General features: G+C 45.1%; 55 protein-coding genes and 3 pseudogenes (1 of these 58 only partly in view). 45 read left to right on the forward strand and 13 right to left on the reverse strand.

Translation table 11 applies throughout. The annotated features are described in order from the left end of the window. Positions 1–213 precede the first annotated feature (213 nt). The 9 genes from H583_RS0123340 (at position 214) to H583_RS0123380 (ending at position 10,188) form a co-directional block, all read left to right on the forward strand. A complete protein-coding gene (locus H583_RS0123340; protein ID WP_028562588.1) occupies positions 214–843 on the forward strand; it encodes a hypothetical protein in 630 nt (209 codons plus the stop codon). Further along, a complete protein-coding gene (locus H583_RS0123345) occupies positions 843–1,616 on the forward strand; it encodes a hypothetical protein (RefSeq protein ID WP_028562589.1) in 774 nt (257 codons plus the stop codon). Before H583_RS0123340 ends, H583_RS0123345 begins: the two co-directional genes overlap by 1 nt. A 73-nt stretch (positions 1,617–1,689) precedes the next feature. After that, a complete protein-coding gene (locus tag H583_RS0123350; protein ID WP_154665964.1) occupies positions 1,690–2,130 on the forward strand; it encodes a hypothetical protein in 441 nt (146 codons plus the stop codon). A gap of 109 nt (positions 2,131–2,239) precedes the next feature. Continuing rightward, positions 2,240–3,004, forward strand: coding sequence for a Nif3-like dinuclear metal center hexameric protein (locus tag H583_RS0123355; protein ID WP_028562591.1), 765 nt, complete (start codon positions 2,240–2,242; stop codon positions 3,002–3,004). A gap of 627 nt (positions 3,005–3,631) precedes the next feature. Next, positions 3,632–5,146: a response regulator transcription factor gene (locus H583_RS0123360; protein WP_028562592.1), complete on the forward strand. Its 1,515-nt coding sequence runs from the start codon at positions 3,632–3,634 to the stop codon at positions 5,144–5,146. Positions 5,147–5,151: 5 nt separating this feature from the next. Beyond that, a complete protein-coding gene (locus H583_RS0123365) occupies positions 5,152–6,930 on the forward strand; it encodes a cache domain-containing sensor histidine kinase (protein ID WP_028562593.1) in 1,779 nt (592 codons plus the stop codon). A 162-nt stretch (positions 6,931–7,092) separates the two neighbouring features. Beyond that, entirely contained in the window at positions 7,093–8,394 is a 1,302-nt protein-coding gene (locus H583_RS0123370) for an ABC transporter substrate-binding protein (protein ID WP_028562594.1), read from the forward strand. 100 nt (positions 8,395–8,494) lie between these two features. Then, on the forward strand, positions 8,495–9,367 hold the full coding sequence (locus H583_RS0123375) for a carbohydrate ABC transporter permease (protein ID WP_211228350.1): 873 nt from the start codon (positions 8,495–8,497) through the stop codon (positions 9,365–9,367). Beyond that, positions 9,364–10,188 (forward strand): carbohydrate ABC transporter permease, encoded by an 825-nt coding sequence (locus tag H583_RS0123380; RefSeq protein ID WP_028562596.1) that lies wholly within the window; start codon positions 9,364–9,366, stop codon positions 10,186–10,188. The genes H583_RS0123375 and H583_RS0123380 overlap by 4 nt, the downstream gene beginning before the upstream one ends. Before the next feature lie 158 nt (positions 10,189–10,346). Here the strand turns inward: H583_RS0123380 and H583_RS35595 are convergent, their stop codons facing one another. Both H583_RS35595 and H583_RS0123390 read right to left on the reverse strand, forming a co-directional pair. Next, entirely contained in the window at positions 10,347–11,342 is a 996-nt protein-coding gene (locus H583_RS35595; protein WP_028562597.1) for a linear amide C-N hydrolase, read from the reverse strand. Next, positions 11,339–11,836, reverse strand: coding sequence for a hypothetical protein (locus H583_RS0123390; RefSeq protein ID WP_036710550.1), 498 nt, complete (start codon positions 11,834–11,836; stop codon positions 11,339–11,341). The genes H583_RS35595 and H583_RS0123390 overlap by 4 nt, the downstream gene beginning before the upstream one ends. Positions 11,837–12,553: 717 nt before the next feature. Here H583_RS0123390 and H583_RS0123400 point away from each other — a divergent pair. Next, the gene (locus tag H583_RS0123400; RefSeq protein ID WP_028562600.1) at positions 12,554–12,889 is read left to right on the forward strand and encodes a hypothetical protein; all 336 of its coding nucleotides are present in this window, start codon (positions 12,554–12,556) and stop codon (positions 12,887–12,889) included. 350 nt (positions 12,890–13,239) lie between these two features. On the opposite strand, the gene H583_RS0123405 is transcribed toward H583_RS0123400, so the two are convergent. Next, on the reverse strand, positions 13,240–13,773 hold the full coding sequence (locus H583_RS0123405; protein WP_028562601.1) for a cupin domain-containing protein: 534 nt from the start codon (positions 13,771–13,773) through the stop codon (positions 13,240–13,242). A gap of 255 nt (positions 13,774–14,028) precedes the next feature. Here H583_RS0123405 and H583_RS0123410 point away from each other — a divergent pair, with 255 nt between their 5' ends. Then, complete coding sequence (locus tag H583_RS0123410) at positions 14,029–15,387, forward strand: DJ-1/PfpI family protein (RefSeq protein WP_028562602.1); 1,359 nt, start codon at positions 14,029–14,031, stop codon at positions 15,385–15,387. A 280-nt stretch (positions 15,388–15,667) separates the two neighbouring features. On the opposite strand, the gene H583_RS36805 is transcribed toward H583_RS0123410, so the two are convergent. Next, on the reverse strand, positions 15,668–15,829 hold the full coding sequence (locus H583_RS36805) for a hypothetical protein (protein WP_154665965.1): 162 nt from the start codon (positions 15,827–15,829) through the stop codon (positions 15,668–15,670). 385 nt (positions 15,830–16,214) lie between these two features. Between H583_RS36805 and H583_RS0123420 the strand changes: the two genes are divergently transcribed. Beyond that, the gene (locus tag H583_RS0123420; RefSeq protein WP_028562603.1) at positions 16,215–17,162 is read left to right on the forward strand and encodes an NAD-dependent epimerase/dehydratase family protein; all 948 of its coding nucleotides are present in this window, start codon (positions 16,215–16,217) and stop codon (positions 17,160–17,162) included. Between the two features lie 59 nt (positions 17,163–17,221). Here the strand turns inward: H583_RS0123420 and H583_RS36275 are convergent. Beyond that, positions 17,222–17,356: pseudogene (locus H583_RS36275) on the reverse strand (MerR family transcriptional regulator); the annotation flags it as partial. Between the two features lie 244 nt (positions 17,357–17,600). Then, positions 17,601–18,704 carry a GntR family transcriptional regulator gene (locus H583_RS0123425; protein ID WP_028562604.1) on the reverse strand — a complete coding sequence of 368 codons (1,104 nt, stop codon included), beginning with the start codon at positions 18,702–18,704 and terminating at the stop codon, positions 17,601–17,603. A 419-nt stretch (positions 18,705–19,123) separates the two neighbouring features. Here H583_RS0123425 and H583_RS0123430 point away from each other — a divergent pair, with 419 nt between their 5' ends. The 5 genes from H583_RS0123430 (at position 19,124) to H583_RS0123450 (ending at position 24,396) form a co-directional block, all read left to right on the forward strand. After that, positions 19,124–20,065: an ABC transporter permease gene (locus tag H583_RS0123430; protein WP_245585976.1), complete on the forward strand. Its 942-nt coding sequence runs from the start codon at positions 19,124–19,126 to the stop codon at positions 20,063–20,065. Further along, positions 20,065–21,000 (forward strand): carbohydrate ABC transporter permease, encoded by a 936-nt coding sequence (locus H583_RS0123435; protein WP_051236870.1) that lies wholly within the window; start codon positions 20,065–20,067, stop codon positions 20,998–21,000. Before H583_RS0123430 ends, H583_RS0123435 begins: the two co-directional genes overlap by 1 nt. A 62-nt stretch (positions 21,001–21,062) precedes the next feature. Continuing rightward, entirely contained in the window at positions 21,063–22,631 is a 1,569-nt protein-coding gene (locus tag H583_RS0123440; protein ID WP_028562607.1) for an extracellular solute-binding protein, read from the forward strand. Positions 22,632–22,947: 316 nt separating this feature from the next. Then, positions 22,948–23,553 (forward strand): DUF4304 domain-containing protein, encoded by a 606-nt coding sequence (locus H583_RS0123445; protein WP_028562608.1) that lies wholly within the window; start codon positions 22,948–22,950, stop codon positions 23,551–23,553. A 135-nt stretch (positions 23,554–23,688) separates the two neighbouring features. After that, positions 23,689–24,396 (forward strand): DNA alkylation repair protein, encoded by a 708-nt coding sequence (locus H583_RS0123450; protein WP_028562609.1) that lies wholly within the window; start codon positions 23,689–23,691, stop codon positions 24,394–24,396. A 30-nt stretch (positions 24,397–24,426) separates the two neighbouring features. Here H583_RS0123450 and H583_RS0123455 read toward each other — a convergent pair whose 3' ends face one another. Beyond that, positions 24,427–24,714, reverse strand: a complete 288-nt coding sequence (locus H583_RS0123455) for a LysR substrate-binding domain-containing protein (RefSeq protein ID WP_051236872.1) — start codon at positions 24,712–24,714, stop codon at positions 24,427–24,429. On the opposite strand from H583_RS0123455, the gene H583_RS34015 reads away from it, so the two are divergent. Both H583_RS34015 and H583_RS0123465 read left to right on the forward strand, forming a co-directional pair. Next, positions 24,683–25,486 carry an HPP family protein gene (locus H583_RS34015; RefSeq protein WP_036710552.1) on the forward strand — a complete coding sequence of 268 codons (804 nt, stop codon included), beginning with the start codon at positions 24,683–24,685 and terminating at the stop codon, positions 25,484–25,486. The two genes, H583_RS0123455 and H583_RS34015, sit on opposite strands and share 32 nt — an antisense overlap. A 180-nt stretch (positions 25,487–25,666) precedes the next feature. After that, positions 25,667–27,079, forward strand: a complete 1,413-nt coding sequence (locus H583_RS0123465) for a hypothetical protein (protein ID WP_028562611.1) — start codon at positions 25,667–25,669, stop codon at positions 27,077–27,079. A 25-nt stretch (positions 27,080–27,104) separates the two neighbouring features. Here the strand turns inward: H583_RS0123465 and H583_RS34020 are convergent, their stop codons facing one another. After that, positions 27,105–27,479 (reverse strand): winged helix-turn-helix transcriptional regulator, encoded by a 375-nt coding sequence (locus tag H583_RS34020; RefSeq protein ID WP_051236876.1) that lies wholly within the window; start codon positions 27,477–27,479, stop codon positions 27,105–27,107. A gap of 152 nt (positions 27,480–27,631) precedes the next feature. On the opposite strand from H583_RS34020, the gene H583_RS0123475 reads away from it, so the two are divergent. The 4 genes from H583_RS0123475 to H583_RS0123490 all read left to right on the forward strand — a co-directional run bounded on the left by H583_RS0123475 (position 27,632) and on the right by H583_RS0123490 (position 31,781). Further along, positions 27,632–29,260 carry an extracellular solute-binding protein gene (locus H583_RS0123475; protein WP_028562612.1) on the forward strand — a complete coding sequence of 543 codons (1,629 nt, stop codon included), beginning with the start codon at positions 27,632–27,634 and terminating at the stop codon, positions 29,258–29,260. Next, positions 29,257–30,168, forward strand: a complete 912-nt coding sequence (locus H583_RS0123480; RefSeq protein ID WP_028562613.1) for an ABC transporter permease — start codon at positions 29,257–29,259, stop codon at positions 30,166–30,168. Before H583_RS0123475 ends, H583_RS0123480 begins: the two co-directional genes overlap by 4 nt. A gap of 13 nt (positions 30,169–30,181) precedes the next feature. Beyond that, on the forward strand, positions 30,182–31,045 hold the full coding sequence (locus H583_RS0123485; RefSeq protein WP_028562614.1) for a carbohydrate ABC transporter permease: 864 nt from the start codon (positions 30,182–30,184) through the stop codon (positions 31,043–31,045). Positions 31,046–31,424: 379 nt separating this feature from the next. Further along, a complete protein-coding gene (locus tag H583_RS0123490) occupies positions 31,425–31,781 on the forward strand; it encodes a VOC family protein (protein WP_028562615.1) in 357 nt (118 codons plus the stop codon). Positions 31,782–32,096: 315 nt separating this feature from the next. Here H583_RS0123490 and H583_RS0123495 read toward each other — a convergent pair whose 3' ends face one another. Together H583_RS0123495 and H583_RS34025 are read right to left on the reverse strand one after the other, a co-directional pair. Next, the gene (locus H583_RS0123495) at positions 32,097–33,011 is read right to left on the reverse strand and encodes a phosphotransferase (protein WP_028562616.1); all 915 of its coding nucleotides are present in this window, start codon (positions 33,009–33,011) and stop codon (positions 32,097–32,099) included. 77 nt (positions 33,012–33,088) lie between these two features. Next, positions 33,089–34,135, reverse strand: a pseudogene (locus H583_RS34025) (IS1595 family transposase). A gap of 743 nt (positions 34,136–34,878) precedes the next feature. On the opposite strand from H583_RS34025, the gene H583_RS0123510 reads away from it, so the two are divergent. The 7 genes from H583_RS0123510 (at position 34,879) to H583_RS0123540 (ending at position 41,813) form a co-directional block, all read left to right on the forward strand. Then, positions 34,879–35,745, forward strand: a complete 867-nt coding sequence (locus H583_RS0123510; RefSeq protein WP_028562618.1) for an ankyrin repeat domain-containing protein — start codon at positions 34,879–34,881, stop codon at positions 35,743–35,745. A 105-nt stretch (positions 35,746–35,850) separates the two neighbouring features. After that, positions 35,851–36,834 (forward strand): aldo/keto reductase, encoded by a 984-nt coding sequence (locus tag H583_RS0123515; RefSeq protein ID WP_028562619.1) that lies wholly within the window; start codon positions 35,851–35,853, stop codon positions 36,832–36,834. Between the two features lie 53 nt (positions 36,835–36,887). After that, complete coding sequence (locus tag H583_RS0123520; protein WP_028562620.1) at positions 36,888–38,255, forward strand: LLM class flavin-dependent oxidoreductase; 1,368 nt, start codon at positions 36,888–36,890, stop codon at positions 38,253–38,255. Between the two features lie 45 nt (positions 38,256–38,300). Further along, entirely contained in the window at positions 38,301–39,083 is a 783-nt protein-coding gene (locus H583_RS0123525; protein WP_028562621.1) for an ABC transporter permease, read from the forward strand. Between the two features lie 31 nt (positions 39,084–39,114). Continuing rightward, on the forward strand, positions 39,115–40,137 hold the full coding sequence (locus H583_RS0123530) for an ABC transporter substrate-binding protein (protein ID WP_028562622.1): 1,023 nt from the start codon (positions 39,115–39,117) through the stop codon (positions 40,135–40,137). An 18-nt stretch (positions 40,138–40,155) separates the two neighbouring features. After that, positions 40,156–40,929, forward strand: a complete 774-nt coding sequence (locus tag H583_RS0123535) for an ABC transporter ATP-binding protein (RefSeq protein ID WP_028562623.1) — start codon at positions 40,156–40,158, stop codon at positions 40,927–40,929. 29 nt (positions 40,930–40,958) lie between these two features. Next, a complete protein-coding gene (locus tag H583_RS0123540; RefSeq protein WP_036710557.1) occupies positions 40,959–41,813 on the forward strand; it encodes a sulfurtransferase in 855 nt (284 codons plus the stop codon). 668 nt (positions 41,814–42,481) lie between these two features. Here the strand turns inward: H583_RS0123540 and H583_RS0123545 are convergent. Further along, the gene (locus H583_RS0123545; RefSeq protein ID WP_028562625.1) at positions 42,482–43,366 is read right to left on the reverse strand and encodes a LysR family transcriptional regulator; all 885 of its coding nucleotides are present in this window, start codon (positions 43,364–43,366) and stop codon (positions 42,482–42,484) included. 171 nt (positions 43,367–43,537) lie between these two features. Here H583_RS0123545 and H583_RS0123550 point away from each other — a divergent pair, with 171 nt between their 5' ends. The 3 genes and pseudogenes from H583_RS0123550 to H583_RS0123560 all read left to right on the forward strand — a co-directional run. After that, positions 43,538–44,332, forward strand: a complete 795-nt coding sequence (locus H583_RS0123550; RefSeq protein ID WP_028562626.1) for an SDR family oxidoreductase — start codon at positions 43,538–43,540, stop codon at positions 44,330–44,332. Positions 44,333–44,357: 25 nt separating this feature from the next. After that, positions 44,358–44,699 (forward strand): nuclear transport factor 2 family protein, encoded by a 342-nt coding sequence (locus H583_RS0123555; protein WP_028562627.1) that lies wholly within the window; start codon positions 44,358–44,360, stop codon positions 44,697–44,699. 91 nt (positions 44,700–44,790) lie between these two features. Next, positions 44,791–45,030: pseudogene (locus H583_RS0123560) on the forward strand (sulfurtransferase); the annotation flags it as partial. Positions 45,031–45,204: 174 nt separating this feature from the next. Here H583_RS0123560 and H583_RS34030 read toward each other — a convergent pair. Together H583_RS34030 and H583_RS0123575 are read right to left on the reverse strand one after the other, a co-directional pair. Continuing rightward, positions 45,205–46,482 (reverse strand): epoxide hydrolase family protein, encoded by a 1,278-nt coding sequence (locus H583_RS34030; RefSeq protein ID WP_051236878.1) that lies wholly within the window; start codon positions 46,480–46,482, stop codon positions 45,205–45,207. Positions 46,483–46,890: 408 nt separating this feature from the next. After that, on the reverse strand, positions 46,891–47,805 hold the full coding sequence (locus H583_RS0123575; protein ID WP_028562629.1) for a GNAT family N-acetyltransferase: 915 nt from the start codon (positions 47,803–47,805) through the stop codon (positions 46,891–46,893). Positions 47,806–47,903: 98 nt separating this feature from the next. Between H583_RS0123575 and H583_RS37905 the strand changes: the two genes are divergently transcribed. From H583_RS37905 to H583_RS0123635, 12 genes are all read left to right on the forward strand, one after another. Continuing rightward, positions 47,904–48,695, forward strand: a complete 792-nt coding sequence (locus H583_RS37905; RefSeq protein ID WP_051236880.1) for a MerR family DNA-binding transcriptional regulator — start codon at positions 47,904–47,906, stop codon at positions 48,693–48,695. A 387-nt stretch (positions 48,696–49,082) separates the two neighbouring features. Then, positions 49,083–50,912 carry an AraC family transcriptional regulator gene (locus tag H583_RS0123585; RefSeq protein WP_245585977.1) on the forward strand — a complete coding sequence of 610 codons (1,830 nt, stop codon included), beginning with the start codon at positions 49,083–49,085 and terminating at the stop codon, positions 50,910–50,912. Next, positions 50,899–51,948 carry a FecCD family ABC transporter permease gene (locus H583_RS0123590; protein ID WP_081667462.1) on the forward strand — a complete coding sequence of 350 codons (1,050 nt, stop codon included), beginning with the start codon at positions 50,899–50,901 and terminating at the stop codon, positions 51,946–51,948. The genes H583_RS0123585 and H583_RS0123590 overlap by 14 nt, the downstream gene beginning before the upstream one ends. Continuing rightward, entirely contained in the window at positions 51,945–52,952 is a 1,008-nt protein-coding gene (locus tag H583_RS0123595) for a FecCD family ABC transporter permease (protein WP_028562632.1), read from the forward strand. Before H583_RS0123590 ends, H583_RS0123595 begins: the two co-directional genes overlap by 4 nt. 65 nt (positions 52,953–53,017) lie before the next feature. Then, a complete protein-coding gene (locus H583_RS0123600; protein ID WP_051236882.1) occupies positions 53,018–53,434 on the forward strand; it encodes a DUF6442 family protein in 417 nt (138 codons plus the stop codon). 4 nt (positions 53,435–53,438) lie between these two features. Then, the gene (locus H583_RS0123605) at positions 53,439–53,645 is read left to right on the forward strand and encodes a helix-turn-helix transcriptional regulator (protein ID WP_028562634.1); all 207 of its coding nucleotides are present in this window, start codon (positions 53,439–53,441) and stop codon (positions 53,643–53,645) included. Positions 53,646–53,715: 70 nt separating this feature from the next. Beyond that, the gene (locus H583_RS0123610; protein WP_028562635.1) at positions 53,716–54,204 is read left to right on the forward strand and encodes a small multi-drug export protein; all 489 of its coding nucleotides are present in this window, start codon (positions 53,716–53,718) and stop codon (positions 54,202–54,204) included. Positions 54,205–54,945: 741 nt separating this feature from the next. After that, on the forward strand, positions 54,946–55,338 hold the full coding sequence (locus H583_RS0123615; RefSeq protein WP_245585978.1) for a VOC family protein: 393 nt from the start codon (positions 54,946–54,948) through the stop codon (positions 55,336–55,338). Continuing rightward, positions 55,322–55,720: a RidA family protein gene (locus H583_RS0123620; RefSeq protein WP_051236884.1), complete on the forward strand. Its 399-nt coding sequence runs from the start codon at positions 55,322–55,324 to the stop codon at positions 55,718–55,720. The genes H583_RS0123615 and H583_RS0123620 overlap by 17 nt, the downstream gene beginning before the upstream one ends. A gap of 130 nt (positions 55,721–55,850) precedes the next feature. Continuing rightward, entirely contained in the window at positions 55,851–56,252 is a 402-nt protein-coding gene (locus tag H583_RS0123625) for a VOC family protein (RefSeq protein ID WP_028562638.1), read from the forward strand. Positions 56,253–56,998: 746 nt separating this feature from the next. Further along, positions 56,999–57,427 carry a VOC family protein gene (locus H583_RS34040; protein WP_036710565.1) on the forward strand — a complete coding sequence of 143 codons (429 nt, stop codon included), beginning with the start codon at positions 56,999–57,001 and terminating at the stop codon, positions 57,425–57,427. A 226-nt stretch (positions 57,428–57,653) separates the two neighbouring features. Beyond that, positions 57,654–57,671, forward strand: partial view of a hypothetical protein gene (locus H583_RS0123635; RefSeq protein WP_028562639.1) — the start only. 375 nt of this gene lie beyond the right edge of the window; 18 of the gene's 393 nt are visible here — the first part of the coding sequence; the start codon lies at positions 57,654–57,656; its stop codon lies off the right edge, out of view.

Genomic DNA, 57,671 nt, shown 5'->3' on the forward strand with positions numbered 1-57,671 from the left:
GAAGGCGCTGGTCAAATAGAGAAAAATCTCCGAGCCATCGGTTTATAACCGGGGCAGGAGGTTTTTTAATAGCTGCGAAAGTTATTAAGTAAAATCCAAAGTGAAAATACATACAATTCACAAGGTGTTCATATTTTTTTACATATAATACCTTGAAAGCGGTTTGCTTGGTATACTAAAATAAACCAATAACAAAAGAAAGGTGGTATATTAATGAAAAAAAAGAAATTTATCGTTACAATGGGGGGAGTTGTTGGATTAGCCGTAGTTACAAGTCTTAGTTTACTATTGGCAACCGGATCTTCCAAGCCGGAAACTTTTGATGCATCAAGCACGATTACACTGAGTATGAGTGAAAACTATAATCCGGAAAAAACACCGCCCGGATTTGAATATGAAAGAAATAGCGAAACGGCAAATCTGTTAGGACTAGATAACAGTTTTAAATCCAGAAGCATCAGTTCTATCACTGTTAATCAAGCGGTTAACAAAGATGGAGATTATTATGTTGGCAAAGATGGTACTGCAGAAATTATTATTGAGGGAAAGACGCATAACTTATCAATTCAAAGCTCTTTAGTTTCACATCATGTACTCAGCAATAATCACAATCTTTTAACTGGAAGTTTTGAAACTGAAATTGCAGATGAAAGTGGAAAAACGCTTCCAACCACAATTGGTTTTACAAAAATTGTTGAAACAGGTGAAGAGTTCTTTCTTGTAACTATAGGAACACTTGAGGATGGGCCTGTGGTATTACCTTTTGGTGATGACAGTTTTGGAACACAAGAGATTTACGACATTATTTGGAGCCAAGCTAATGTTGAGGAGGTCCAAAACTAATGATTAAATCTAAACAAATGAAAAAAATTGTTATTTCATGTATTGCTGCAATTACGGTAATGACAACCTCATCATCAATTGCTTCCGCGAATTTACAACTTCATCATAAAGGAAATGCTTATAGTTACAAATTCAATGGAGGAAATTCTGCAATCAATGATTGGAGTACTGTAGTAATGTCCACTTCATCGGTTATGGATTCTGACAAGAGGCAAGGAAGGACAAAAGTACAAGCCTGGGCAAGACTTGACACGGTTCAAGCTCATTATGGCAACAGATACGCCGCTACAGTTTCTGCAGTAGAAACAAAGATGAAAGCAACCACGGCAAATAGCAGAGAGCATTTTGATATATTTAGTACGAATCCGGGTCATAGGGTTAGCAGTTACTCAGTAGATACAACAATTTTTGATTTACTGGATTATAGAGTACCTGGGGTGGGTTTAATAGGGAATATTCTGAATGTGTTTTCTAATGGACTTACTTCTGGAACTTCTCAGAATCTTTCCAACTCAAAGGATGCTACACTAACCTTCTTGAATCCTACAAATGCCAGCTTATCGAATAACATTAGTTGGAGAAATGCTAACCAAGAGATAGGATCCAGAAATAAATCAGGCGTTACTACGGAGTTCAATTTCCGGGTATTGAATGGAGTCAGAATTAATGTTTCTGCCCATGCAAGAGTACAATATGGAATGTATGCGACTAACTCAGTTATACCTATAAAAATTTGGTCGGACGAAGCGTCTGTTAGTCATACATTAAATTAAATATATGAAGAGATATTCTAAAATCATTATCTTTGCTATTGTTTTTATTGTTATTTTGTTACTGGTACTTTTTATGAATAGATCCGGTTTTAAGAGCAACGATGAGACAACTTCAGAGTTCTATGAGAGTTTTATTTCCAGTGTCCAGACCTTGAATAAGGCACTAGATACTGTTTCTGAAGCATCTGGAGACGAAAAGTCCGTCAGCATGTTTGATGTTTATACGTATATGCTTTTTGTGAACCAGCGATTAAATTTTTTATTAGATCACGCTGATTCTATAGAAAAATCAACAACGATAAAAAACGATTTGTTTTTGTTAAGTTCTCATTATCAATCACAGGTAAGAAGTCAAATATCGGATAAAGAAACTTTTAATCTTGAAGCTCATCTTAAGCTAAAGGAACAGCTTAATTTATTTATGTTAGAATTACCAGATAAATATGATGAATCGCAAGCTTTTATTAAACAGTTTAACAAAGCATCAGCACATATAAAGCCGTTGATTAATTGATTTTAAATGAGCAAGACCTTATATTCATTTTGATATAAGGTCTTGCTCATTTTTTACTTTAATAAATTTGGCGTTGGGCCTGAAATAATTATCCTGGGGGGAACCACTGATGAATCTTCAACAATTCAGCTCGCGTATTGAAGAATTATTTGGTCAATTACTTGAGGATTTTAATGAGAATGATGAGTATGGGTATTGCAATTTTACATCCGCAAATTACAAAAAATTAGGCTATGCCACGAACATTACCCCGGAGATTATCTTGCAGGCTGCAGAGAAGAATATTGATTTGATAATTACCCACCATGATGCATGGGAGTTTGTCTATGGCATGAAGGAACGATGCGTGGAACTTTTAAAAGAGCATCATATTGCGCACTTTTATATTCATTTGCCTCTGGATTATGTTGAATTTGGTACGTGCAACTCCTTGCTCCGATTGTTGGGGGCCCATAATATCACCCAGCAAACTCACCATGCAGAAGGACAAAGTACGGTAGGGATTGGCGAGCTTGACACTCCAATTACAATGGAACAACTGGTAACGGAAATGACCCATTTATTAGGGGAAAAAGTATATGTTCAACAGCATACCAATAAAGAAATTAGAAGAATCGGAATGGTAACCGGGGCAGGAAATAATACAGGGCAATTGAGGGAGGCATTGCATAACAATTGTGATGTCTATATTACTGGTGAGAAAACATTATATACGACTCAATATGCCAAATTCATCAATATGAATCTTATTGTTGGAAGCCACACATTTACCGAGATATTCGGAGTGAGGTCACTTGCTCTCAAGGTGCAGGAGAAGTTTCAAGACATAGAAATTTATCAATTAGACGAAGAACATGATGAAGTAATACGGTAATTTATAAAAGTGTAAGTGTCGCATAATGAAAGGGCCGGGGAGCGCATCCCTGGTTCTTTTTCTATATGTTCTTATAACCGCCGCTTTCCACAATCCCTCGTTGGAAGAGCTTGAGAGTCCAATCATCCTGAGCTAAATCTGGTACAGTCTGCCGTTAGATTCCAGGCTAAAGGTTGTGATACAATCTATCTTCGGCAGCTGAGTTTAGGATGATGATTATGGTTTCAGGATTGAGAGGGCGAAGCCCGGCATGCTATTTGACAGATAGGTCTTAAAGCTGTACGATGCTCCCATAACGGAAGCCATGCGGCTTCGTATCCGTATCAGGATGCTGAAACGATTACTGTTCAACAAAATAGTGAAATGAAAGACTTAACTTAAGAATTAGTGGTTAACCGCTGTAAGTAGCTTGAACGGAGAGAAAGAGGGAGGCTGGAGAAGCGTAGCGGTCGCCTTTGTTCGCGGATTTCAACCACCTACAGGGAGGAATAGAGGAAATCTGGGAACAACAGCGATCGGAAGTCCCCTCTTTCTCGCAGTGTTGCTTCAGAGTTCCGTGTCAACCACTGATTTCGATTTTGAGCCAAATGAAATGGATATAGATATGTTCTACAAGGAGGTGCAGGCATGCAAACTGCCGGTTACTGCAAGGTGCTGATTGTGGATGATGAGGTTCTTATCCGTCAAGGTATCAAGTATTTTATAGATTGGGAACGAGAAGGCTTTCATATTGCAGGCGAAGCCTCCAATGGACAGGAGGCGTTGGAGCGCATTGAGGAACTGCGCCCGCATATTGTGCTGACGGATATCGTCATGCCGATTATGGATGGGGAGCAATTGACCAAGGAGATTAAAAGCCGGTACCCGGATATTGAAGTTATTGTGCTTAGCAGCTTCGGTGAATTCGATTATGTGAGATCCACCTTCCAGAGCGGCGTGGCCGACTATATTCTGAAGCCAAAACTGGATATGCAGCATTTGCTGACTGTATTGAAGCTAACGGCAAAGCGCATACCAGCACTTCAGACCGGCCAGGGCGGGGGAGAACGAAGCCTGACCATGGAGCGGCTGCTCGATAGCTTCATGAACGGTTTCGAATCGAGTTTTCGGGTGGAGGAAGTGAAGCAATTTTTTCCTCATGCTCATTTCAGGCTGGTTGGGAGCAATGACCGCGGAGTTGCAGAACGGTTAACAGAGTTGCCTCAGTCGGTGCAGGTGCTGCTTCCTCAGCCGCAAGAGAGAACTGCCCATGCATGGCTTATTAATGGGAATGAAACGGCTATGAGCGCTGCGCTCCAGATGGTGAAGAACAGAACTTCGGCCAATGGAGGAGCGGTAGCCGTGAGTCCCGTATTCAGCAGATTGGAAGAGCTTTCATCGGTTTACCGCGATTCCCTGCTAAAACTGCTCCAGTATGCATTTTATTTGCCAGAACTTGATGTTCTGGTTTTTGAAGAGCTGCCGCAGCCGAGACCCGCTCCACAACCTTTCCTATTAAATAAGCTTACTGAAGCGTTTAAATGGGGGCAATTTAACGAAGCGTTTGGCGAACTGCGTGATCATGTATCTGCGATGGCTGCCTGCTATACGCTGGATGTGTTTGAATTCAAATCTTTTTTGGGCAATCTTATTTTCAATATGACGGTGCTGCTCAGCAATATGGAATACAACTCCAAATCGCTAGAGACAAGCAAATACGAATACTTTAAAAAGATCGAACAGTCCCGCAGTGCTAACGAAGCTCTGGGGATACTGGATGATTTTATTGCCGAGGCCGAGCATTGTATTGCCAGTAAAGCGGCCGATTCCAGTAATGAAAATATTAAAAAGCTATTGCAGTATATACAGAATCATTATGCCGATCCGCTGACGCTAACTGAAGTTGCGAAGCATTTTCACTTTAATCCATCCTATCTGTCCAGCTATTTTTCTACTCATAATGAAGAAGGATTCGTGGACTATTTACATAAGGTGAGAATCGGCAAGGCAGAGGAACTGCTTCAGGCAGGCGATGCCCCCATTTCCGAAATTAGCGGTTTGGTCGGTTATTCGGATCACAGCTATTTTTGTAAAGTGTTCAAGAAAAATACCGGTTTGTCCCCGAGCCAGTACCGCAGGCAGTATCGGAGCAATGGAAAGTGATGAGGATGAATAAGCAAATCGAGAAATTAAAGCATAACGGTCTTTTTGTGAAAATGTTCCTCATAATGGTGGTTACGATCATAGCGGTCTCCATAACTACGACTTGGACAACGATCAGAGTGTCGGAGCGCGTCTTTATGGAAACGTTCAGCATTACCAATACAAAGATTATTGATCAAATCAACCATAGCATGGATGCATTTAATTATTCGATTGTGCAGGCAGCGAACACGATATCGCAAAGTGGTGTCATCCGCGGCTATTTGACCGAGGCTGAACAAGACTCGCTCCATAATTTGAGGGTATTCTATCGGATGGACGATATTATGCACCGGATCGCCTCGGGCCTTGAGACCTACGAAGTGGAAATCAAGGTTGCAGGTGCAAACGGGCGATTATATACGACATCGGATATTTCGTATTTGAAATTGTCAGCGGAGCAGTTGAAGAATGATCCGCTCACACAGCGAGCGCTGGAGGAGCCACGCAAACTGTTGTACCAGCATGTGAAGCCCGGGGATGGGGACCAGCAGCTGCAACAGCTTCTGGTTGTAACCAAGCCGCTGCTGAATACATCGTCAGGCGATGTATACGGAATGATTTACTTTATTATGCCGGAAAATAAATTTGCCCGCTTCTACGAAGCCTATACCAGTGAGGGCAACGATGTCATTGTGATGAATAAGGAAGGGATGATCCTTTCATCGAGCCGCAAGATGTGGACCGGGCAAGAAGCCGAGGAGCTGATGAAATCCGCCAGAGAGCTGGAAGAGCGGAACATGCCGTATGAGAACAGAGTTATTACGGGCAAGGAGCAAATTGTGCTGTCCCAATATTTGCCGCTGCTTGACTTGTATGTCGTCAATTTGATTGACAAGAAGCAGGCGATTGGCGAGCTGACCAATATGAAGGCCTTATTAATCAGCATCGTCGTTATCGTGGGTATATCGTTGATCATCGTATTTACAGTTTCCCGCCGCATGACCAAGTCGCTTACAAGGCTGGTGAAGCAGATTTCCACGATCTCCAAGTATGAGTTTGATCATAAGGTATCCGTTGGGGGAAGCTATGAGACGCGCCAATTGGGACTTGCTTTTAACGCTATGATCGACGAGCTGCAGGAATATGTGAAAAAGCTGGTGCAGACGGAAAAGGAGAAGCGCAATGCGGAGCTCGAAGCATTGCAGGGACAGATTAACCCCCATTTTTTATATAATACACTCGCTTCGGTTAAATTCATGGTGCAGCAGGGTAGCCGGGACAAAGCGGCGGATACGATTAATGCCCTCATTTCGCTATTACAAAACGTCGTTGGCAATATCAGCGAGACCATTCCGCTTAGCCAGGAATTAGTCAACATGCGGCATTATGTGCTGATTAATCATGTGCGCTACGGGGAGCGGATTAAGGTGCATTATTTCATATCGCCTGACTGCATGGGATATCATGTGCCAAAGCTGATTATTCAGCCGTTTATTGAAAATGCATTTTTTCATGGATTTAACCGCAAAACCGAAGGCCATATTTATTTTATGGCATCCAAGGAAGGCCATGCACTGGTATGCGAAATCGTGGACGACGGGGACGGTTTTGCGATGGACAAGGAGGATGGAAAATTAGGGCTGGTTCCGAGAGGAAAACGCCAGCTTTTCACAGGAATTGGTGTGCATAACGTTCATGACCGTTTGAAACTGCTGTATGGAGACGGGTTTGGCCTGACCATTTCGAGTGAGCCGGGAGAGGGCACACGGGTTAAGATTAGAATTCCGTTGCTGGATAGATAAAGAAATTACTAATTTCTAAAAATCTTTTCAAACACCAAGAAACATTAAAATGAAATCTATAATAATTTGACAAGTGGGGACAAAGATCATTATAACGATTCTTTGTCCCTTAGTGTTATGCTTGAACAGACAGAGAGATTAACGAAAATGGAGGTTCGAAATATGAAGAAAATGCTTGCCTTGCTTCTTGCCAGCATGGTTCTGTTGTCCGCATGTTCATCTGCAGCGACAAACAAGACCGGAAATGAAAGCGAAACCAATGGAGACGGTAAAGAAAAGATCACGATTTGGGCCTGGGATCCCAAGTTTAATATTGCTGCATTGAATATTGCCAAGGATGCTTATAAAGCTGAAAATCCAAACCTTACTGTAGATATTATTGAAAATGCACAAAACGATATTGTGCAAAAATTGAATACGGGTATGAGCTCGGGTACGACCAAGGGTCTTCCCAATATTGTGTTAATTGAGGATTATCGTGCGCAAAGCTTCCTCCAGGCTTACCCGGACTCGTTCTTCCCGGTTACAGACTACATCCAGACGTCTGAATTTGCAGACTACAAGCTGGGACCTACAAGCTTTGAGGGCAAAAACTATGGCGTTCCGTTTGACTCTGGTGTAACGGGTCTGTATGTAAGAACAGACTATCTGGAGCAAGCTGGCTACACACCTGCCGATATGCAAGATATTAACTGGGATCAGTTCATTGAAATCGGCAAAAAGGTAAAAGAAGCCACGGGCAAGGATTGGCTGACAATGGACCCTACCGATTTGGGCATTCTGCGTATTATGATTCAGTCTGCTGGTTCGTGGTATTTGAAGGAAGACGGTAGAACAGCAAATCTTCAAGACAACCCGGTACTTAAAGAAGCATTCGAGACGTACAAGAAGATTGTGGATGCCAACATTGCGAGAACCCATTCCGACTGGAGTCAGATGGTAGCTAACTTCAACAATGGTTCAACGGCTGCAGTCGTATCGGGCAACTGGTTTACACCGTCCATCATGGCTGCAACAGATCAAGCCGGCAAGTGGGCGATTGTTCCTCTGCCAAAGCTTACGAATAATGCGAATTCTATTCATGCATCGAGCCTTGGCGGCAGCTCTTGGTATGTCCTGAACGTGCCAGGCAAAGAAGCAGCTGCGGAGTTCCTTGGCAAAACCTTTGGAGCCAATGCAGATATGTACCAGAAACTTGTTGCTGATGTTGGAGCGATCGGCAGCTTCAAGCCTGCTGCTGAGGGCGAGGGATACAAAGCGCCTAACGAATTCTTCGGCGGACAACACATTGTAAGTGATTTTGCCAAGTGGACCGCGGAGATTCCAAAAGTTAACTATGGTCTGCATACCTATGCGATTGAGGACACCATTCTGGTTGTGGAAATGCAAAATTACTTGAATGGCAAAAATATCGACCAGGTACTATCCGATGCGCAAAAGCAGGCGGATGCGCAAATTAAATAAGGTTGATTGTTAAAAAACCTGGTATAGCTGCTGCTCGTTACTTCTGCAAGAAGCGGGCGGCATGCTCCAGGTCTTTCATTTGAAAAGGAGAACAACAAAAATGAACTTAAGGGCTAGAAACAACCTCATCGGGTGGTCGTTCATTGTCATCGCCGTCATCATGATCTGCCTATTCTATTTCTACCCGATGATTCAGGCATTGATATTGTCTTTCCAGTCAGGAACCGGCACGAATTTGACTTTTGTCGGCTTTGGCAACTACCAGCGTCTGTTTTCGGACACGACGTTCCTGACGACGCTAGGCAATACCTTTTTATTTTTGATTATTCAAGTTCCCATTATGATTTTACTGGCAATCTTTATTTCCGTATTGCTGAATGACAAAAACTTGAAGCTGAAAGGCTTTTTCAGGACGGCTATTTTCTTGCCTGCCGTCACATCTCTGGTTGCCTATTCCGTCATTTTCAAATATTTGTTTGGTCCGGAAGGTCTTGTGAATCTGTTTCTTCTTAAACTGAACTTTATCAGTGATCCGATTCAGTGGCTCAGTGATCCGCTCTGGGCCAAAGTGACCATTATTATCGCAATTACTTGGCGCTGGACAGGCTATAACATGATTTTCTACTTGTCTGCCCTGCAAAATATCGACAACTCCATTTATGAGGCGGCCCGGATCGATGGCGCGTCCTCCTTTAGGCAGTTTACCAACATTACAATACCGCTGCTGAAGCCAATTATTTTGTTCACATCCATTACCTCAACGATCGGTACCTTGCAGTTGTTCGATGAAGTAATGAACATTACGAAGGGCGGACCGGGAAATTCCACGATGACGATGTCGCAATACATCTATAATTTGTCGTTCAGATATACGCCGGACTTTGGCTATGCTGCGACCGTTTCGTATGCGATAGTGATTCTGATTGTCATCTTCTCCGTACTTCAGTTTAAATTGGCAGGTGATAAAAAATGAACAAGCTGAAACGTGCACTCATCTATCTGTTTTTGAGTGTTGCAGCCTTTATATCGATTGCCCCGTTTTTGTGGATGATCGTCAGTTCCACGAACCGTTCGGTGGACGTCACACAGGGCAAGCTGTTGCCAGGACCTTACTTGGGTGAAAATCTGACCAAGGTCATGGATAACGTCGACCTGGTGCCGGCGCTGCTTAACTCTGCTAAAATTTCGATCACCACGACGCTGCTTTCACTGCTGATCGCGTCACTGGCTGGTTATGGATTTGAAGTCTTTCGTTCAAAAGCAAAAGACAGAGTATTCGGCATCCTGTTATTATCCATGATGATTCCTTTTGCAGCGATCATGGTTCCATTGTTCCGTATGTTTGGCAGTATCTCGCAATGGTTGCCGTTTATCGGTATCGACACCATCACGTCAGCCATTCTGCCGACGGTCACGACAGCGTTTCTGATCTTTTTCTTCCGCCAGAGCACCAAAATGTTTCCGAAGGACATGCTGGAGGCGGGACGAATCGATGGGCTTTCGGAATTGGGGATTTACTTCCGTATTTTTGTACCGACGATGAAAACGAGTTATGCAGCTGCGGCGATCATTACGTTTATGTCGAGCTGGAACAATTACTTGTGGCCGCTCGTTGTGCTGCAGTCTCCGGAAAAGCGGACCATTCCATTGCTGATCTCCAATCTGGGCTCCAGTTATTCGCCTGATTACGGCTTGATTATGACCGTTATTTTGATTGCTACATTGCCTACAGCCATTGTATTTTTCGTCATGCAAAAGCATTTTGTGGCGGGCATGACAGGCTCGGTTAAATAATGAAAGATGGAAGGCGGCGCATGATGCGCCGCCTTTTGCTATATGGTTTTTTCATTTAACAAATTGCATGCAAGAAGCCGACTGATCCGTTGAATGAAGAGCGGAATCTTCTAGTCCTGCAATCAGGATAGATAGCTGCTGGTAAGGCCGCCTTATAATTAGCCGAATGATTCGGGATAATGAGCCAGGTAATGAATCATTTCATCCGTTATCTTCCATTGAAAATAGGAAGTCAGTAGCGGATCTCTAAAAAAAGAATGCACCGCTTGATAATTGAAGTCTGTTGTGTACTCTTCGAACTTCACGTTTTCACCTGTTGAGCATAGGCCTTGAAGGTCAGTTGCTTGCGCCCTTGTATTGTTGGTGAAATCAAAATCAGTGAATGAAATGGATCTGCGGTTTGAATCCAGAGAGGTTGCCATATGAATTTGTAAGCAGCTTTGGTCATACACAAGGCTAAACACAGTATCTTCACGCCGTGCAGCTGACAACACTTCAAATCCCCATGGAATGGAATTCTCAAAGTTGCCGCTGCTTTTAAGACGGTTGACTACTGTCAGAAAACGTAGCATCGAGTTTTGCTCATATTCAGCTTGATCCCGCCAAGCGATGATTCCGGCTTCTATTTCTTGACATGCCATTTTATAAGGAGAATTGGTTATCAAAGGATATTTCAATTCCTCATGGTGTACAAGAATGGTTCCATTAATAAATTCAACAATCGCACAATTACCGTTGCGGTCGGCAATCAGATAGTGAAGCTTCGAGGTATTCTGTCCGATAGAAATGGTATGAGCAGCTTTCAATACTTCTTGCACCGACTGGCACGTATCCAGCATGTACTGAATCCATTGAAGTTCGTTTACCGTAGGAAGGCCGGTTATGGAAGGATATTCGGTTTCCAATAGGGTTGTCTGTTCGACAACCAGGCCAGCTTCATTCATCCCCCCGTTAGGGAACTCCTTCCCTACTTGGGAAACGGTGATACTTCCGTAGAGGGACACCCAGGATGCCGCTACCTCAGGAGGAAGAACAAGCGCGGACTTGGTTATACCGCGTTGATTGGAAAACAAAAAAGCTTTATTGTAGATGACATCTTGATTCTTGCCAATAAAATAAGTATCATTTGTGCGATATTGAAATGCAGTACTCACTGGTTTGTCTCCTCCTCTGTTTGCAGGATTGACGCTAACTGGGTTTCGGACCCTTGCTCAAGTCTGCTGAGGAATTCCCGGCATAGCTGTCTGGTATACTCGCTGCCTTGCTCATAAACTGCCGTAAACCGGGAGATTTGATGCAGCTTCTCTTGATCCCGCGATAATTGTTCCAGCTTGTCCTGATACCCTTCTTTTTCAGGGAATTCTTCTGGCTGTTCAAGCTTCTGACGCAGAAAAATGATTTGAACCTCGATCTTTCGTTCTTCAGTTAAATCTTTTAGATAGAAATCTTCCTCAATAAGTGCAGTGAATTCCACATGAAAATAAGAGGCAAGCAAATCCAGTCTTTCTTTAGGCACGGGACGCCGTTTCTTGACCCAGTCTGTAAATTGCTGAGGGGTCACTCCCACATCATTGCATACTTTGGCATAAGAGAACTGATGGATAAGCGCCAAGTATTGTAAAACAGTAAGGGGCGGGACGGTATTCATAGACAGGTGATCTCCTTCGACATATTATATGTCGGATTATAATCAATGACGTATTCTATGTCAATGTTTGAACTGGACATAAGCCAAAAGTGGATAGGATGTAAATTAAGCAGGTAGTTCTATTCGTATACAATGGTTCTAATGGAATGATATAGTAATAGGATGAAGGTGCTTGCGCCAACCTTAGCTTACGATATTGCGCTCACGCAGGACTTACCTCCCGTCGAAAGAGCTGCAGAGGTAACCATTCCGGCGTTAATCGGGGTTGGCGAGAGGAGTCCCACAGGATTACATGATGTCGCCCGGCAATTAGCGCAGGCAATTCCAAATGCAAAGTACTCACAGCTTACAGGTCAAGACCACATGGTTAACGCAAAAAAACTGCTGCCGCTGCTTTCGGATTTTTTTAGATAGGGAAGGCTAGAGCGATGGTATAAGAATCCGGTGAAGGCACCTAAGCTGGTGCCTTTTAACTTGCCGTTACAGCTAACACGGAGAACCGTACCACAAGTAACGGCAGTCCTGGGACCCACCTCCCCCATATTTAACCTACCGACTTAAACGTCACTCAAAAGCAAATTCTCATGTGTTCGAAAACCTAAAGGCAATGTTGAAATTATGATGGAAGGGTATAACTCAATTTTGACCCTGTTAACTCCTCAAGAACGATATTAAACTCAAAATCCAATTTTTTGCAATGCAAAAAGGAGGGAAACAGTGAAATCTGATGAAAAAAAATCTAGTTTCTGTAGACGATACCTTAAAACAGTTATTGGCGCTATTGCCATAAGTTTTACAGTAGGTTTTTTATTCGCTCTATTCTCTGCAACCAAAAAACTAGGCAGCCTTAAAATTGGAGATTACCCAGAAATGCCTCAGGATGAAATAAACAAACAATATGCTGAACAATTTCCGTCTGTGATTTTTGATTCTATTCTGTTATTTTTGGTATTATGGTTACTATTCTCTATTTTTTATCTACTCGTTCATTTTAAACTTAAGCATAATATCAACCTAATTCTTGAAATTTGGCATTACTTCAGGAGAAAATAGCCAAAACAGTCCATCCTTGGCTGAGGATGTGCAGTGAATTCCACATGAAAATAAGAGGCAAGCAAATCCAGTCTTTCTTTAGGCACGGGACGCCGTTTCTTGACTCAGTCTGTAAAAATCAACAACGATAAAAAATGTGAAGGAACAGCTCCAATTATTTATGGAAGAAATACCAGTCAATATGATGAATCACAAGCTTTTATTAAATAGTTTAGCCGTGCAGCAGCACACATAAAGCCATTGATTGATTAATTGAGAAATCCTTAAATTGTAATCATTCGTACAAAAGACTGGACAAGCGTCATAGGCTTGTCCAGTCTTTTGTTGTAAATGCTACCGTATGAAACCAACTATACCGTTACTGCAACAGGAAGTTCTTCATAGGCTAATTTTCGGATCACATCGTGATGCTCAGGATATAGCGGGAGTAATTCCTTTTGTGTAAACAGTTCGAAATCCTGAAAATCAAATCCGGGTGATACCATGCATCCAACAAGGGAGAAGGTGTCTGCTTCCAGCACTGAAGAGCCGAAAATGGAGTTTTTGGGAACCAGATATTGCAGGGTTTCGTTATTGTCCAGGTTGGTCCCCAGTTTTACTTCCTCATATCTGCCATCTTCGTGAATGACATGAATGGTTAATGAACTTCCTGCATGATAGTACCATAGTTCATCTGATTTCAACCGATGGAAGTGCGATACTTCCCCGGAACGCAACAGAAAATAGATACTGGTGTACAGAAAACGATGACCATCGAATTGAACGGATAATTCCTGATCCGTAATTTTTTCCTCGCCTTGATAGGTTCTTTTATAGTACCCACCCTCGGGATGAGCAGCCAAGTTCAGTTTGGAAATCCAATATTCGGGACTAGTTGCCGGCATGCGATCATTTCCTTTTTATTTATTTTGAATTTCTTCATAATACCATGGTTTAGAGGATTTTGCGACATTGCGTTGCAGGTATCGGATATAGCCCTATCGAGTCTTGCGAAAAAATGAGAATGGACCAAAGTCCAGCAACCGGCTCGACGTTTGTACAGTCCACTCAGCCGACCACAGACCGATGATAAATGCGTCCTGGGTTGTTATATTGAATGAGGTACAGATTCTGGCCTTAGGCTGAAGGAGAATAAGCAAATGAAAGCTGTAATACGTATCATCGTATATCTCATCATTTTTGTTGTTATCGTAGGAGGGACAGGGGCAATTGGATTAATGAGCACCATGAATGCCGGGATGTCGGTTTACGATAAGACGCCCCCTGTACTGACGAATGTGCAAGTACCCAAATATGATTCCGGCAAGCCGACTGTTGCTGTGCTGCTGGCGAACGAAGTGACAGAAGTGTTCGACTTTCTCGTCCCTTACGAGATGTTTGCTATGACTGAGGCTTACAATGTATATGGTGTGGCTCCTGACCGCAACATCAAATCCCTTACAGGAGGGCTCGATGTTGTCCCGCATTATTCATTTGAAGAAATGGACACGATGCTTGGCAAAGGTCCGGATATTATCGTCATTCCGTTTATGCCGATTCTAAATGAACAGAAGTATGCGCCTGTCCGCGAGTGGATTCAGAAGCATTCGGATGATAAAACAACATTACTCTCGATCTGTAACGGGGCTGAAAACCTGGCGGATACCGGATTGTTGAATGGTAAATCTGCTGCAACACATTGGGGGGATATCAACCGGCTTATCAAGCAATATCCTGATATCCAGTGGGTGAAGGATCAGCGTTACGTTCCGCAAGGCAACATGGTATCGTCTGCCGGTCTGACATCAGGGATCGACGCAACACTCTATGTGATTTCCCAGCAGTTGGGTGATGCGGCTGCGAAAAAAGTAGCAGAAAACATGAATTATCCATCTTATGAATACGTAACAAACCCGGACATGAAGCCCTTTAATGCCGGATTGAGCGATATTACGTATATATTGAATAATGCGTATCAATGGAATAAAGTCAAAGCGGGTGTATTGCTCTATAACGGTGCAGATGAGCTGGACTTGTCCGCAGCTTTCGATACATATGCCGCTTCCGGCACGACAACGACACTGACAGTATCGGGCAAGCATGAACCCATTGTAACGAAGCATGGCCTGAATCTGGTTGCCCGCTATCAGACAAATGACGTGCCGGAGCTCGCAAAATTGATTGTCGTCGGTGAAGATGCAGAGTATGAAGCAGCCGAAGACATTGAGCAATGGAATAACAGCGGCAATCGTGCAGAGCTGCTGTTCCTGCATCGTGATGCAGAGGGCCGTTTTGCAATGGACCCGGCATTCGAGGATTTGGCCGGACAAGAGGATATCCAGACCGCGAAATTTGCTGCCAAGCGGCTTGAATATCGGGCCACTGACCACTTGAAGCTGGAAGGCAGCACATTCTCGTATGAAGCATTTGGCATACCGGTGCTCCTTGGTATTGTGTCTGTGATTATCGCTTCCTTCATTGATAGACGATTTATCTGCAGGAAAAAAAGGATAGAATAGGAGCGGCAGGGAATCGTACGTATTAATACTGGGCAAACATCGTCTTGCAGGCCAAGTGCCTCGGGCGATGTATTTTTTTACTCCGAATCATTAGGTGGTTGGCGGACACCCGGGATCAGCCGGGGAATGAATCGCTCCGTCAATTGACTCGCCAAGCTGCAGATCAATATGCCCGGAGACAGAAGGGGGCGCACTACTGGCGCAAATGCTGGAGTTGCTCGAGAGCATAGCTGGATAAGTGCTGCACCCGTCAGCCATACAGGAGAACAAGCCGGGGAAGTTAGCCGGCTTGCTCTCCCATTTCCTTCAGCACCGGCTCATAGGACTTGTAGCCAATGTTTACGCCGCGGAATGATAGCTCGACGCGAATCGTATGTCTCACTGCTTTCTCGGCCTCGAGTACCTCCGGCTGCTCATCAATGACCGAGAAGCCGTCACACAATGTGACCACCAGCCCGCGATATTATTCATAAATTCTATAGGGCCATATAACATATACATGTAATTATTCAGTCAGGTGTGTTTCCACGTACTCCATTGCGTTATTCATGCGGTCCAGCCAATCCATTCAGATGCTCCTTTCAAGTTTGATTATAGGTGAAGGCGGGAAATGGAGCCTTGCAATTCTTGCACCGAAATATCATGTTCGATACGAATAGGATTAAAGATGATTTCATAATTGTAATGAGGATTACATTAATAGTTCTCTAAGTCTGATACCATTTAATTGTTCCAAAACAGGTAACTTGGAGAATTAAAGGTCCTATATCTAATAGAAGTGATGATGAAATAAACTGTATATATACCTATAGAAAATGGAGGGTATTATGAACGTACTCATTACTGGCGGAACAGGCTATATTGGGACAGTGCTCGTAGAGGAAGCGCTGAAGGCCGGGCACACTACACACGTCTTGACCAGAAGCACAGCTAAATCGCAGAATTTGGAGCAGCAAGGCGTCAAAGTGATTGTTGGGGATATTTTGCAGGATGGACTGTGGCAGCAAAAGATCAATGAGATGGATGCAGTTATTCACTTGGCAGCTCCGCCAACATGGGGCAAAAAAGTCACCAAAAAAGTGGCGCTTTCCTATGCAGACGGGCATTTGCAGTTAACAAAACGTCTTTTCGAAGCCATTGATCCTGAGCGTCTCCAACGTCTTGTTTTTGTTGGCGGCACAAGTTATTTTGGGGATTCGGGCAATCAGGACCCTAAGACAGAATCTTTCCAAGCGGAGCCGAAGGGGTGGGGGCCGTATATCGCACCCTCGATCAGATATGCAAAAGAAAAAATTGCCGCCGGATATCCTGCCACAATCGTGTTTCCTGCACAAATTTACGGGCCTTCCTCATGGATGGAACAATTATATTTGCAGCCGTTATTTACAAAGAAACCTCTCACATCTTTAAAAGGCTATCGTCCGTATTTTTCACCCATTCATATTGAAGATTGTGCACGTGCTCTTTTGCATTTAACGGAGCATGGTGAAATAGGTGAAGATTATATCATTTCCGATCTGCAGCAGCTTCCTTCCGCAGTATTTAGAGATGAAATTATCAAGATTATGGGTGTGAAGGACCCCAAATTCCGTGAAGTGCCCCGCTGGTTATGTCAATTCATTTTAGGACCCGTGCTGACAGAATATGCAACAGCCCATACTAATTTTTCTAGTAATAAGCTTCAGGGAACAGGGTTCAAGTTCCGTTACCCGACATATAAAGAAGGCTTGCCGCAAGTGGTTAAAGCCTGGCTTGATCTGCAATTATCAAATTAAAAGGATGTAGATGAATCAAATGAAATCGAGAGTTGGGGCAAAGGCATATTGCGCGGCTGTTAATGTCTAATTTGTTCCCGGTGCGGTCTCGAGTGAATCAGGAGTCTGAACAAATCCTCATCGGTATAAGTCCGGTATCCCTGTTCACTGTAGCCGCTTGGCTTGAGCTGCCCCTTTTCACCATAAAAGCGGAGCGTACGTGCTGTCGTTGGGTCAGTTTCTCAGCTCCTTTCAAGCACTAGTATATTAGTTGACGTTACGGTAACCGCAAGCATTCTTTTGATTTATTGGAGCATTGATATTTCTTGTGGGCAGACTTTTGGATTGGGAAAAAGGAAAAACCGGGAAAAACCTTGATTCTGCAAGGCTTTTCCCGGTTTTTCTGGCGCAGACAAGGATTACCTCACCATACGCAAACTGCGAATGTAAGGCAATGAATCAATGGTTATTTTTGTTTGATGGAGGTGCGGTTGAACTCCGGAGCAGCAGTTCCGTCGGGAGCAGTATTTTTTGCTTTTCCTGGGTTGGGTTATTGATAATGGATAACAGGAGCTTGGCAGACTCTGACCCGATTGCCTCTACTTGCTGCAGCACGATAGATGGTGGGGTCTCGGCCAGATTGGGGTACTCAAAATCATCAAAGAAAATAACAGATAGTTCCTCCGGAATTGAAATGCCCATGATTTTGGCGGCTTTATACAAGAGTTGTCCTGTTCCCGCATTTTCAGCAAATATAGCCGTAATCTCCGGATGCTTTTCGAGAAAGACGACGATATCCTGGACGTTTTTGAACTGCTGTCGATGTTGATGGATAATCGGCATGCGGGCATCGGCTAGCGCTTTCTCATAACCGCTAATCCGTTCTTCTTTACTGGCTGTAGCGGGGGCACTAAATGATAAAATACCGATGTTTTGATGTCCAAGCTCTATGAGATGCCGGGTAGCCTGATAAGCGCCACCGAAGTGATCCGAGCATACGCAATGCACCGACAACCCGACCAGATCACGGTCGATCAGCACAATTGGAAAGCCTGAGAGCGATAACTGGAAAATTTCCTCGTTGTATTTTTCTCCATCTACCGGAAAAACCAATATTCCCTGCACGCCAAGCTGTATCGCATCCCGAATCAGCTCTTTTTCTCTTTCCTGAGACCCATTCGTAGTTGAAAAAATAACCTTGTAGTTTGAAAGTGAAAGTTCTTTTTCTGCTCCTTTAAGCAGACGCGCGGTAAATGAATTTTCCATGGATGGGGCGATGTAGTAGATGAGCGGAATTGAAGTGCTTTTCTTCTCATAAAGAATCGGCACGCCTTGTTTGCTTGATACGAAACTCCCTTTTCCTTGAATCCGATGAATAATTCCCTGCTTGACTAAGGAATCCAGTGCATTTTTTACGGTAATGCGGCTGACTCCGAACTTTGCGGCAAGATCATTTTCGGAAGGGAGACGGTCCCCGGATTGAAGAATATGCTTATCAATTTGATCCGTAATAAAAGATCGAATTTGTAAGTAGTGGGGGATACGTTTATTATTATGTGTCAACTAATATTAACCTCCATTTATTTATATAACAAATATACAACTTATCCAACTTGTTGTAAAGTTGTTATTGACGGATTAAAATAGCGGTGATAGTATCAATGTGTCAATAAAATTACATGTAAATATGTAATGGTTCAAATATACAACTTAAAAGGATGTGCATAAAATGAACTAATACTTGGTAAGGGGGAATCTTGTTTTTGCAGGGGACTGGCCCACAATGAGTCACTTATTTCCAGCAGCGTTCTCATGTAAATCAAGATCAATATTACATATTGATTGCAATGAATACGCTTACTTTATGAACAATTGAAACCGTTTTATTTATTTTCGTGAATCGTCTTAAATATGCTAAGTTTTAAAGCTTCTGATTTAACTCGATTATAGTTTACATTTTCATACTTAAGAGGTGACTAATTTTGGCAAGTTTACGTGCGGGGCATCGCTCAACGAAGTTGTCTTCACCATTGTGGTCGAATATTAAAAGATACAAGTTCATGTATATTTTATTTATTCCGGCCATCATTTATTTTATTATCTTTTCCTATGTTCCCTTTTACGGTCTAACGATCGCCTTCAAAAAATATATGGCCTTCCAGGGGATATGGGATAGCCCGTGGGTGGGTTTAGATAATTTCCGGTATATTTTTTCATCCGAAAAATTTCTGACTGTTTTAAAAAATACCGTCCTGATACATACTTACGCACTTATATTCGGTTTTCCTATTCCCATTTTGTTTGCTATTTTGCTCAATGAAGTAAAAAATCAACTGTTTAAGAAAACGATTCAGACGGTTACCTATTTCCCTCACTTCTTATCGTGGGTTGTATTTGCAGGTATCGTAGTTAATTTCGTCGGTCCAACAGGGGTAATTAACACGATTTTGGTTAATTTAGGCATGCAGCCATTGAATTTCCTGACAGATACGGAACTATTCCGTCCGATGCTCATCGTAACGGGGATTATTAAGGAGTTTGGCTGGGGAGCGATTATTTATCTGGCAGCCATCTCTGGTATTGATCAGGAGCTATACGAAGCTGCCCGAGTGGATGGAGCCAAACGGCTGCGTCAAATATGGCATATTACGCTGCCGGGCATGAGGCCAATCATTATACTCATGTTCGTTTTAAATCTTGCAAGCATTTTGGATGCGGGTTTTGACCAGGTATTTAACTTATATAACCCGGCGGTCTATGAAGTAGCTGACATTATTGATACATACGTTTATCGTGTCGGTATCCAATCCACCGATTATTCGATTGCTACTGCGGTTGGTATTTTCAAAGGAGTAGTGGGCTGTGTGCTTATTATTTCAGCAAATTCAATGGTAAGAAAATGGGAAGGGAGATCATTGTGGTAATGAATGGAGCAGCAGAAGTGACGACGAGCAAAATGTTGAAGAGACGCAGAAGCGCCTTAGGCACGCAAAATCCTTGGTGGGCACAAGCAATAATTTACTTGATCTTATTTGTATTAGGTTTGATTACCTTTATCCCTATTCTAAATGTGCTTGCTATTTCATTTAGTGAAGCATCGCAAATACGGCTGAATCCGATGATGCTGATCCCGCAACAATTTACACTTAGCGCTTATGAATATATTTTTAGTACGCCAATCCTGACACGTTCTTTTTTAATTACAGTTATGGTTACTGCAGTCGGCACTTTTTTTAATCTCATGTTTACCGCATTTGCAGCCTATGGATTGTCCAAGCCGAAGGTTCCGGGCTACACCTTTTTTACATGGATGATTATTTTGCCTATGTTAATCGGGGCCGGATTAATTCCTTATTACATTTTGCTGAAAAATATAGGCTTGATTGATTCTTTATGGGTGCTCATTCTAGGCGGACTTGTCTCGCCATTCAACTTCATTTTGATGCGGAACTTTTTTTGGTCGATCCCCGAAGGGATTGAAGAGTCCGCTTCTATAGATGGGGCGAGTGAATTAATGACACTATGGAAGATCATCCTGCCACTATCTAAGCCTGTACTGGCAACCGTGGGGTTATTCTATGCGGTAGGCCACTGGAATGATTATTTCAACGGTTTGATTTTTATTAACGATAATACCAAATGGCCGCTTCAAGTTGTATTGCGTTCCATCATTATTGACCAGAACATGATGAATATGGGGGCGATTCCACAATCGATGGACCCGTCCAAAGTCGTCGTTACTCCTGAGAATATTAAAGCAGCTGCAATCATTTTTGCTGTCTTGCCGATCATGCTGTGCTATCCGTTTTTACAAAAATATTTTGTCAAAGGGATTATGATTGGTTCTGTAAAAGGCTAGATCAATTATCTTTGATTATCCCAAACGGGGTTATCATAAACGATTAATAGGGGGAAACAGAAATGAAAAAGCTATCGATGTTGCTGCTTACGGTGCTGATGACTATTTCCGTAGCAGCAGGTTGCTCCAAACCAGGCAATGATGGGCAAGCACCCGGCCAGCAGGGGGAAGGAAATGAGCAGGTGACCAAGTTCACCTATTTGAAGCCGGTATGGGGACCGGCAACCTATCAAAAGGGCGGGCCATTCGAAAAGGAATTATTCCAAAAGGCAAATGTTGAAATTGATGTGCAAATTGTACCGGTCACTGATTACAATACAAAAGTCAAAACGATTATCGGTTCAGGCACAGTACCGGATGTCGTATGGGGTTCAGGCCCAAGTGATGCTTTCTTTAAGCAAACACAAGACGCAGGAGCCTTTCTCCCGATCAATGAATATCTCGACAAATACCCTGTGGTTAGGGAGGCCGTTCCAGAAAGTCTATGGGAATGGTTGAAGGATGAACACGGCAACGTCTATTTCTTGCCGAATACGCTTAATCCTGACGTTCAATTTATGATGTACTACCGTCAAGATTGGTTTGATGAACTTGGCATTGAGGTGCCAACAACAACAGCGGAGTTCGAAGCAGTTCTGGAGAAAATTAAAAACAGTAAAATTGACGGAGATAAGAAGCTTCCATTAACCGCTGCCGATATGTGGACATTAAAGGATTTGGCCACTTCATTTGGTACAAGCTTAAATGGTTGGGAGCCATCGCCAGATAATCCGGATTGGCTGCAGCCGTTTTTCCAAAATCCAAAACAACTCGAGTTCTACTTGTGGGTACAAAAGCTGAAAAGAGAAGGGCTGATTGATCCCGATTTTCTTGTAAGCCCTAACTCGCATAAATCAGAAGACAAATTCAAAGCTGGCAATAGTGCAATTCTCATCTCGCATTACAATAGCTACCCTACGATTGTAAGCGAAATCAAAAAGACAGATCCGAATGCCAAAGTAGGAATCATTTCTCCACTTGTTGGACCACACGGAGATAAGGGAGGCGTAAGAACGGTCCTTCCGATTGACAGAGGTTTCTATATTTCTGCGAAAGCCAAAGATCCGGATGGCATTTTCCGCTACTTGGCATGGCAGCTCACGGAAGGCCATGACATGATGAAGTACGGGATTGAGGGGAAGAACTATGAAATTAAAAATGGAAGAAAAATACTGTTCCCTGAAGACCAGATGCCTAATGAATACAAGCGTCCGCAGATGGAGCCCTTCTGGACTTTAATGCCGTTTAGCGATACAGGCGCAGTAGATTGGGAATACAACAAAGATTGGATGGAAAACTTGGGCGTATCTGATGTGTACGATTTGTACAAGCAAAAGTATGAAGAGTATTCGGCAAATAAATACCCGGATTATCGCAATAAATTTATTCTAAGTGCTACAGAACTTGAAATTGGCTCGAAGCTTCATGAAGATTTTATGAATACCGTTATAAGCGGGCTGCCTATCAATTACAAGCTGACTAAAGATGATTGGAACAAACAGGTTGAACTTTGGCTAAAAGCAGGAGGGAGTACAATTCTAGAGGAAGTCAATCGCAATCAAACGGATAAATCCAAGCCTAGCTTTAACTAGCTGGCATAAGCAATGACAGGCCAATTCTAAAGATAGTTTTCAAAAGAAGCATTGAATCGGACAAGTGTGTATGCGCACCCGATTCAATGGTTTTTTTATATGTAGAACTTGTATGAAGAATAATTCGTATGAACTATACCATAAGCGGTCGCAAACGTTTATTGTAAGGATGGGCAAGACGGCCTTCTATTCAGTAGAGCGGCTGCGAAGGAATGGAAATAAGGTCACATTGCTATCAAGCTTGTACCAATTAATCTTTGACCGTGGCAGCAATTCAGGTTTAAGAATCGTATTAGAGATTTCAGGAGGGATTCGTTTGCAGCAGATTTTTAACGATATGATCAAGCAGGATGTGAAGCCGTTCCTCTCCCGGCATGGCTTTACGAAGAAGAGCTTAACTTTCAGTAAACGAACAGAAAGCCTTGTCTATATTATCAATTTTCAAAAATCCTCCGGTAATTCAGCGGACAATGTGATGTTCTATGTAAATTGTGGTATTTATGCAGCGGAGCTGGCTCAGCTGCAGTCCGGGAAGATTGCAACGGAACCTAAGGAAGCGGAATGTCACTTTAGAGCGAGAATCAGGGAAATTGCTGTGTCTGCTCCAGATCGGTTTGCTATTACTTCAGATACCAATGGGGATGACTTGAGTGAAACGCTGCTAAACGGATTAACCGAGGTTCTTCATTTCTTTGATACGAAGACCAGTGCCAGGTCGATTGCCGATTATTACATTGCCGGTCCATATCTGCATCTGGGTGAAGAGAGCTTTCATTTGCTATTGCAAGCCAAGGATACTATAGCGGCTGGACAGTATTTGCGGGCTTTGCGGGAAAAGTACGGTTCGGAAGCCCGGTGGACCATATTTGAAAAGAAGTATAAGATGATTTTCGATCAGTACGGGGTTAACTTTGATAGCTGAGTTACTGGAAACACGATTCCCAAGCGCGCCACTTCCAAATGGGATAATTATGAACATTGGATTAAAGCCATTATATGATATATTCAAGTAAAGACAGGTTCGCCCTGAGAAAAATAGGAGAAAGGAAGTGGAACCATGGATTTGGAAACGGTCATGCAGGAGCTCGAAGCTCTCGGAAAAGAACGTAGCAAGAAGATGTACCAGACCAATGGTGCGGAGGAACCGCTTTTTGGTGTAGCCACAGGGGAAATGAAGCCGATCTTCAGGAGAATTAAATTGAATCAGCCATTGGCCGAGCAGCTCTATGCCACAGGGAATTACGACGCCATGTATTTTGCCGGGATAATTGCGGAGCCGAAAGCGATGACTGAGGCAGATTTTGAACGGTGGATCGACGGCGCTTATTTTTATATGCTGTCCGATTATGTGGTTGCCGTAACGCTGTCAGAAGCTGATATTGCCCAGGAAGTTGCTGATAAATGGATTGCTAGCGATATGGAGCTGAAAATGTCGGCGGGCTGGAGCTGCTACTGCTGGCTGCTTGGCAATCGCCCGGACAGTGAATTTTCCGAAGCGAAAATCGCCGATATGCTGGAACTGGTCAAAAATACGATTCACGATGCTCCCGAACGCGCGAAGTATGCCATGAGCAATTTTTTGTACACGGTGGCGGTATCGTATCAGCCGCTTCATGAAAGGGCGGTCGAGACTGTAAATGAATTGGGCCCGGTAGAGGTGGGAAGCGGTACTGCTAAAGCCAAGTTCCTGAATACATCAGATAACATTAAAAAAATGATAGATAAAGGAAAGCTGGGCTTCAAGCGTAAACATGTAAGGTGTTAGATGCTCTTCACATAGCAGCCTTTTCAAAAGTCATTCCAGCTCACGGTTGTGTACAACAACCGAAATAAAATCACGAACATAATATTCAAGTTTAACGGGGTCATGCGAAGCCAGCATGATCCTGTTTGTTATATTCACTCCTGGAACGATAACCTCTGCCAATTCTCCTGCCCGGATGAAACGGCTGGCTACAAGTGAGGAAACAAAGCTTATGCCGTAACCGGCTACAACAGCCTGAATGGTCTCATTTAATCCGTTAAACTCCAGCTCAATGGCAGGCGGCAATTTGCCTGAATTTGCGGCCATGGCAATAGCCATGTGGGCGTTCCGTGACAGTAATTGGCTCAGGCAGCCGCTTCATATTTGTCTTGCGCCGACCATCACTTCTTTGATCGGTTTTGCGGTCAACCAGCTTCCGCTGATGTATCTCATGAAAATTGCGCTGACTCTAATTGCCATGCTGGTTGTGTTGGCAGTTCTGAGAACAAATTTTGCTCCGTCTCTTGCTACAGGCTTGCTGCCGCTTGTTACGGATGCCCATGACTGGAAGCTTGTTTTGCTCGTATTTTTGCTTACGTTATTTTTTATGCTCGTTGTCCTTGGATTTCAATTAAATAAAAATTTGAATCCCAAACAAGTGGTGCAGGGCAGACCGGCCGTAGCTTTTCTCCTTATTATGCTGGGCTGGCTTGCAGTCTGCCTGCTTTTCGGCCTGGAGCAGCTTGCGGCAATTCCGCCTGTCATCGTTGTGGCCTATGAAGCCATTCATAAAAGGGAATATGGTGCCAAGGCCGCTTTCAAGCATGGCCTGTCTTTGACCCTGTCAGCAACGATAGGAACCTTGTTATATTTGACTATTCCATCATGGACGGCGGTCATTGTATTGGATATCCTGCTGATGTTGCTGGTGTCTCGTACTATGCGAGTTCGCATGCCGGCGCTGTACGCCTTTCCGCTGTTTCCGTTTATTCTCCCGGTGGAAGCTGTGCGGGGGCTGCCGCTTGCAACCATATGGGCAGTATTATTTACATTTGCCTGTCTATGGATGTACAAAAAAAGTGCGGGTACGAAAGAAGCTGTTTCTCATTAAAAAATGGCCTTTATTTGAGAAAGACATAATCAATCTTTTGCGTTTCCGCATCCACAAGAGACAGTATACAAATTGAAACTGACATACCAATCGTACAGTGACTGAAAAAAAAGTGCGTACTTCTCAATACAAGTGAATGTTTTTATACTGGTTAAAAGTGTTGCAAAGGGGGCTTTCCAGTTGGAATATCAAATAACAATGGGTCCATGTAGCTTGCGGCTCGGTGAGCGAATCGATGCCGATCCTATAACCGGCAGACATAAAGCGGGCAGGAAGCTGCAACAGGAATGGGAGCTTGAGCCAGGCATTTATAGTGCCAGAGAAATTATAAGTGAAGCAAGCACTCTGCTGGAAGCGATTTGCATACGGCTTGGCAACGAGGCTGCTGCAGGGACGCTTCTAGACAATGTGCGGGCCAGCTTAGCGACTTCCGGCAGGGAAGCTGCCTTGCCGCTGGATGTATTGGCGCAGGGCGATCGAGTCAAAAATGAACTGTTGGAGCAAGCGCAAACCATCGGAGCAACGCTTGTCAATTGGGCTCACGAAGCATTTACAGCAAAATCGGGTGAGCAACGCTATGGTACTGCTGCTTTGGCTGAACTGAAGCTCAGAAGCCGCTGCGAGAAGCACCTGTGGACCCCTGAAGCTGTTGGAATCATGATGGGACCAAACGGAAGCACAGAGGTCATGCAGATGTTTAATGAATATTTGCATCAAATGATCCTGCTGCGGGATGCGCTGCTGCCATTTGTGAATTGGGAGCAGGTGCCAATCGAAATTGGATCAGAAACATCGGGACTACGCTTCATTGAACCTGCAAGAGACCGGTTTACTACCCGACTCATGATGAAAGGCATAGCGCATAAGGACATCGTTGCGTTTGCAAAAAGCTTGCTGGGAGTAGAGGCAGAGGAGAGTGGCTACGGGTTCCAGTATCACTTGGGGACAGTACTGCCTGCAATGATCGGCGGAACGCTGCCGGCTGCACCGGGCAGCTTGCTGCGCTGGCATTCTGCCAGACTCGTAAGCTCTCCCATCACGGATACGGCGGCCGGGCAGGAAAAGCAGAGCTTTATATTTGTTTATGCTTATGAGGACTATGAGGCCGCGCCTCGCAGTTATATCGATACGGGGAAAGATGCAAGTGCTGCGGCATGCTCCTTCAGCGAAGAGGCCGAAATCATCCCGGCCTTGATGGGCAGTGACCACATCGTTCTTACCTTGCAGTTGTTAAGCGGCAGCAGTGCATATGCTGTTGATGTCGGACAAATGACAAGGGGATACCGATATATGTACCGTCCCGATAGCGGGACTGAAGGAGGCAATGCCGGTCCGGACTGTTCCACATGGACACAGCATTCCGCGGCGGATGTACTGAAGGTACAGGGACTTGCGTCATTTGGGGACGGTGTGCACTATACATCAGCTGACGGGAATCCCCTTGTATTACTGGCCTTGCTGGGCAAGTTATATCCGCAAAACATCGTCTTCCTGGAAAGCGGCCGGATTGGCAGCGATAACGAAGTTGCGAAAGCGCTGCATGCCGGCAAGCATTTTGGAGCGAAGGTTTTGCTGAGTGTCGGCAGCGACTGATTGCAGACCGGTTTGAACCATAGGGTTATTGTTTATTGACCGCCGCGCCTGGTGCAGGATTCGAGGCTGCGTCCGGAAATTGCTGCATGTAGTCCACTCCGAATTCACACAGCTGATCCAAAAACTGTACGAGACGCTCACCCAGCTCAGTAAGCGAATATTCTACCTTAGGAGGGACAACTGCATATACCTTTCGCTTAATCAGCCCGTCGTTTTCCAGGTCCCTTAATTGAATCGTCAGCATTTTTTGCGTAATTGCGGGCATTAATTTTTGCAGTTCATTAAAGCGGTAAGTATTATCCGACAAGTAGCCCAAAATTAATGGCTTCCACTTGCCGCTAATTAATCCCAGCGTAACTTCCGAAGTGCAAATTATGTTGCGGTTGCGATAGGAGACCATAGCATGAACACCTTCTTTTTTTTGTATAAAATCCTACTATTTAAATCTGTTTAATGCTAGTTTATCAAATTTGCTAATTTCGTTTCAAGCTGTCCCGACAAAGAATCCGTTATTTTGTGTACTTATTTTATTATTAGGAGTCGATTCTCATTATGTTTGCTGTTAAAAAATATACTTTCTTGCCAATCATTCTGATTGTGCTGCTGCTGACTGCTGCTTGCTCGGGAACATCCGGCAGTACACCGCGCAATTCCAGTGAGCAGAATCAAGCAGAGACTGCCCAGCCGGCAGATGGACAGCCCCTCTATCCGATCCAAACGGACATCGAGCTGAGCTACTGGCTCCAATCGCCAACGACACTCAAACCGAGCATTCATGATATTCCCTTTTATCAGGAGTGGCAGAAACGGATTGGTGTGCCGCTTCGCTTCTCCGAGGTGTCCCCGGCTCAGGCTGGCGAAGCTTTCAGCGTGCTGCTGTCATCCGGCAATCTGCCCGATATTATTGAATATAACTGGTTGTCAGGCATACCCGGCGGACCCGAAAAAGCGCTCAAGGACGGTTATATTATCAGATTGAATGAACTCATAGACCAGTATGCGCCTAACCTCAAAACGTTTTTGCAGGCCCATCCCGAGCTGGACAAGCTGGTCAAGACGGACAATGGCGATTATTATGCATTTCCGTTTCTTAAGGAAGGCGGCATGACAACGCAATGGGCCGGACCGGTGCTGCGCAAAGACTGGCTGGAGGAGCTGGAGCTGCCCGTGCCTGAAACGATTGATGAATGGCATACCGTACTGACAGCATTTAAAGAACGCAAAGGAGCCAAGGTTCCGCTCACGTTCAGCAGTCAAACGAATGTGCTGCAAGGCTTCCTGGATGGGGCATTTATTGGCGCATTTGGCGTCATTCGGGGTTTCTACATTGACGAAGGCAAAGTACAGTACGGACCGCTGCAGCCGGGATATAAGCAGTTTATGGCGACGATGAGCAATTGGCGCGAGGAAGGGCTGCTTGATCCCAACTTCTCTCAAAACGACCGTAAAACACAGGATGCACACATTATGACAGGTGCGGCGGGAGCTACCTACTCTTCCGGCGCCAATATTGACAAATGGGAAGCAGCCTTGCAGACGGAAGATAAGCAAGCGGCCTTTATCTTTGCTCCTTATCCGGTCTTGAAGCACGGGGATACCCCAAAGTTTGGTCAGGAAGCGTGGCTGTACGGTGCGGAAGGGTCGGCTGCCGTATCGGCTACGAGCAAGCATGCCAAGCTGGCGGTTCAATTGCTTGATTATGCCTATAGTGAAGAAGGATATTTGTTATTTAATTATGGAACGGAAGGGCAGTCCTATACTTTGAAAAACGGAAAGCCGGAGTTAACAGAGCTGATCACGAACAATCCCGATCATTTGTCTTATCTGGAGGCACTGTCCCTTTACACACATACCGTCAACCCGGGTCCCTATGTTGGTTCCAAGGAGCTGATTGGACGGCTCGCCATTACGAATGAGGATCATAATTATGATCGCTGGAAAACGGATAATTTGAAGCATGTTTTGCCGCCTGTATCCATTTCGGCAGAGGAATCCAATGAGTATGCACGTATCATGACTGACGTAAATACACTTGTTGACGAAACGACGCTCAAGGTGATTCTTGGAACGGTACCGGCGGAAGAGGCTCACCGTGATCTTGCGGCCAAACTAGATGCACTTGGTATTCAACGTGCGCTGGAAATTCAACAGGCTGCGTATAATCGCTTTCTGAACAGATGAACAAAGAGCGCATCGTTAAAGACTTTAAGCGCAACAAGTGGCTTTATGCACTCGCATTGCCGATTGTCGCTTATTACGTCGTGTTTCAATATTTTCCAATGCTGGGCGCGGTCATTGCCTTTCAGCATTACTCGCCGATGAAGGGGATCTTGGGCAGTGAGTGGGCGGGTTTAAGCCATTTTGTCGCATTTTTTGACAGTTACTATTTTGGGCGATTAATTCGCAACACCCTTTATTTGAGCGTCTATTCCCTGTTGTTTGAGTTCTCAGCTCCAATTGTGCTGGCACTGTTCATGAACGAGATCCGGTTCCGGTTTTTCAAATCCTTGGTACAAACGGTTTCGTTTCTGCCCTATTTCGTATCGCTGATTGTCGTCGGGGGCATAATCAAAGACTTGACCCGCAGCGGCGGCTTGATCAATGCCGCCTATACATGGCTCACAGGCGGGAGCGGCCAGGACATGCTGCAGCAGCCGGAACTATTTCGGACAATCTACGTTTTGTCTGAAATTTGGCAGCGTGCCGGCTGGGAATCGATTATTTATTTGGCGGCATTGGCTACCATCCCCATACAACAATATGAGGCAGCGCGCATAGACGGAGCAAGCCGCTGGCGGCAAATGATCAGCATCACCTTGCCGGGACTGCTCCCGACAATTGTAATTATGCTTATTTTGCGGGTGGGTCATATGCTGGATATCGGGTATGAAAAAATACTGCTGCTGTACAATCCCGTTATTTACGATACAGCAGACGTTATTTCCACCTTCGTCTATCGCAAAGGATTGCTGGATTACGACTGGAGCTTCAGCTCAGCTGTCGGATTATTTAATTCAACAATCAGCCTGCTTTTGCTTCTCATAGCCAATTGGGTCAGCCGAAAAACTACCGGCAACAGCTTGTGGTAAGGGAGAGAATGAATTGCCAGACCGCATCCTTAATATCGTTGTATATTTGTCGTTAATTGTCCTAATAGCCGTTACCTGTTATCCATTACTTTATGTGTTGTCTGCTTCATTAAGCGATGGCGATCGTCTGATGACCGCCGGAGGCTTGCTATGGAAGCCGCTTGGTTTCAGCACATTAGCCTACGAGCGGGCGCTTGCTAATCCGGCGCTTTGGAGGGGGTACTGGAACACGCTGCTGCTGGTTGTTGGAGGCATTTTGTTAAATCTCAGCATGATGATTGTCGGGGCCTATGTGCTTTCACGACGGAATGTGCTGTGGAATAAAGTTTTCATAAAGCTAATTGTAGTGACGATGTTTTTTAATGCCGGACTCATCCCATTCTATTTGGTGGTGAAAGGAATCGGCATGATGAACACGCTATGGGCGTTGCTCATCCCGTTTGCAATTAAAACCTTTCATCTAATCATTATGCGCACTGCCTTTTTGTCACTGCCGCCCGAGCTCGAGGAGTCCGCGCAAATCGACGGCGCCAATCACCGGGACATGCTTGTCAAGCTGGTCGTTCCGCTGTCCATGCCGGTCATTAGCGTCATTATGTTGTATACCGCAGTTGATAAATGGAACATGTGGTTTATCCCGTCCGTGTTTATTCAGGACCGTATGCTGTATCCTCTGCAGCTTGTATTGCGTGAAATATTGATTAATAATGTTACAGATTCGATTTCGATTGGGGCAAGTGTCGGCGAAGCCCGCAAAATCGGCGAGACGATCAAATATGCTACAATCATGCTGACTACCTTGCCCGTCCTGTTTATTTACCCGTTCCTGCAAAAATATTTTGTAAAAGGCGCATTGGTTGGCGCGGTCAAAGGATAATTGCCAGCTCAGGGCTGTTCCGCAATGAAATAGGCTCCCCTTTAAGTAGACACGGTAACTCATTAAACGGTCTGCTTGGAGGGGAATTTTTATTAGTTGTACGGTGCAACAACCGAGTCAATGCCATAGCTCTGGCCGATCGGACCAAATTCCATTCCTAAAAATCCATAGACATGATTTTCGTTTACTGCTTTAAGATTTTTCAAGCAAATAATGATATAGTAATAGTTGGAATATTATCCAATTGAAGTTGATTTATAAATAAATAAGCCTTTTAATAAGTGATTCATTATGCATATTCCAAACTCTTATAAGAAAACCCAAGTCAATTTCCTATCAAGGCCTATCAAAAAACCAATCATTTGAGGGAGGTTATAAGATGAATCCAATTCTTAATCAAATCGGGGCCATATTTATTCCTGTAGCTGATATTGAGCGTGCGCGTGACTGGTATTGTGACCTGTTAGGGCTGCCTAATGACGGGGAGATTATAGCCGGACACCTGTATGTCATTCCGATGCAGGGACAAGCGCTTAATGTTGTATTGGATAGCAAAATTTATTCAGAAGACGATGTATTCAAGGTTCCTGCCTTTCATTTTAACACGGATCATATTGAGGACGCTTATGCATACATGCAATCCAAAAATGTACAGTTGACAACCGCAATCGAGCACGGTCACTGGTTTGGCTTCAAAGACCCGGACGGAAACGAGCTGATGGTTTGCAAGTGCTAGCTTGTAAGGAGTGATAAGCTCGGATTAATCGCCTAATTTCATAGGATTAGGTTTATTCCTGATAACATTAATAGTCCATCTATGTTTTAAATTTTTGGCTATGTTAAATTCTAATGTTGATATTTGACCATAAGAAAACCGCCTTCGTTGAAAAGGCGGTTTATTGCTATCGTGTCCCGTTAGCGCAACGACTTACTCTGTTGAATTTCGTGTTCCTCAACATAAAGCGGCATCAGAGAAGGCGGATCGTACCTTATCGCGGCCTTTAAACGACAAAATGGTGCCGATAGCCATAGCCCCAACGAAATAATGAGCCTAATCCGACAGTGCCCGCATGATGTTGGATTTCGCCTCTGCCGCAATCACTTCATTCCCGTCATCGACCGCTTGCATTAAGATCAGTATGGGGATGTATACCGCGATCAGCCGCGCCAGCAGTTTCGTTTCCTCGTCCGCTCCTCCGTACGTTTCGAAAAACACGCCACGAGCGTAAGGTGGTAAAAAGCTATAAGCAACGCTCAAATCGCAAGCCGGATGGCCTACGCTCAGATCGCCCCAATCAATGATGCCGGAAACGATCCCGCTCTCATTCACAAGCATATTTTTGAAATGAAGATCGCCATGTAGCAGTGCATTCACCGCCTCGACACGGTCCTTTTGCAGCCTGCTAATATACGCTTCGATCACACCGGACTCCTCCGGCGACAAGTGTTCAACAACCTTCGATAGAAAGCCCTCCAATTTCACTTTGCGCGATGCTATGTCTGTCAAGCTTCGATGATCTTGCTGAACTCCGCACTTCAGCGCCGCCTGCACCGGAAACTCATGCAATCTCCGCAAAAATTTCGCCAGCGTCTCTGCCGATAAAGCCCGGCGTTCTTCCGTCAAACCGATGGGGAAATCTCCTGGCACGTAGGCATAGCCAAGAAATGGTGCCGGGTATTCGTTACTTGCTTCGCCATAAAACAACGGTTTCGGATAGTGGATGGTCATATATGCCTCCAGCTTCGGCAGCAGCTTCCCTTCCATACGAATCGAGCCAACTGCAATCGTTCTTCTTGGAAACCGGAACACGTACTCGTCACCGATGAGAAAAACCGTATTGTCCCAGCCCCAGCCCAATCGCTTCACTTGCTTCGATGACAGCTGAGGGAATTGTCTGCCGATCAGCGTCCGCGCCTGCTCTTCGTTAACCTCCCACTCCGCATCCCATACATTCGTTCCTCCCATGAAATGTCTGCCTCCTCGTTCCTTACTTTATTTAGACGTTTACATTCCCTAAAAGTTACGCATAACTGCCCGTTAGCTTAACAAGAATAAGCAGAAAGCCGAAGTTTGGTGTTCGTGTCGGTCACAGTAAACAGGCACGATTTGACCAACATATTTTTTCTTATTCGATGCGGTATTCTCATATTCCTTGCTGTCTAAGTAACGAAACCACGCCAAGTAATTCTGCAAATACTTTGTTGCAACACCATTGAAGCGATCCATCCATTTCTTCAAGCGGCTGTGGTAGCTGTTTACGTTTTGGATATGGTTCACGCCTTTCACACGTTGTTTTCCGTCGGACTTGAATCGGTAATGAGTCATGCCTTTTGAATTCGCATAGGAGCTAAATGCCCTCCATGAATCAGTGCATAACACGTTTGAGTCAGATAGATGACCACCAATCGCTTCGTCTAATTTTGTAGTCCGAATACGTCCACGCCCAAGTACGCCAGAGTAAGTCATTTTCTGACGGTCACGGGCAACCAGCACGCACACTTGATCGTGGCTTATACCACGATATTTCGCTTTGCCGCCAAGTTTACGTGGCTTGCGTTCGGCAATATTCCGCTTGCTCTTTTCCGAGTAAAGAAAGTAGGTCTCGTCCATTTCAACAATATCTTGAAATGCTTCGGTTGGAATCTGCTTCAGAGCGGAAAGAATCTTATGCCGCCAGTAAAACAAGGTGACATGCGTGACTTCATCGTTTAACTGCTCTGCACATTTTCTCAGAGAAAAGCCCTCAATCATGCATTCGATAAAACGAACCCACATATGAGGTCGCCTCGTTCGTTGCAGAGGGGTGTTCGTAAGGTTATTGAATGTTTGGCGACAGGACTTACAACGGTAACGTGACGTTTCACCTCTCCAGTGCGTGTTCTTACAGCGTACTTTCCAAATCGAACAACAGAATGGTTTTTGCAATGCGGGCAAACAAGTCCATCTTTATGCTTCTGCTCTTGAATTTCATCAATCGCTCGAACTGGAAGTGCCACTCCCTTGGTTCGGGACTGCAAAAAGTAGATAAGTTCTCGCTTACCATTATCGTCCAACGTATCAGCAAGCTTTTTCAGTTCCTTTAAATCCATGGGCAAATCATCTCCGAACAGTTATATTGCCCTTATTATAGAACTCTTGTTCGTAATTATCAAATATCAACAACAAAGTTTAACATAGCCAAATTTTTAAGAACATCAGATGTAGGAATAGGTATGATGCTATCTCTTGCTAATGCAGTTATGTTAATATTCACTTCTTTATGGAGTGTTAAGGGGATAATAGAATATCGCATACTAATAAAGTCATACAAGAGGATTAAGCATAATTTCAACATTCCGAAGACATAAAAAATCTTTAAACATAAACATTAGTTATATAGTTGTAATTTTATGTAAGTTGGGATATGTGATTTATAACTGGGATGAAGTAAACATTTAACATTCAGTTTTTTAAATGAAGCTTAATAGCTGCCAGTTTCTTGAAGGGATGATGGATGTGATAAATCGTGTTAGCTTACAGTGTAATTCCCGCAACCAATATAGATAAATCGGTTGAATGGCTTCATTTTGAGGTTCAACACCAAAGGGAAGATTACGCAGGCTTATTTTTTAATAATAGACCTGTACTAAATCTAAAGAAAACGGATCACGAATTGGGTAATGCTATACAAAGAGGCCAGGGTGAATAAATTGATTTTGTCATTATCTATAGAAAGGGTGAAGGTGAAAAGTATATCCTAGTAAAACAATTTGAATTTAAGTCTATTCAAACTTTTGAATCCATGCTATAGTAATTTTGTAATTTAAATTACACGTAAGCGACAAGGAGTACCATGCCAAAGAAAAAAAGTACCGCAGTGCTCTCCATCCGACTAGACGACGAGGCACTCAAGGCTGTGGATCTGCTTGTCGAGTCGGGGCTCGAATCCAATCGCTCAAGAGCGGTTGCCCACTTCGTCAATATGGGGGTGCGGGCTTCCCATGATCTGCTGATAAGGGCGAGAGAACAGGCTGACAACCTTCAGCGGCTGCGCAACGAGATGTTTGAGGCGGTCAAGTTGAGGGACATCGGCAAGGTCGCCGAACTGATCCACCAGGACGCAAGTCTGGTGAACGCCAGCAACAAGCAGGGGGAGACTCCCGTCCTGCTGGCCGCGTTCATGAGAGCCAACGATATTAAGGAACTGCTGCTGCAGAACGGAGCGGGCAAGCTGAACGTATTCGAGGCCGCTGCCGTCGGGTACAGCTCCAGGGTAAAGGAGCTGCTGGATCAGTCCCCCGGACTGCTCAACAGCTACAGTCACGACGGGTTCCCGTTGCTGTCTCTAGCCGTACACTTCGGCAATACCGAGACGGTGGAGCTGTTGCTTAGCCGCGGTGTCGATATCAACGCTCGTAGCCGTGACGGCAGTCTTAACAATACGGCGATCCACGCCACTGTATTCGGCGGATACGGGCATCTCGTAGACCTGCTGATGGAGGGTGGAGCCGACATTCATGCCAAGTGTGAAGGCGAGCTGAGAAATGGCTTCAATGTCCTGCATGTAGCGGCTTACTTTGACAATGTGCCGCTCGTTGAGAAATTTCTAAGCTATGGAGCCGACAAGACAGAGAAGAATGCCAGTGGCGAGACGCCTTACGAGCTGGCGCTATCTCTCGGTCATACGGCTTCTGCGGAATTGCTGCAAATTGACCGATAAAAATTTAAATACGACAACTTGACCGGACAGACGGAGAGACGCTGAATTTGTGAAGCGGCCTACGTCTGTTCTTTTTGTCGTATCCAAAGGAGAGGGAATGCGAAAATGCAATACCGGAGATTAGGAAGAACAGGATTGAAAGTATCCGAAGTCAGCCTGGGAACGATGGCGTTTGGCAGATGGATCGACGAGAGCAAGTCGGCAGAGGTGCTGGATACAGCTCTGGAAGCGGGAATTAATCTGATTGATACGGCAGATGTGTACGGCAGCGGAATGGACACGCTGGACCAGTCGGGGTTCGGCGAATCCGAAGCGATTTTGGGCCGCCTCTTGCGCGGCCGCCGCGATGACATTTTGCTTGCGACAAAGTTCAACGCTCATGTGGGACCGAACGTCAACGATGGCGGACAGAGCCGTTACCACGTCTACCGGGCACTGGAAAACAGCTTGCGCCGGCTGCAGACCGACCATATCGATCTTTATCAGGTACATGCGTTCGATCCCGAAACGCCGATCGAGGAGACATTGCGGGCACTCGATGATCTGGTCAAGCAGGGCAAGATCCGCTACTTGGGCTGCTCCAACTATGCGGCGTGGCAATTGGCGAAGGCGCATGGGATAAGCGCGCTGCACAGCCTGCACCGGTTCGAGAGCGTTCAGCCCGAATACAGTCTCATAACGAGAGGGATCGAGCGGGAGCTCGTACCGTTTGTTGAATCCGAGAAGGTGGGCATCATCAGCTACAGCCCGCTGGGCAGAGGCATTCTGAGCGGCAAGTATCGCCAAGGCGAAGCTCCTCCGGCAGACTCCAGGCTTGCGCTGGGCGAGAAGAGGCTGGAGCTGCTGCTGGAATCGAATCCGGCGTACGCGCTGGTTGACAAAATCCAGCCGCTGGCTGAAGCGAAAGGCTGGACACTGGCACAGTTTGCCCTCTCTTGGGTGCTTAGCCATTCCTATGTTACCTCCGCCATTCTTGGGGCCTCGAAACCGGAGCAGATCCGGGATGCATTACAGCATGCCGAAGAGAGGCTGACTCCGCAGGAGTTGGCAGAGATAGATGATATCTCCAGCAGCATCGGTCTTTTTTGAAATAAAACCTTCTTTTCATATAGATAAACTATCAATTCAGGAGGATGAAAAACATGACTCAACCCAAGCGCCAACTCCACCTCGGCCTGTTCCTGTTCTCGACCGGCTACCATCCGGCCGGCTGGCGGCTCCCGGAAGCGGTAACCGACGGGGCCTTCGATCCGAAGTTCCTGCACCGGATCGCTCAGCGATTGGAGGAAGCGAAGTTCGACTTCTTCTTCCTTGGGGATGCCCTCGCGACAAGCCCGGACATGCAGCATACATTCCCGTCGCAGATGGTGCGCCTCGAGCCGTTCACGATGATTGCGAACATCGCGGCGGTAACCGAGAAGATCGGCCTTATTGTAACGGCAAACACCACATATTCCGAGCCATACACGATTGCGCGCCAGACAGCATCGCTCGATTACCTGAGCGGAGGGAGGCTGGCGTGGAACGTCGTTACAGGCATGGATGTACGAGCGGCTCAGAACTATAGCCGGGAGAAGCATTGGGACAACTCCAGACGTTACGATTACGCGGATGAATTCGTGAAGATTGTGCAGGAACTGTGGGATTCCTGGGAGGACGATGCGTTCGTCCGGAACAAGGAGAGCGGTGTATTTGTCGACGGAGGGAAGGTGCACCGGATCGATCACGCAGGGGAGCACTTCACTGTTGCCGGTCCGCTGAACGTAGCCCGGCCGCCGCAAGGACAGATTCCGCTCCTGAACGCGGGGACATCGGAGCGAAGCCGCGATCTTGGTGCCAAGCTCTCAAGCGCCGTCTTCTCCGGGCAGATTCTGCTTGAGGTGTCCAAGCAGTTCTACGCCGATATCAAATCGAAGGCTGTGAAGCATGGAAGAAGTCCCGACGAGGTATTCATCCTGCCGGGCCTTGTTCCTCTTGTCGGCCGCACGAAGGAGGAAGCACAGGCCAAGTACCGGGAGCTCAACAGTCTGCTTGTGACAGACTATGATTTAGCGCCACTGTCGGCGAGAATCGGCATTAATCTATCCGCGTATCCGCTCGACGGGCCGTTGCCGGATTTGTCGCTGTCGACGCTTCCGGGAGATGAGGCGAAGTGGCTGGTTGGTCTGGCACAGAGGGCGGAAGGCCGCAAGGATATTACAGTGCGGGAGTTGTTCCACTACTTTGCAGCCACGTCAAGAGGCCATCTGCTGATCGTCGGCGATCCGGAGGAGATCGCGGATCAGATGGAAGAATGGTTCGTCCAAAGAGCGGCCGACGGGTTTAATATTTGCCCCCCTTATATGACGGGCGGAATCGATCTCTTCATCGACCTCGTTGTGCCGGTTCTTCAGCGTCGTGGGCTATTCCGTACGGAATATGAAGCGGACACGTTCCGGGGGCACTTCGGCTTGTCCCGCCCCGGGAACCGCTTCACCCGGAAGGCGGCACTGCAAGGTGCGGGCGAGTAGCGGGAGAAGCTTGTGTAAGCCGGCGGTTTGGAAGGAGAGAACGGTATGAGCAACCAGGATAGCAAGAGGCGCTACAGATGGCGCATTATAATCGGGCAAGTCATGCTGCTGCTCGCTTGCCTGGGCATCATCGAATACATGGTCCGGGCGGGGATTGTCGGCAGCCTGTATCTGTCGAAGCCCACCCAGGTTATAGAAGAGATCTTAAAGCTGTTCTCTGGCGGCGAAATATTCCATCATTTAATCGTTACACTAAAGGAGTTCGCAGCGGGATATCTGCTTAGCGTGTTTGCCGGAATCGCGACGGGGCTGTTTCTCGTTCTCGTTCCGCATGCGGAGTCGTTTTTTAGACCGTTTTTATCAGCGCTCCTGGCCATCCCGAAGGTAACGATTATCCCGTTGCTGATGCTCTGGCTTGGAATCGGACTATCGCACAAAGTCGCAATTGTGTTCCTGTTCTGCTTTTTTACCATTGCGTTCAATACCATTACGGGAATCAAGCAGACAGCGGAAGCCCACCTCAAGGTTGCCAGGGTGTTTGAGGCCTCCAAGTTGCAGACAATTATGAAGGTCATTCTGCCGTCTTCGGCGCCGACCATCTTCGTTTCACTTCGGGTATCAGCTGCAACAGGGCTCGTCGGAGCGCTGTTCGGTGAGATGGTAGCGTCCAAGGACGGACTCGGCAATCTGCTGGTGCAAGCGACTTCGTTGTACGATACAGCAAAGGCTTTTGCAATTATTACGGTCGTGACGGTTGTCTCCGTGCTTATTATTGCTGTGATCGATCTGCTGGAGAAGCGGGTTGTGCTTAGATGGAAGTCATCATAAACGAGCTTGAACTCAGGAGGAGAGAGACATCATGAAGAGAAAATGGATAGGAACCGGAATCGTGACGATGGCGCTTGCGCTCGTTCTCGCAGGCTGCGGCAGCAGCAATAACGCACAAGGTACAGCCCCTGTAACTGGGGGCACAACGCCAACAGATTCAGCATCGGGCGGGACTTCGGCTGAGCTTCAAAAAATAAAATATTCTCCGTTTAACGGGGTGAGCGGTTTGGCCGTACGATTCGGGATTGAGAAGGGATTTTTCAAGGATGAAGGCCTGGACGTTGAGCTGATTTCCACGCAGAATCCGATTGAAGCGCTGACGAGCAAAGACGTTGACATCGCCGACAGCGCGACAACAAACGTGATCGTAGCTGCGGGCAAGGGAGCGCCGCTGAAAATCGTCTCGTCGATGTTCCGCACGAAGGGACCGTTCTACCTGATTGCGAAGCCGGGTATTGAGAGTATTGAGGATTTGAAGGGCAAGAAGGTCGGAGCGGCTGCGCTGGGCAGTGGCCTGGACGTATACACACAGACAATCCTGAACAAGCATGGCCTGAGTAAAAACGATGTCACGTATCTGGCTAACGGAGTGAATGATGCAGCGTATGCGAGCCTGACATCGGGACAAGTGGACGCCACAATCATTCATGAACCCTTTGCTTCCCTCGCAGAGACTGAAGGAACGGGCAAAATTCTCGCGAAAGGCTGGGATTACCTGCCGACCTTCCATACGGGCGTTCTGGTTTCCCGCAACGATTTTATCAAGGAGCACCCGGACCTTGTGGAGAAGCTGCTGCGTGCATATTTCAAGTCGCAGGAATACGCGAAGAGCCATCTGGATGAATACAAGAAGTTTTTTCTCGATAACGTGAAGGTTGATGCGGCCGTGACAGATAAAGCGTTTGAGCGCGAGAACGTACTCTGGGAGAACAACCCGGACGTGGATCTGAATGCACTGCAGGATACTCAGCAGGTTCAAGTCGATCTAGGCTTCCAGGACAAAATTTACGATATCAAGGATTTGCTGGACTTAAGGTTTATTCCAAAAAAATAAGCGGAGCGGGGTGATCGTATGGAGGGGTTCTCAATCCGGGGCGTATCGAAGGTATACGGAGGAGCGGCTCCGACAGAGACGCTCTCCAATATTAATCTGACGATCAGGGACGGGGAGTTTCTCAGCATTCTTGGTCCGAGCGGCTGTGGCAAAAGCACGCTTCTTGAAATTCTGGCCGGACTTCAGCTGCCCACCTCGGGCGAGGTATGGTTCGGCGGGAAAAAGCTTAAAGGACCGGGAATTGAGAGGGGCGTTGTTTTTCAAGATCCGTCACTGTATCCGTGGAGAACGGTGAGCAAGAACGTCGAGCTGGGGCTTGAGCTGCAAGGCATCGCAAAGAACAAGCGCCGGGAGGCAGCGCAGCAGTATCTCGATCTGGTCGGGCTGCACGGGTTCGAGCACAAGTATCCCCATCAACTGTCCGGCGGCATGAAGCAGAGGGCCGGGATTGCCCGGGCGCTGGCGAACAGTCCCGAGGTGCTGCTTATGGACGAGCCGTTTGGCGCGGTTGACCATCTGACGAGGCTGCAGTTGCAAGATGATCTGTTAAAGATATGGGAAGCGGAAAAGAAGACGGTCGTGTTCGTTACGCATGACGTGTCAGAGGCAGTCTTTCTGGGGGATCGGGTGGTATTGCTGTCTCCCAGACCGGGGCGGATCAACCGGATTTTCCAGGTGCCGAAGCTGCGCCCGCGCAAGCGCGACGACATTGAGCTGCTGAAAATTCAGAATGATATTTATGCCGCTATTCATGAAGTGAAGTCGCCGGATAGCCTGGAATTTACAATTTAAGAAAACAAAGCTGAGGAGTGTGGAAGGGCATGTCGACTAACATAGTGAGCGTGGAGCAACTGAAAGACAGGCTGAAAAGCGGAGAGAGGATCGTGCTTCTGGATGTTCGGTTTAATCCGAAGAATTCGTCGTACGGCCGTGAGGCTTACACGAAGGGGCATCTGCCGGGTGCTTCATTTATCGACTTCAAGGCTGATCTGACCGATCCGGAGCAGGAGCATGGGGGACGCAGCCCGCTGCCTTCGCCAGAACGTCTTGCTTCATTGTTCGGGTCGCTCGGCATCGATCGTGAAACGGCCGTCGTCGCCTATGAAGATGGCAACGGACCCGCCGCTTCAAGGCTGTGGTGGGTGCTCCGCTACTTGGGCGCGGAGAGCGTGCAAGTGCTGGATGGCGGCTACTCGGCCTGGACCGCTGCCGGTGAAGCTGTTTCGGCGGAGCCGGTAGTTATCGCGGAGCCACGCGAATTCGTGCCAGCCCCGCGAGCCGGTTGGCTCGTCGGCGTAGATGAGGTGCGTGAAGCATCCACCAGCCGCGCCCAAGGGAACGTGAGCATAATTGACTCGCGTGATGCTGCGCAGTATGCGGGTCGTGAGGCGCCGTTCGATCCAATCGCGGGGCATATCCCGGGTGCGGCGAACTACTTCTGGAAGGATGCGCTGCATGCCGACGGCTCCTGGAAGTCGCCGGAGCTGCTTGGCGAACGATTTGCGGATTTGCCGAAGGAAGACGAAATCATCGTCTATTGCGGCTCCGGTATCTCTGCCACCCCGAACGTACTGGCACTCTTCGAGGCAGGGTACGAGAAGGTGAAGCTGTACGCGGGCAGCTGGAGCGATTGGATTTCTTACAGCGAGAATGCAATAGCGACTGGGGAAGAGTAGAAGACATAAGCAATTATACAGGTTGTGACTCGAAGTACATCGTTCATGTGGCGGTGTACTTCTTTGCGTGGTGTTGGGGTGTGTTGAAGTCAACAAGCAACCAACTAATTGATTGATTTTAATGAGCTATACATTTACTCAATTGAAATGATATATTGGAATTAAAAGTATTATCTAGGATAATTATAAAAAAGAGAATGGTTTTGATAGATAAAATTAGTATAGTTCCGACTGAATATATCAAGGAGCTGCTCGATACCATACGAGACATTCACATAAAAAGCCACAGGATCAGACATTACATACATTCCTACCGATGAAGGCTGGTTGTATCTAGCAGGTGTCCTGGAACGCATGGCCGAGCCCTTGTTGGATGGGCTATGGCAGTCGTATGAATACGGAACTGGTCTCCGCCGCTTTAAAACAAGCTGTTGGCCGTACTGGAGCCACGAAAGGGTTGATCATTCCTCTAACGGTTATATCCCGCCATTAAAGCAATCTAAGGCGGGATAAATATGTAGACAAACCGTTGTAACTGAGGGTTTCTTGCTGTCTACTTTTTCAAGGCAAGGTCACAGGGTCGAGTGACCACCTATCCAGAAGGTACATATTATACTGTTGCAGCACGAGTAAACTTAATTGTATTTTTGCTTAATGACTGGTTTATCTTAGTTATCCCCAAAATTTGAGTTTTCAACATACGCAATAAAACGTTTAGCCGCTGATGAGATATGACGATTATCTCTCCACTTCAAGCCGATTTCCCAATACCAGCCCTCGTCAATAATCGGGACCCAGACTAAACCATCCAACTGTAACCCCAGTGTCTTTGGCAAAACAGAAACACCGAGACCTGACTTTACAAATCCAGCTACTGTAATCAAGTCCTCAGCTTCATATGCTGAATCTAGAACAAAGCCGGTATGTTGAAATCGGGACATAATCGTTTCCTTTAATCCACAGTTGTTTTTTAAACCAATAAACGGTTCTCCGGATAATTCTGACAAGCTTAGTGTGGAACAACCTGCATAACGATGTTGAGAAGGTATAACAATATATAAAGGGACCTTTTGAATCATTATCCACTGATGATTGTCTAATATGGATTCTTTTGATGTAATCATAATGTCTGAAAAACCTTGCTCTAGATGCTTATCAATATCCCCCAAATTTCCCTGAGTCAATTCAAATCGAACTTTAGGATAGACAAACTGATAACGACGAATTAACTGCGGAATTAAGTCAACGCCAAGAATGTTAAGGTAAGATAACGTAATAACCCCTGTATCCGGGTTAGACCACTCTTCAATCTCCTTAACGCCATTTTCAATGTCTTGCAGGGCTCTGCCAATCCATATGGAGAACATTGTTCCGTTTCGGTTTAACTTTACATTTCGTCCACTTCTTTCAAATAAAGGCACTCCAATTTCATTCTCGAGTTTGGCAATAGCATGACTTAGGGCTGGTTGAGTAATCCCAAGCTTTTTAGCGGCTAAGGTCATGTGTTCATGCCGTGCAACAGTCATGAAGTATTCTAACTGGGTAAGCTCCATAAATACCGCCTCATTTCATAAACAATATTCATTAATTTTATTATTATTATAAATTGGACATTATAAGCGTGTCGAGTGTAATATGAATACAGTTCCAGATGGACAACTCACTAAAGTCAAATGGAGCTTGAGTTTAATGAATTCATTTCGAACAAATTAGGAGGTATTTTTATGAATAAAGTGTTTGATTTTTCGGCAACTGAGTTTGAAGGTAAGAAAGTGCTTGTTACAGGAGGGACAAAAGGAATGGGACTAGCTGTCGTGAAGAGACTTGCAAACAGTGGAGCTACTGTCCTTACTACTGCCCGCTCTCTTTCTGAAGGGCTACAGCCCTCAGTAAGGTTCGTTCAAGCAGATCTTGCCACACCTGAAGGTGTTGAGCAAGTGGTAACAGCAGTGAAAGAACAGCTTGGCGGGATAGATATTATTGTCCATTGTGTAGGGGGATCAACCACGCCTCCTGGAGGTGCACTTGTCCTGAGCGATGAAGATTGGCAACACGCACTGAATTGGAATTTGCTCGCTGCAGTTCGACTTGATCGCAGCTTAATTCCACTCATGTTGGAAAAAAAATCAGGCGTTATTCTTCATTTTACTTCAATACAAAGGAGATTGCCTTTGTATGAAACTACACTGGCTTACGCATCAGCAAAAGCCGCACTTACTAATTATAGCAAAGGATTATCGAATGAATTTTCTCCTCAAGGCATTCGGATAAATACGTTGTCCCCTGGGTTTATTCAAACAGAGGCAGCGGACGCAATGATTGATCGCATCGCAACAGAAACCGGGAGTAGAGAAACCGCGCTTGAACAACTTCTGGATTCACTCGGTGGGATTCCTATTGGTCGTCCAGGATTTCCTGAAGAAGTAGCAGAACTAACTGCATTTTTGGTCTCCGACCGTGCGGCATCTATTACAGGTAGTGAATACGTCATTGATGGGGGAACTATTCCGACAGTCTAATAACCCATGATAAGGAGCGAACAACATGGATCTTAATCAACTTCCTTCCGTAATTCGCAGGTATATTACTGCATCCAACAAACCCGATCCAGCAGCATTTGTTGATTGTTTTTCTGAAAATGCAGTTGTCTTAGATGAAGGAATAAAAAGAATTGGTAAACAGGCGATTCAGGAGTGGAGTGAGCAAAACCATTTTGGTGCAAATGTAACGTTAGAGCCAATAACAGTCCAAAAAAAAGGGGAAGAGTTTGTGGTAACATTCAAGTTGGATGGAACCTACGATAAAGCTGGCTTACCCGACCCGTTACTATTAAACTTTCAATTCGTTATCGCCGACGAGGATATCGTCAGCCTACGCATCGTCTAAAGCAAACGAGGCCTTGGGAGTTCTCTTCCCAAGGCATTTTTTATGTATAACGTGTCCAGCAAAGAAGCATCTTCTAGCCGGTGCAAGTCCGGTGGCCGGCCGTATTCCGGGAGCACGGCATTACTTCTGGAAGGATGCGCTTCATGTGGATGGCTCCTGGAAGTCGCCGGAGCTGCTTCGCGAACGATTTCCGAATCTGCCGAAGGAGGACAAGATTATCGTCTACTGCGGCTCCGGTGTTACCGCCTGCCCGAACATACTGGCCTTGCAACGCGCTGGCTTTTACAATGTGAAGCTGTACGCGGGCAGCTGGAGCGATTGGATTTCGTAGAACGAGAATCCGGTTGCGACGGGAGACGAGTAAGAGCAGAAAGATAAATAACAGGATATTAAGTAGATATCATCATGTGGCTTGTATGCCTTGGTAGTGTATTTCTGCTACTGTATCCGCAAAATAATCGAGGAACAGTTGCCTGCCACGGCGAACTGTTCCTCGATTATTCCATTAGCGAAGTGACTTGAACGCTTGGCGGAGTTCTGCAGTGAATAGCTCCGGCTGTTCCCAAGCTGCAAAGTGCCCACCCTTGTCAAGCTTGTTGTAATACATAAGCTTAGGGTACGCCTGCTTGGCCCAACTTAACGGTGCTTGATACAGCTCATCTGGGAAAACACTTATGGCAGCTGGAATCTCTACGCCCTTTACAGTGAAAAAGGGCAACTTGTTCTCCCAATAGAGACGAGCCGATGATATAGCCGTATTCGTCAGCCAGTAAAGCGTGATATTATCAAGGACATCATCTCGTGAAAGGCCACCAGGATGTCCGGCAAAGGCATCTGAGATCAGTTTCAAACTTTTTGAATCATGATCCAGCATAAAGGCTGCCAAACCGACTGGCGAATCTGCCAGTCCAGTTAGCGTTTGCGGTCGTGTCCCCATGATATCGGCATAGCCGATGTGACCGTATACGTATTGTAGCTGATCAAAAGCACGTTTTTCGTCATCAGTGAGACCGGAGGGCATCGGGTCACCGCATTTAAGCACCCTTTCAATCTCTGGTGGAACTGTGCCAGGCATATTCGAGTGAATACCGATTAGTCCATCGGGCTTCTGTACAGCCATCATATCTGTGATAATCGCTCCCCAGTCGCCACCCTGCGCTACATACTTCGAATATCCAAGACGCTTCATCAGCTCTGCCCAAGCACGTGCGATATGTTCGGGGCTCCATCCGGTCTTGGTCGGCTTGCCAGAAAACCCGTAGCCGGGAATCGACGGAATGACCAGATGAAAAGCGTCCGATGCCTTACCCCCATAAGCTGTAGGATTGGTAAGTGGCTCAATAACCTTTAGCATTTCGATGATCGAACCGGGCCATCCATGTGTAATGATCAGTGGCAAAGCATCTTTATGCTTCGAACGAACGTGAATGAAGTGAATGTCCTCTCCATCGATCTCCGTTTTGAATTGCGGCAAGGCGTTCAGCTTCGCTTCGACCTTGCGCCAATCGTAATCAGTTGCCCAATAGCGCGCAAGTTCCTTCATCGTTGCGAGCTGCACGCCTTGGGATTGGTCGGGGACCAGCTCTTTGTCAGGCCATTTTGTCGCGATTATACGCTTGCGCAATTCGGTAAGTTCCGATTCCGGAAAGCTGACACGAAACGGACGGATGGAGGAGGTATTATCTTTGTGGATATTCTGCGCCAGAGCAACCGTGCTACAGGTTGTCGAACCTACGGACAGAGTCAGAATCAATGCTAAATGAAACCAATATCTGGTGTTCATTAGATGTAAACACTTCCTGTCGGAATGGATTAAGGTTTCCTTACATTAGTTTCCTCGCGGAATGAAATTCTTATTCCATTTCCTAATATCGCGGATCCGGAGCATTATTATGCGCCATGGTACAACTGTGAGGTCATGTTTACTTATTTATATTGCATGCAGGTCAGCAGAATTGCAGAGGTACCGGGAGATGCATGATTTGCGACAAGACAAATCAGCAATGATTATCGAGAAATATGCCCTTGCACACGAAGGAGTAGACGGGCGTAACGGGAACGATAATTCGATGTGGATCGGAGTGCAAACAGACTGCCAACAATCGTAAAACAACTTGCAAACAAGCACCTGTCTAAAATACTAACAGGTGCTTGTCCGGGCGTTATCCATAGCTTATCCTTCAATGCCCGCCTATTTTCGCTTCGGAACCCATGCCGTTGTGGTCCTATATGGCCTAAAGCCGATACTGTAGTAAAATTGCAAGGAAGCCTGTACCAATGCTTCTTTTGCTCCCAACTTCCCGCAACGCTTAACTCCCTCTAAAACCACCGCTCTCCCTAATCCCAGTTTTCTATAATCGGGGGAGGTCACTACAGGCTCTACTAATGCGAAAGATGAACGTTTATCATACCACATGCCACAAAAGGCGGCATAATCGCCATTTGGCGCAAGTACGACAATTTTCAGCTTCTTGTCAACATATGGCGCGTTTAACTCCAGCCCATAGTCCTCTGGTGTCGGGTGCAAAAAACCGCTGTTATCCACCAACTCATCATATGCTTGCTTAAACAGTTTGGCGTACTTTTCTGTGCTGTATGATTTTTCTAAATCAGAAATAATAAAACCGTCCGGCAAGCTGTATTGCAAGGCACTTTCATTTGCGGCATATTGCCCGGTTAAAGGGAATATAGATGTATTCTCTTGTCCGTCCTCCATCGGAATAAAGCCCATCTCAGCGGCTATATGATGAAATCCTGTGTCCTGCTCACTAATTATCGCGACCCATTCGCCTTTGTTGCAAAAAGCGTCCTTGGCATAGGCGAGCATATCTCTTTTCAAATGCTCATAGCCTTCTTTGCAGGCAAAAAAGCTGGCGCCGTTTGTTCCATCGGAGTCGTAAGTAACCATGGATACGATTTCGCCGTCCGCTTCCCACAGGGCAACATCTTTTAGCCCCGATTTGTCCAAATTGGCGTGAGTTGTCCAAAATCCCCATTGGGCGTAGGAGTAATGACGGAAGTCATTTGCAAGCAAGAATTCTCGTATCTTGTGCCAATCTTCGCCAAATGCTGCAATACTGCAATTGTTTCTAAACTTTACGTTCATAGTAACCTCCAGGTTGATTTATTCCCTTGACAGTCCTGTTTATCAAGGCATATATTTAGCGTAAACTATCCCATAATGGGAGGGTCAAGAGGTGCTTCATGCAGACAAAAAAATTATTAACCATTGGTGAAATATCAAAAATATCAGGGGCGCATATTAAATCCCTGCGTTATTACGATAAAATCGGCATACTTAAACCCGCATATGTAGACCCTGCAACAAGCTACCGCTATTACACATGGCAACAGCTTGTCATTGTGGATACGATACAGATGTGCGTTGAACTGGATATTCCCTTGCGCCAGTTTGATGAGTTTACGGAAAATGGCGGCCAAAAAATTTGCTATGCAAAGCTTCTTGAACACGGCAAAGCATTAGCGGAAAAAAAGATTCACACTATCCGCGAGAGTTTGAGGCTGATTGAAGCCTATAGAGAAGAACTCAAATTTGGCGAGGATTTGAAAAAAGCGAGAAAAAACGTTATTCGTAACATTCCAAAGAAGAGGTATTATGTAAAACGCTTTGAAGGAGCGGCAAATCATTCCGACCACTATAGCATGCTGAGCAATCTATACCTCGAAGCCACAGCAAAGGGCTTGGAACCGGGATATGAGTTTGGCCTGCTTTATATTTACGAAAACGACAGTATTAACCGCTATCAAGCCATTGAGATAGAATACGGCAAAGGGCAATCAAAGCAGCTATTGACTGTACCCGCAGGGGAGTTCATGTCAAAATGTATACAACAAAGCAAGATTGAAGCGGCCACTACAGAGTTTGCAGAGTTATTTGCAAGAAATAGCAAAAGAATTATACTCGAAACAGAGTTGTTTTCAGAGGATTACAATATTTTAGAGCCACGTTTTGAACTTCGGTGTTCTATGTCGTGATGTGGTCAAGCAGCGGAAGCTCCACTTCTAAACGAAACATCGCTATTAGGGTCATAGATCCTTGGCGATGTTTTTTTATGCGTCCTTAAAGTTCATGTGAGGCTATAAGTAAACACGATGCTAAACGGCGATTGACAAAATAGAGGAACTGCCTAATACTAATTGATAATCATTATCAATATTTTGAGGTATAATGAACTCAAACAGATTGTGGAGCAGATCGGAGTGAATTGCAAGATGAAGCTGGAAGATCATATTGTCGCATGGAATCATGCTGCTGTTAAAGTACTGGATATTCGGCATGCTGTGATGGAGCCCGGGGACAAGCTGTCCGGCTATATATTGCCTGCATGTGGATTTATCTACACGGTGCGGGGTACCGCCAGCTTGAATCTTAACGGCATAGATTATGATGCAGATCATCATTATATTGTGCATGGCGGCAAAGGCATGCTTCTAAGCATAGAGGCAGGAGAGATGTTTGAATATTATCTATTATTCTATAGAGCCTCCTTGCCGGGAAGAAAGGATTTGGCAAGGCTTTTGGAACGCACCAATCCATTTCGGATGCAGTATGGCTTCGAGTCTTTGGAGCCATTGCCGCTGCACTATCAACTAATGGCCATGGAACAACTCTGGGCACAAGGAAGCCTGTTGGAAAGAATTCAAGTTAAAGCATTGTTCTATCAGTTTGTACATGAATTATTGAAGCAGTTTACAAAGGATGGAATTAACCTTGGGCAACCGGATGTCATTGGGCAAGTTGTCCGCTATATCGAGGAGCAATATCGTCACAATATATCACTAGAATCTATAGCAGAACAATTTAATTACAGCCCTCGTCATTTATCAACGCGCTTTAAGGGGGAGACGGGGTTCAGCTTGATCGAATATTTGATCCGATTCCGGCTTCAACATGCAGAAAAACTATTGCGATGTACCGATGCTCCGCTTCGCGATATTGCAGAAGAAGTCGGATATAGCGATGTATATTACTTCAGTCGCATGTTCCGTAAATATAAGGGTCAATCTCCGATCCGATTCCGTAAGGCAAGCAGGCAGATGAGCTCATCGGACAATCGTCCATTTACCACCGCCGGATTCTCCATTGGCGAGAACATACTCTCCCGATATAATGTTTTGGAATATGATAATCATTATCATTTCCATAATAAAGTAATCGGAGGGTCTTCACCTATGGGAATAACAAAGACATCAAGTTTTTTTGTAGTGATGCTGCTTAGCTTTACCCTGCTTTTAAGTGCATGCGGATCTGCAAACGTCGGTTCTAATGCCACCAATTCTAATGGCTCCAAAGCTTCTGAAGTTACATCATCACCAGCCAATAATTCAAATGCAACTGATAATACCAGTAAGGAGGCCCAGACAAGAACCATCTCCACGCTGAAGGGAGATATTGTCGTTCCTGCTAATCCGGAGCGGGTTGCCGTGTTATATCTTCAAGGGGATCTTCTTGCACTTGGCATTAAGCCGGTAGGTACTTCGAGTGTCTTTGAAGGAGCGGCCTTTGCAGAAGAGATGGGGGATATTGAAAATCTGGGTTCATGGTATGAGCCTAATCCGGAGGCAGTTATGGCCGTAAAGCCGGACTTGATCTTGGCTGCTTCTGAAGAAACTTACGAATTGCTTAAGGATATAGCGCCTACCATCCCTATTCCTTATGAAAAAATGGCGACAGATGAACGTATAATGAAGATTGGCGAGGTGTTTGGCAAGGAGCAGGAGGCACAAGCTCTATTGGATAATTTCCACGAGAAGGTGGAGAAGAGCAAGCAGAAGCTTGATGAACTTGGAATTTTAGATAAGACCGTAACCATTATCGAGGGCGGCAAAAAAGAGATGGCGGTTATCGATAGCAAGCTTTACGGCAGGGGCTCTCAAATTATTTATGAATATTTAGGGCTGAAGGCACCAGAGATTATTCAGAAGAAGATTGATGGGAGGGAGAAGGCTACTGGAGGGTTTGTTTCCTTGGAAGTGTTGCCTGAGTACATAGGAGACTTCGTGTTCCGCTCTGTATGGGATGGGGCGGATGATTTGTCGGACAATCCAATTTGGAACAGCATTCCAGCTATTAAAGAAGGTAGAATGTTCGAAATCGGGTTTGATTTTTCATATTACTCCGATATCTACTCTCTTGATAAGCAGCTTGATTTTATAGTTGAGAAGCTAGTGTCAGCGTATGAAAAGAAATAGAAAGCCGGATGAGAGAACAACTGTTATTCCTGATTTAAAGGGAAAATCGTATTTCGGTCTGTTTTTACTGTTAGGGATAGTGCTGCTGCTGCTTTCGGCAGCAGCTTCTATCTCTTTTGGTTCTGCTTCCATGAGCCTGACAACGGCATGGACAGCGATTTTTAATTTTGATCCCGAACTGACCGAGCATCAGATTATTCACGCCCTTCGTATTCCGCGTACGGCAGCTGATATGATTGCGGGCATGTGTCTCGCAGTAGCAGGAGCGGTCATGCAAGGCTATACGCGAAATCCGTTAGCCGATTCGGGATTAATGGGAGTAAATGCAGGAGCAGCTCTTGCAATGGCCGTTACACTGGCTTTCATACCAGGGCAACTGCAAACGACAACCTTGCTAATTAGCTTTATTGGTGCAGGGCTTGGTGCAGGATTAACTTATCTTGCCGCGTCATTGAATCGTTCAGGAATGACACCTCAACGACTGGTGCTTGCTGGAATTTCATTTACAATGCTATTTGGAGCTATGGGATCATTTATCTCATTAAACTATGGAATTGGCCGCGCCCTTGCTTATTGGACATCGGGCAGTGTGGCAGGAGCGACATGGATGGAAATTAAGCTGGTCATTCCTTGGTTCTTAGGCGGTCTGGCTTTGTCACTATTCATTGCACGTTCTATCACGGTTTTAAACTTGGGGGAAGAGATCGCGAAAGGCTTCGGGTATCGGGTCGTTCTCATTAAGATGATCGCTACGCTTGCCGTTCTTTTACTTGCGGGTGTCGCTGTTGCGCTTGTAGGGCCAATCGGCTTTGTAGGGCTGATTGTACCGCATATGATGCGTTTTTTTGTAGGTGTGGATTATCGTTATATTATTCCGGCATCAGCCATTTACGGCGGCGCACTTATGGTTGTGGCGGATATCGCAGGAAGGCTGATTAATCGTCCGGCAGAGACAGCACTGGGCATTATTTTTGCAATGATTGGTGTTCCTTTCTTCTTGCTAATTGCGAGCAAAGAGAGGAGAGCCTTCAAATGAACGTTGTTAAATCGTATAAGGCGGCAATATGGATTCTATCTCTCTTCATATTGCTTCTTGCAGGAGCTGTTTTTAGTCTTAATACGGGAAAAGTGTCTCTCAATCCGCTTGAAGTATTTCAAGTATTGCTTGGACAAGGCTCAGATGAGCACAATCTCGTTGTTTACAAGTTTCGTCTTCCCCGGATCGTATTAGCGATACTTGTTGGATTTGGGATGGCACTGGCAGGAGCTGTTATGCAGGCGTTGCTGCGCAATGATCTTGCTGATCCCGGCATGCTTGGCATTAGCTCGGGGTCGGGTCTTATGGTGTTGCTGATTATCTCAACTGTGAGCCTTCAAGGCGCCGCTATAGCACTATTGCTGCCATCTATGGCATTCGTGGGCGGTTTGCTGGCAGCAGCTCTGATATATATTCTAGCCTATAGAAAACATCGCATGATTTCTTCTACACGACTTGTCTTGACTGGTGTTGCAATTAATATGGGATTAAGTGCTTTGACTTTATTTCTGACTTTAAAGCTGGATGACCAGAAGTATGAGTTTGCGCAGCGTTGGCAAGCAGGATACTTATGGGGAGACAAGTGGTCTTATATCAGCTTGCTGGTACCGTGGGTTTTGTTGCTGTTTGCCTATATTTTTTCCAATTTCCGGACATTGAATGCCATGGTGCTGGGCAATGAAATGTCGATAGGATTAGGAGTTGCCGTAAAGCGGAAATTTTTGCGCCTGGCGATTGCGGCTGTAGGCATTGCGGCTGGTTGTGTGGCGTTGGGGGGTTCGATCTTCTTTGTTGGACTGATTAGTCCGCATGTGGCCCGCAAGCTAGTAGGTCACGACTACAAAGTGCTTCTGCCGGCATCAGCTCTAATTGGTGCGATCTTGCTGCTTGCAGCGGATACAATTGCCCGAACGGTCAGCTTTAAGACGGATATTCCAGCAGGGATTATTGTAACCATGCTCAGTGTGCCTTACTTCTTATATCTATTGATGCGTTCAAAATGATTATATAAGATACGAATTGTAAATACATCGCTTATTAGGCTTAGTGCCTTGGCGATGTATTTTGTTTGACAAGAAAACTTGGCAAGTGTATATTTGTTTTATGCCAAGAAAACTTGGCAAATATTTTGGGAGGGATTCTCATTAACAAAGAAGAAATACTCGCGAAAAGCAGAAAAGAGAACAAGGATAAGGACTTATTTAAAATAGAAGTTCAGGTAAATGCGGGTAATGTTGGTGCGATTGCAGGGGTAATATTGGCTACCGTCTTTTTTGTGACGCAAAGTCTGCTTGGTGATGGTTTGGATTTTGGCTTATATGCCATTATTTTTTCTATTCCCGCAGCCGGATTTATCGTCAAAGCAATCCGTATGAAACGCAAACGCGATATTGTGCTTTCCATTATCTATACACTTGCGACGCTGATTTTATCAGTTGCTCATATTTTTAATTTGATAACAAACTATGCGAATCATATAGGGTGAGCTGATGGAAGATGAATTGATTCTGAAGAATTATTTGAAAGAAGCAAGGACTGAGAAAAAATTATCACAGGCACAGCTCGCAAAATTAGTCGGCGTTTCCCGGAATACCATTAGTTCCATTGAAACAGGGCAATTTAACCCGACAGCAAAACTAGCCCTTATTCTTTGCATTGCTTTGGATAAGAAGTTTGAAGAGCTATTTTATTTTTAATTGAATCTGAAAGCATCTACAACCAATTCAGGTGATAAAAAGTGTAAACCTGATAGAGAGGAGTTCGCATATGATACAAGAATTTCAAGAGTTTTATTTAAGTTTAATGCCGGGTCTGGAGGGAAATTTATTTTTACAATTACTAAGCATCTTTGTTCTTTCTTTGATCCCATTTTTTGAATCCTACGGTGCAATACCACTCGGAATCGTTATTTTAGGGTTTCCCGCTATCCCGGTAATTTTAACAGCAGCAGTGGGGAACTGGGTATCTGTAATGGCATTCATATGGATTATTAGCAAACTTCGTTCCAAAGTAGTGAAAAATAAGGAAACTAAAGAACCAAGTAAACGTGCCATAAAAGCAAGACAATATTTCGAAAAGTACGGTGTTCCAGGCGTCTCATTAGCAGGTATATTATTAGCGTTTCATATATCAGCAGGTATTGCATTGGCAGCAGGTGCGAAGAAGAGTTATGTAAGTTTGTGGATTACAATTTCTATTGCCGCATGGTCTGCCGTTATTGGAGGTTTGTTAATGCTTGGAGTAGAACTTTTATAATCTTGATATGGGTATATAAAGAGGTCCAGTACATGACCATTGCACGTCTAAAACAGCTATGATATGCTTACAATAGAAATAAGGGGTGATGCCAGTCGCCCCCTGCACAACAATTATTGGTGGGAAACCTCCGAGCATAACTCAGAAGAAAATAACCTGCTCCCGTTGGCAAACTCGGGCAGGTTATTTTCGTTTATTTAGGAAAGTAAGAAAAGCGAGGAAGAACATTCCCAGCATAATTACTTCTGTCAACGAAAATTGCATAGCGTCACCCCCGCTCTTATCAATCTTTTATACGACTTTACTTTTGAATTTTCTTATATATCTATTTGAATATCATTGAATTTACTATCGAGTTTTGTTACTATTAATAGGATATATTTGGAAGGTAAGACGAGCTTCACATCAATAATTTTAGATTCAATAATTACAAGCTTCGAAAATAGATTGCTATACAGCAGAAATAGGGTTGCCGACGGCAGCCCTTTCGCTTTATTTGGGGCGCGGAGGCGAGCAGAGAACGACGATACATCCAGCACACAGCTACAATTATAAATGCGGTGTATCCGAACGAGATCCGCCCCCATATTTGCAAGACATTACTGCGGTGCTAAACGTCTCGTTGAAGCGCGGGCAACTGGAGCGATTGGATTTCGTGCAGCGATAACCCGATCTCGACAGGGCAAGAGTAAGAATCGAGATACCGCGTCGGACGCGGGTTTGGGTGAAAGGATGATGGATGTGACAAATCGTGTAGAAGGAATAGCTTACAATGTAATTCCGGTAACAAATGTAGATCAATCTGTTGAATGGTATAAAAAACATCTTCATTTTGAAGTTCAACACCAAAGGGATGATTATGCAGGCTTATTTTTTAATAATAGACCGGTACTAAATCTAAAGAAAACGGATGACGAATCGAGAGCAACATTTAATGTCAATGGAGAACCGCATTGGATTATCACTTTGTATACAAGAGATATAAAGACGTTGCATAACCAGCTTAAAGAAGAGGGCGTACAGATCGGAGGTATTAGTGACGAAGGGCATTGGGGGAAGTTTTTTACCTTGTATGATCCGGATGGGAACATGTTTGATATCTGGGAGAATCATGATTGTGAGATTAATTTTTGAGTGTTTCATAATCCATAAGAAAAGAAGTGAAACGATGAAGAATTTCATAAAGTCTGATCTTCCGTTAGCTTATTCTGATGCAGTAATTGTGGACAAACTTATATTTGTTGCAGGTCAAGGCCCAGATCGTTTAGATATTCCAGTAAGGGAACAGATCAGACAAACCATAGAGAATATTGAAAAAGTACTTGCTAAAGCTAACGCTAGTCTCAGAAATATTATCAAAATAACAGTGATATTAAATTACGAAAAGATAAGTCCGCAATTGTTTGAAGACGTTTACAAAGAGTTTTTCGAAGAGCCCTATCCGGCAAGAACAGTATTCGAAAGTGGTATTGGATTTAATGTGCAGATTGACGCGATAGCAATCAAAGATGAATGAAAGCAAATAAACATTTTGAAAGTAATTTAATGCAGGTATGAGCTTTCTATAATGCCTGTTCACGCGTTGAATTACTCGGCCCTCAGTCTGCCGCGGCGCAAATAATCAAACCATTTTTGGAGGATAGACGATGAAGAAATATGTGACAAGAATTTCGGCAGTCGAAGTGCCGGTATCTAATTTGGAAGCATCGATTGATTGGTATATTACAATGCTTGGGTTAGAAGTCCAGCACAAAGATGCTAAAAGTGCCATGTTAACATTTAATGCAATAGGCGTTCCGGGGGTGTTTTTGTGTAAGACCGAAAGCAATGAACGATTACAATTTTTGAATACGAATACGGATACAAATCATAGTGTGGTAGATTTTTATGCATCAGATTTGGAGGGCTATCATCATTTTTTGCTTGAACAAGGGGTTGAGGTCGGGCAGCTGAATTTGCATTCAGGTTTTGGCGGATTTGGTATTAAAGATCCGGATGGAAATATATTGAGTGCCTGCAATGCAATACAAAAGGGTCAGGGTGGATAAATTGATTTTGACGAATGCGGGAAAAGTCTCCAAATGAATGACCCCGCAGGCAACCGGGTGATGGTTGATTATGTTGCACCTATGTTTGAAACGGCTTCTTGTTCTCGGATCGCTCCCTAGAGTGCGGCGAACTGCTTCTGGAAGGAGAGCTTTATACTGGAGGCTCCTGGAAGTCGCCGGAGATGCAATATAGGTTTGAAGATTCATTGAATAATTTGAGAGGGGTGTACTTATGCAAGAGGATATGCTCGCTCAACCTAACTATCTTGGGAAATTAGAAAATTAAAGATTTACCGGTATCGATTCTACGCATGTCGGTGCGATCAAGTCGGTTGCTGACTATTATCAAATTCTTTTAAGTACTTCATGGATTTATGGCATGACGGGGATTGCTTTCTATTTATTGAGATTTTGAGAGAGGCAAGGCAGCATGTCATTATTTTTCTGGCTGAGATAAAGGAAAGAATTCAAGGACTAAATCTTAAGCTCATCGATGAACTCCTGGATACATACAGGGAAGTTTCATCTAGATATTAAGTGCTAAGGGACAGTTATTCTTATACGGAGCCACCCGGACAAAAGCTTAAAAATCCTGAACAATGCAAAGCGATTCTCCAAGAGATTTCAATATTTGAGGACAAAGCATTTCAGAGTATTAAAGAAATTCATAAGAGCCTATAGGGTCAAGTCATACAGCTTACATTAAGAAAATCAACAACACTAAAATCCGAATAGGAGACGATCGCATGAAGGAGCATTTGACAGCATCTATTGTCAATGAAATTGTACAACTCTATTTGCCGTCAACCGACATTAGAAGATCGGTTGAGTGGTACAAGAATGCATTGGGCTTTCAGGTTATTTGGGAAGAGGAACACTCGGCCAACCTAAAATTAAAACACGGTCCACTTCTGTTCATTAAGAAGACCTCATTTAAACAACCTGTCCAATTTATAACCGAAGAGGAAGTATCGCCATTAATAAGTTTCAAGACCTCAGATTTAGAGCTTCTTTACGACAAATTAAAATCAGAATATGAAGTCAGTGACATCAATCAGCATGGAGAAGGCGTAAACGGAGCCTATAAGGATTTCTATATTACAGACCCTGACGGAAATTTGATTGAGGTTAGCTCTTACCCTGATCTGCTTCTTGAGCAATTCAGAGGATATTAATCGTTGCGCTTTTTGGCACTTCTGCACGCAATGGGAATAGATCCATAAAAATATATTTTTTGAAATAAATGCAACCTATTGCCAGTATGCTTTGTTAATATTCATAGAAGTTTAGCAATGCCAAATAAAGGAGGGGGGGTGATTAAAAGACGATTCTTCTCTTATAAAGGGAAACTTCGTGGTTTGATGCCTTGTTGCAGGGATACGATATGAACTGGAGGTCATCATGAATAAGATTCAATTA

It is taken from the genome of Paenibacillus pinihumi DSM 23905 = JCM 16419 (genome assembly GCF_000422505.1).
GTDB lineage: Bacteria > Bacillota > Bacilli > Paenibacillales > Paenibacillaceae > Paenibacillus_D > Paenibacillus_D pinihumi.

Bases quoted from the DNA above. Each gene is read 5' to 3' on its own strand.
- H583_RS0123555 (WP_028562627.1), top strand. From the start codon at position 44,358: ATGGATCTTAATCAACTTCCTTCCGTAATTCGCAGGTATATTACTGCA.
- H583_RS0123405 (WP_028562601.1), bottom strand. From the start codon at position 13,773: ATGCCGGCAACTAGTCCCGAATATTGGATTTCCAAACTGAACTTGGCT.
- H583_RS0123550 (WP_028562626.1), top strand. From the start codon at position 43,538: ATGAATAAAGTGTTTGATTTTTCGGCAACTGAGTTTGAAGGTAAGAAA.
- H583_RS0123595 (WP_028562632.1), top strand. From the start codon at position 51,945: ATGAACGTTGTTAAATCGTATAAGGCGGCAATATGGATTCTATCTCTC.
- H583_RS0123455 (WP_051236872.1), bottom strand. From the start codon at position 24,714: ATGGCTATTGCCATGGCCGCAAATTCAGGCAAATTGCCGCCTGCCATT.
- H583_RS0123495 (WP_028562616.1), bottom strand. From the start codon at position 33,011: ATGGGAGGAACGAATGTATGGGATGCGGAGTGGGAGGTTAACGAAGAG.
- H583_RS0123360 (WP_028562592.1), top strand. From the start codon at position 3,632: ATGCAAACTGCCGGTTACTGCAAGGTGCTGATTGTGGATGATGAGGTT.
- H583_RS0123535 (WP_028562623.1), top strand. From the start codon at position 40,156: ATGGAGGGGTTCTCAATCCGGGGCGTATCGAAGGTATACGGAGGAGCG.
- H583_RS0123355 (WP_028562591.1), top strand. From the start codon at position 2,240: ATGAATCTTCAACAATTCAGCTCGCGTATTGAAGAATTATTTGGTCAA.
- H583_RS0123345 (WP_028562589.1), top strand. From the start codon at position 843: ATGATTAAATCTAAACAAATGAAAAAAATTGTTATTTCATGTATTGCT.
- H583_RS0123375 (WP_211228350.1), top strand. From the start codon at position 8,495: ATGAACTTAAGGGCTAGAAACAACCTCATCGGGTGGTCGTTCATTGTC.
- H583_RS0123390 (WP_036710550.1), bottom strand. From the start codon at position 11,836: ATGAATACCGTCCCGCCCCTTACTGTTTTACAATACTTGGCGCTTATC.
- H583_RS0123380 (WP_028562596.1), top strand. From the start codon at position 9,364: ATGAACAAGCTGAAACGTGCACTCATCTATCTGTTTTTGAGTGTTGCA.
- H583_RS0123545 (WP_028562625.1), bottom strand. From the start codon at position 43,366: ATGGAGCTTACCCAGTTAGAATACTTCATGACTGTTGCACGGCATGAA.
- H583_RS0123525 (WP_028562621.1), top strand. From the start codon at position 38,301: ATGAGCAACCAGGATAGCAAGAGGCGCTACAGATGGCGCATTATAATC.
- H583_RS0123365 (WP_028562593.1), top strand. From the start codon at position 5,152: ATGAATAAGCAAATCGAGAAATTAAAGCATAACGGTCTTTTTGTGAAA.
- H583_RS0123370 (WP_028562594.1), top strand. From the start codon at position 7,093: ATGAAGAAAATGCTTGCCTTGCTTCTTGCCAGCATGGTTCTGTTGTCC.
- H583_RS0123510 (WP_028562618.1), top strand. From the start codon at position 34,879: ATGCCAAAGAAAAAAAGTACCGCAGTGCTCTCCATCCGACTAGACGAC.
- H583_RS34040 (WP_036710565.1), top strand. From the start codon at position 56,999: ATGAAGGAGCATTTGACAGCATCTATTGTCAATGAAATTGTACAACTC.
- H583_RS0123590 (WP_081667462.1), top strand. From the start codon at position 50,899: ATGAAAAGAAATAGAAAGCCGGATGAGAGAACAACTGTTATTCCTGAT.
- H583_RS0123420 (WP_028562603.1), top strand. From the start codon at position 16,215: ATGAACGTACTCATTACTGGCGGAACAGGCTATATTGGGACAGTGCTC.
- H583_RS0123575 (WP_028562629.1), bottom strand. From the start codon at position 47,805: ATGAACGTAAAGTTTAGAAACAATTGCAGTATTGCAGCATTTGGCGAA.
- H583_RS0123625 (WP_028562638.1), top strand. From the start codon at position 55,851: ATGAAGAAATATGTGACAAGAATTTCGGCAGTCGAAGTGCCGGTATCT.
- H583_RS37905 (WP_051236880.1), top strand. From the start codon at position 47,904: ATGCAGACAAAAAAATTATTAACCATTGGTGAAATATCAAAAATATCA.
- H583_RS0123520 (WP_028562620.1), top strand. From the start codon at position 36,888: ATGACTCAACCCAAGCGCCAACTCCACCTCGGCCTGTTCCTGTTCTCG.
- H583_RS0123490 (WP_028562615.1), top strand. From the start codon at position 31,425: ATGAATCCAATTCTTAATCAAATCGGGGCCATATTTATTCCTGTAGCT.
- H583_RS0123540 (WP_036710557.1), top strand. From the start codon at position 40,959: ATGTCGACTAACATAGTGAGCGTGGAGCAACTGAAAGACAGGCTGAAA.
- H583_RS34030 (WP_051236878.1), bottom strand. From the start codon at position 46,482: ATGAACACCAGATATTGGTTTCATTTAGCATTGATTCTGACTCTGTCC.
- H583_RS0123480 (WP_028562613.1), top strand. From the start codon at position 29,257: ATGAACAAAGAGCGCATCGTTAAAGACTTTAAGCGCAACAAGTGGCTT.
- H583_RS0123530 (WP_028562622.1), top strand. From the start codon at position 39,115: ATGAAGAGAAAATGGATAGGAACCGGAATCGTGACGATGGCGCTTGCG.
- H583_RS0123450 (WP_028562609.1), top strand. From the start codon at position 23,689: ATGGATTTGGAAACGGTCATGCAGGAGCTCGAAGCTCTCGGAAAAGAA.
- H583_RS0123350 (WP_154665964.1), top strand. From the start codon at position 1,690: ATGAATAGATCCGGTTTTAAGAGCAACGATGAGACAACTTCAGAGTTC.
- H583_RS0123515 (WP_028562619.1), top strand. From the start codon at position 35,851: ATGCAATACCGGAGATTAGGAAGAACAGGATTGAAAGTATCCGAAGTC.
- H583_RS0123475 (WP_028562612.1), top strand. From the start codon at position 27,632: ATGTTTGCTGTTAAAAAATATACTTTCTTGCCAATCATTCTGATTGTG.
- H583_RS0123340 (WP_028562588.1), top strand. From the start codon at position 214: ATGAAAAAAAAGAAATTTATCGTTACAATGGGGGGAGTTGTTGGATTA.
- H583_RS0123410 (WP_028562602.1), top strand. From the start codon at position 14,029: ATGAAAGCTGTAATACGTATCATCGTATATCTCATCATTTTTGTTGTT.
- H583_RS0123440 (WP_028562607.1), top strand. From the start codon at position 21,063: ATGAAAAAGCTATCGATGTTGCTGCTTACGGTGCTGATGACTATTTCC.
- H583_RS34020 (WP_051236876.1), bottom strand. From the start codon at position 27,479: ATGGTCTCCTATCGCAACCGCAACATAATTTGCACTTCGGAAGTTACG.
- H583_RS0123610 (WP_028562635.1), top strand. From the start codon at position 53,716: ATGATACAAGAATTTCAAGAGTTTTATTTAAGTTTAATGCCGGGTCTG.
- H583_RS0123605 (WP_028562634.1), top strand. From the start codon at position 53,439: ATGGAAGATGAATTGATTCTGAAGAATTATTTGAAAGAAGCAAGGACT.
- H583_RS0123435 (WP_051236870.1), top strand. From the start codon at position 20,065: ATGAATGGAGCAGCAGAAGTGACGACGAGCAAAATGTTGAAGAGACGC.